Here is a 57,671-nt window from a genome sequence, read left to right on the forward strand (position 1 = left end):
AATATGTCAGTAATGTCCCGACGGCAATCGACGGAACGAAGGGAATTGGTTGTTTCCGTTTCACGCGTCCGAGTCCCATTAACGTTAACCCAAGAACGGAACCGACGAATGCCGAGACGAACAAGGCAATGACGACGTGAAGCGGTCCGAGGAAGATTCCGAGCAGTCCGAACAACTTGACATCCCCTGCCCCCATACCACGCCGGGAAGCAAGAAAGATGACGAATAATAGAACGAACCCGACGATTCCACCAATAATTGGATTATACCAGTTTTCGAGTGGAGAAAGGTAGCGCACAATCAAGGCAATCGGCAAAAAAATGAACAAAATTTTATTCGGGATCAGCATGTAGGCTAAGTCCGACATCGTCAAGATGAACAGCAAGCTCGTCAGGACGAGCGTCAACGCCAGTTCCATCGACCAGCCAAACTGCCAAAAGGCGTAGGCGTAAAGAATTCCTCCAAGTAATTCAAGCGCTGGATACTTGATTGAAATCGGTTGTCCGCAAGAGCGGCACTTCCCACCGAGCACAGCGTAACCGAGTACCGGTGTTAGTTCGAGCGGTCCAAGAACATGTCCACACGTCGGACAATGAGAGCGCGGATGAACGATCGACTCCCCGACCGGGACGCGCAGACCGACGACGTTCGTAAACGACGTGATGAGTAATCCTAACAAGAAAAAATAAACCGTGAAGACGATCGTCATGACACGACCTCCCTTTCAAAAAAGTTCAGAAAAAAACCCCCGAGGAGGGGGTGGTAATTAGTTAATCGCTGATCGCTTCAATGTATCAGGTGCAGCGCCGTTAAAATACACTTTTTTACCTTCAAGGTAAACTGTATAAGTATACTTACCAGATGCTTCTACAATTTTAACATATGCATTTTTATAAGTAGCATCGTCATCCATTGGGTCTTTTAAAGAATCAACAAATTTATCTAATGATGCTAACTTATTAGTAGCGTTAGTTCCTGTTGTTGCTGGTGTATCTGCAATATCAGCAGAACCTTTTCTTAACCCAACTTCAACCGTTTCACCTGAAGCGATTGGATTTTGTGAAGCATATAATTTAGCTGCACTCACAAGTTGTTTCGCATTCGATACTTGCGCATCCTTGCGTGAGTTCTCAATCAATCCACCGATTGCGACGACAGCGATTGCTGCAATGATTCCTAAGATAACGACGACGACGAGTAACTCGATCAACGTCAACCCGCGCTCATCACGCATTTGTTTTGCATCTAACCAGATTTCTTTTAACCGTTCTACCATTACATTATGCCTCCCTAGTACTTTTTTACTGTGCGTGGCTAGTAGGTAATACTATCCAGACGAATACTATTATAGTAGCACCATATTTTTTGTAGATTATGTCTTTTTTTCACATCAGGTAAATGTTTTTACAGTTGTCAACTCGCTTGGATATCCGAGTAAATTTTAAACATCGGTACGACAACGGCAATGACGATGACACCAACGATCGCTGCTAAGACAACAATCAAGAGTGGCTCAATAATCGACTTTAATCGGTCTGTCGTCGTCTCGACTTCGGTCTCATAGAAGTTCGCAACTTCCGTCAACATCGTATCAAGACGCCCTGATTCTTCCCCAATCGCAATCATCTGTGTGACGAGAGGTGGAAAATATTTGTTTTTCTCAAGTGGCTCGTGCATCGGGATTCCGCGTGACATCGCTTCATTAGCACCAGCAATCCCCTTACGGATGATTCGGTTCGTAACGATTCGTTCCGTGATGTCGAGTGATGCCAAAATCGGAACCGAAGCGTTCAACAGTACGGACAAACCACGCGTCATCAAGGCAATCTGTGACTTTTGAATCAACGGTCCAAAGACTGGAATCATCAATAAAAAACGATCAAAGAATAGACGTTGCCGTTCGTTTTTTAAATTGAAGTACAGTAATCCAATCAGACCGAACGCAATCAATAGCATCACCCACCAGTAGGCGACGAAGAAGTCGGACACAGCGACGACGAGCTTCGTGATTAACGGTAATTCACTCCCGAGCTGATCAAAGATTGACGCAAACGTCGGTACGACGTTCATCATCAGGAAGACGACGACGCCAACGGCAACGAGTGAGACGACTGCAGGATAAATGAGTGCTGAGATGACCTTTCGCTTGATTTCATACTGTTTCTGTAGTTGAGTGACGATATTATCGAGTGCTTCCTCAAGATTCCCGCTCGCCTCTCCCGCCATCGCCATACTGACGAAGAACGTATCAAAGACGCGCGGATGCTTTTCGATCGCTTGCGAAAACTGAATTCCGCTCCGCAAGTCATCTTCGACCTCAACGAGTGCCCGTTCGAGTGGTTTCGACTCCGTCTGCTTGCGAAGAATTTCCGTCGCCTTGACGATCGAGACGCCGGACCGCACAAGGGTCGCGAACTGCCGCGCATACATGACGAGATGTTCGATTTTTGGTTTTGCACTGAGAAACGTAATCTCAGTGTTCAACCCTTTCGATTCTTGTTTTTCAAGCGAAGTGACAGCAATCTGATCCGTCCGCAAGCGTTCTGCGGCTTCTCGTTTCGTCAGCGCTGTAATCTTGCCTTTCTTTCGTTTGCCGGCAATCGTCCGACCTTCATAAATGAATACTGCCATGTGTTCACCCCGATATGTACGGTGATGCAGCAGAAGCCGGAATCAATCCCCGACTGACGAGATCCTGCAATGCCATCTGCATCGTCTGCATGCCGTATTGTTTACCCGTCTGCAGGACGGATTGAATCTGATATTCCTTACCGGTCCGAATCAAATTCGAGACAGCTGGTGTATCGACCATGATCTCGAGAGCTGCGACTCGTCCTGTCCCATCCGACCGCGGCATCAAGCGTTGCGAGACGACGCCCGCAAGCACGTTCGCCAGTTGAGCCCGAATCTGATCTTGTTGCTCTGACGGGAAGACATCGATGATCCGGCTGACCGTCGAAGCAGCCGTCGACGTATGGACTGTCGCGAAGACGAGGTGACCCGTCTCTGCTGCTGTCACGGCGGTCGCGATCGTTTCAAGGTCCCGCATCTCTCCAAGCAAAATGACATCCGGATCTTGACGGAGTGCTGACCGTAACCCGGTCGCGAAACGTGGCGCATCAATCCCGATTTCCCGCTGATCGATCAGGCTTTTATGATGACTATGTAAATACTCAATCGGATCTTCCAGCGTAATGATCCGTTTGTACATCGTCTGATTAATTTCATTGATCATCGCTGCAAGCGTCGTCGATTTCCCGGAACCCGTCGGACCTGTCACGAGAATCAAGCCGTGTGGTTTCGTTAAGAATCGTTTTAAGACAGGCGGCAACGCTAATTGCTCAAGCGTCGGCACCTCGGTCGGAATCGTCCGAAACGCCATCGACAAAGCGCCCCGCTGGTAAAAACAGTTGACCCGGTACCGAGCGACACCGGTCACACCGAACGAAAAGTCGATGTCCCGGTCCTGTTTCAGTTGTTGATACATCTCTTCCGTGATTAGTGACTGCACAAACCCATCAATGATGATCGGTTTCATCTTTTCTGTCCCAAACGGTGTCAATGTTCCGTTGATTCGAAAGACGGGTGGTGACCCCGCCGTCAAGTGAACATCGGACGCTCCTCGTTCTTTTGATGAGCGTAAGATATCTTCGATTTGTGCCCGTTCCATCGTACTGTTCATTCTGAAATCACCGTCCGTAAAATCTCTTCTGTCGTCGTGATCCCGTCTGCGACCTTTGATAGACCATCTGCAAGCAGGAACCGTTGCCCTTGTTCCTTGACGTACGCCGTGATATCACTTTCCGTCGATTGGTTCATGATCATCCGGCGTAACACTTCGTCAACCATGATGATTTCTTGAATCGCAACCCGTCCACGATAACCCGTCATATTACAAGACGAGCAACCACGTCCACGCATCACCGTCGTCGCTTCAATTCCCTCTTGATCAAATAACTCTTGTTCTCGTTTCGAAATCGGATGGACTTCGCCACAATCACGGCAGACACGGCGAACAAGTCGTTGTGCAATCAATCCACTGACAGAAGCAGCAACAAGGAACGGTTCGACCCCCATGTCAATCAATCGCGTGATCGAACTAACGGCAGAGTTCGTGTGCAAAGTCGAAAGAACCAAGTGTCCTGTTAGCGAAGCACGAATCGAAATTTCAGCCGTCTCGATGTCGCGAATCTCCCCGACCATGACGACGTTCGGATCCTGACGAAGGATCGAGCGAAGACCACTCGCAAACGTCAACCCAATCTTCGCGTTGACTTGGACCTGATTAATCCCATCGACCTGGTACTCGACCGGATCTTCAACAGTGATGATGTTGCGCGACTCGTCGTTCAGCTCATTTAACGCAGCATACAACGTCGATGATTTCCCGGAACCGGTCGGACCGGTGATCAAGATGATGCCGTTCGGGCGCTTCAGCATCTCCCGGAACTGTGATTCATTCCGCGAACTAAAACCGATTTTTGAAATCGAAATGTTCGAGTTCGAGCTGTCAAGAATCCGGATAACGACCTTCTCACCGTAAACAGTCGGCAAGGTCGAGACACGGAAATCATATGGTAATCCGTTAAAGACATATTTAATCCGTCCATCCTGTGGCAAGCGTGACTCGGTGATATCCAGTTCACTCATGACTTTGATCCGGGTTGTCAGAATGCTTTGGATCTGTTTCGGGTAGTTATTCTCCGTTCGTAATTCACCATCAATCCGGATTCGAATCGTCATCGACGTTTCCTGCGGATCCATATGAATATCTGATGCACGCTGGGCAATCGCGTTCTCTAGAATTTGGTTGACGAGTCGGATGATGGGTGCATCTTCACGCGTCACGACATCACGGGATTGATCCGACTCCATCATGTCGTCGGATTCGAGTAGCTCCCGTAACGACGAATCAATATCATAGTATTTCAGGATTGTTCGTCTGATTTCGTCACGCGTCGCGATTCCGACATCGATTGATAGACCGGTCTGCATCCGCAAATCATCGATCGCGATCAAATCCATCGGATCCGCCATAGCGATGAACAAACGATTTCCTTCCCGGTAGACCGGGACGAGTGTATGTCGCTGTGCGAGGTCTTTTGAGATCAGTTTCGTGACGGCGACGTCAACTGGATAGTTGTACAGCTGGATGATCGGAATCTTCAATTGGTGATGTAGCGCCTCTAGTAATTGTTGTTCCGTCAAGTGACCAAGTCGAAGGAGTGCATCCCCGAGTTTTTCGGTCGATCGTTTGACCGTCAACGCCTCTTCGACTTGTTGCTCCGTCACGAGGCTTTCTTCGATCAACATTTCCCCTAAACGTTTTCGTTTCATTGCCATTTAACGTGTCATCCTTCCGCGTGCCATGTTTCTTCTTCCTCTAACACATCCGGTTTTTGATGTTTTTCATCCATTACACTCGTTACCGCTGCCGTCAACAGACATAAGACGACAATTCCGACGAGAACGAGTGGGTTCGTAATCCAGTCGAGCTGGATGCTGAAGTAGATCAACGTCACGATCAAGATCGCCGCAACGGATAAAATCGCCTTTGTCGTCACAGTCGTCACGTAAGGGATCGTCACCGCAAACATCAGACCACAGATGATTGTCGCTAGACCGATGATGATACCGAGTTCAATTGCTATCGTCGTCCAGTTCATCTTGTTTCCTCCTTCTTATCCGACAGGTTCCCCTGTTGTTTCACCTTCTACTGGTGAAGCAGGATCACCCGTTTCGTTATTGTCAGGTGTATCGGGTGACGTCGGACTTGTCGGAGACGTTGGTGTATCTGGCGTCTCGACGCCATCTGTCTGCGGTTCATCCGTCGTTTGATCGTCTGTACCGTCTGTATTCGTTGAATCATTGGAATCATTCGTATCCGTCGAATCATCGGAGTTCGTGTCGTCTTCCGGTTCAGGTACGACGACAGGTGCTTGTTCTTCTTGACTACTCTTTGTGACGATTGCTGGGATGGCTGCGTAGAAATCAAGAGACAATAACTGCTTCTTCTCACCTTGAGCCGTCTTCGTCACGCGATAGACTTCAATCGATTTCCCTTCTTCTCCCGCTTGTGTATCACTCGTCGTTCCAGCTGTAAGCGTTGCAGAATAACGTGTGATCGTCCGGAATGGAATCGTTTTTTCGCCTTCAAGGACGGTCGTGACTGTTTCCTTGAACGGTGTGCCTCGCAATTCAAGCGTGACATCACTTCCATTTTGGGTCGCAATGACACGATAAATTGATGCTTGTGTATTACGAACGGCAAAATCTGTTTTTTCATCAATTTTGACGTCATATCCTAGTGTGATGCCATCTGGTAATGCCGCATGCGGCATCCGTTCGACGATTTCAAATGGCGTCTTTGCGAACAGTTCGTATAACTTGCTACCGACATACGAGCCTGCGACTGCATCCATACCGTACGTCTTGACATTCATTAATTGTCCCGGCTTGATTTCCACATTCATCATTGCCGTGATCATCTGTTCTTCAGCAGCAGACCGCGTCGAGAATGAAACCGTTGAAACGACCTCACCTGTTGGATCGACTGCAGCTTCCGATTGAGCAGGATCAAAGTTTCCTTCCTGTAACGTTTTACTCGTATCGATTAACCATGTCTTAAAGGCAACGAGTTGCTCATCCGAGTAACTGATCGGCTGCGTCGCTAAAAAATTCTCAAACGATGCTTCATCTACCGTTACCATCAAGTCTCCACCTTTTTTCAAAGAAGCTTTTTTGACAGAATCAGCGGCGTTGATCGTCACGACTTCTGTTGGAATCGGTGTCGTCTCTTCTCCCGTTCCAGTCGTCAGCGGCGTTTTCTTCGTCCACTCCGTAATCGCTTTCTCAACTTTCGATTGTGCTTCCTTTCGATCCATGCCACTAACTGGAACCGATCCAATTCGTGCCGTCTCAGAAAACGTCGTAGGTGCCGTTGCTTTACCGGTAAAGGAAATCAAGGCAAACGATGGTACGTAAATCAGGGCTACCAGTACAAGTAGCAAAAGTGTATGTATAGCAAAACGCTTCGGATTAATCATCATCTGTTTCCTTTCTGTATGAATTTAATCATTTCAGGTGCCTAGTATTTCCATTATAATGAATATTATGATGAAACATAAGTCCTATCCTGACAAATCCTTTCATGATCTGTGAATAGGTGCTGTTTTTGATTTTCTAGAAAAATCATTTAGGATCTTTCATCTTCATCTATCATGAAGTAGAGGTGAATCCATGCAACGCGAGCAAGGCGGTTTTTCGCTAATCGAAGTATTAGTCAGTATTACGATCTTATCTATTATATCGGTCTCTCTGATCAGCATTTTTTCTCAGTCACTAGCTGCCTCACGCGACAGTACGGAGTTGACGTTTGCGAATTATCTGGCAAAAAACGCAACCTCTTATATCAAACGAGAAGCTTTAGAAGCGACAAGTGATGAACCCTTCGCCTTCAGTTCTCTATCTACACAGGCAGACAAAGCGACTTATCTGAATGGAAAATATGTCATTCCAGAGCCCACGTCTCCTTCTTGTGAACTATCGGCTATTTGCTCATCAATCTTTACTAATCCTGAAATCAATAATATTGCCTTTGAAGTCAAATACAGTGTGACACCTCGGAAACTCGAAGGAGTCGTTAATCCGAATCTCCTCGACCTCCATGTATTCGTCTACATAGAAGGAACAACTGAACCGATTACATCATTGAAAGGATCGATTACGAATGCGACGCTCAATCAAAGTTTTCCGACAACAAAATGACGGCTTCTCGCTCGTCGAACTACTCGTCGCCATCGTCATTGCCTCGATTTTCAGTGCTGTCATCCTGACTGTGTTCATCTCTGGTACGAAAAGCTTTCGGGCAACTGGAATCATCAGTGAACTGCGTAGTGAAGCTGATAGTCGAGTCGGTATCATATTAAACGAAATCAGTGGATTTGATGCGATTCGGATCGATGAAGCAAAACAGTTATCGTTTTATAAACAAACACTTCCTGTTTTGAACGCAGACACTGGATTACTTGAACGCGCCAGTGGATTTGAACCTTTTAACGCAACAGAAGAAGCATCTGCTTCAGAGAAGGAAGCGACACCCGTCCGTTATACGTTCGCAGAACAAACTTTAGACAGCACCGAACTAACGTACGAATCGACACCACAGTCGATCGACGACCAAACGGAATTACTTCAAACGTTCAAGTTATCGAGTCCCGAGTATCAAACCATTACATCAGGAACATATCCGGGGCGCTACGTCATTCACGGTATTTTAACGATTACAACTACAATTCAATCGACAGATCAAGAAGAAGTCCAGACCTTCACGAGTACGATTGGATTTTAACTCAGAAAGGAACACGGTATGCGTAAATCCGAACAAGGCTATACATTACTTTTCGTTCTTGTGACTTTAACCGTCCTGTCTGTCCTCGCTGTTGCGACGATTGGCATCAGTTTACAGTCAACTCGCCTAACCGAAATCCGCGAGACGGATATCGATGTCGAGACGACGACACAAAATGATCTTGATTTAGCAGTCGCCTCCCTCCAGAATATCGTTTCAAAGACGACTGGGACTTCGCCAACGACTTCTTCTCAAGCATTATTTGAGAATCTCGACAGCTCTATCGTCTTACCCTTAAAAACAATCGTTCCGAACGTGACCGTCAAGCTAAATGAAGCCGCATCGAACGTTCGTGTCAAAGCGCTTGATTTAACAGCGACAGTTTCAAAACAAAAAGGCGATCAGCCAGCAATCAAAAAAACGTATCGACAACGTGTCTATTTGTCTGCGATTCCTAGTTTTTTGTACTATACGTTAGGTTCAGATGATCAAGTCATCTTAAATGGCGCTCCCTTGATCGAAGGTAATATTTTTTCCCGCAACGCCCTGCAAGCAACTGCGACCCCGATATTTAAATACAACGATGAGGATGGGATCTTCACTAATACCAAAGCACTTCCTTATATCGCAGGTCAGGTACGCGTTTTTCAAGAGAAGAATCAGCCATTACTGAAGTGCGGAGATTACCTTGTGTGTGATAAAACGATTTTTGATCCGAAAGGTGCAACAGAGCTAGTATCAACGAAAGAAACACTCGTTCCGTTCGATTTTGATTATGCGTTGAACGACTTTCTGAAACTACCGGTGAATACGCCTCTTACACAAGTCGCGTCTACATTGAAAAACTCCTCGATTCCACAATCTATATTAACGGGACCTTTTTTAACAGAACTTGATACAAAGCGACAAATGATTAGTCCAGCATTAAACACAGGCAATACCGTGACATTGACAGATGATCTTGTTCAAGAAACACTCGAACCTTTAATCATTAACGGGAACTTAACGATCTCTTCCTTGAACCCTTTGACCCAGCCGCTTGAGATCAAGCGTCCTCTCGTCGTTCTTGGCAACTTACTGATTCGAGGAAATGTTGGATTTGCAACGACGATTTATGCGACCGGAACAAGTCGTCTGGATGACGCAAACATTCAAGGGCTGACTTCAACAGCTAAACAAAATACATTGATTTTACTCAGTAAAGGAAATCTCGTCATTAACCGCGTCAATAAATTTTCGACGCCCCAAACAACTACACCTGATTTAAATGCCTTTCTATATAGTGATGACAATCAAAAAAATACGATTTACTCTGTAGGTTCGACGATGAATGTACGCGGTGGTATTTTTACGAAGGGTAATCTAGAAGTCAACGCCTATCGTGGAAAATTGGACTTACCAGAAAATGCGTTTCCTGCAAACGTAAGAGAACTCGAAAAACTGATGGTCGCTAACAAATCATCTGACTTTGAAGCATCCCGTCTACGTATGGCGTATGATGCGACGGTATTAAAAAATCCAACAGCCTTACTTCCACTTAATCGAGCGGTCCAATTGTATGTCGAAACACCAAAACGCGTTCAACCGTAACACACATAAAAAAGAGTCATTCGCTTGCGACGAATGACTCTTTTTTGACTAGAATTTTGTTGCTCGGTATTCCTTAGCGAACTTTTTCACCTTTTTGCTTTCTACCGTTGCACCGTTCTGTTCTAACATGGCGTACAAATCTTTTCGATTTTGTTTGACCGTTTCATAGACAGGTTTCTCTTTCCCACGATTCGAATCAGCTCCTGCTTCTAACAACAGTTCAATCGCTGCCTCATTTTGATCTAGTGTCGCATAAAAGAGTGGTGTATGACCAAAGTCATCGATCCGATTGAGCTCTTTTTTCGACGCTTTTTTTATCAAAAGAGCATACGCATCAATCGATCGATTCACACTCGTTGCAACATGAAGAACCGACTGACCTTGTGCATTCAATTGGCTGATTTTTGCACCTTCTGCCAACCATTCAGCGACCGTGCTACGCGGCGCGAACTGCGCCGCATAAAACCAGTTCGCTTTATTTTTTACGGTCTGCTCATCAAGAAGGAGTTTTGCTTTGTCAAAAGCGAGTGTTTCCTGGAAGCGACGGATGTAACGATTTTTCTCCTTTGTTGATAAAGAAGCATCTTTTAATGCGTTCGCAAGTCGTTCTGGTTTTTCTGAACGCAGTCCTTGTTCCAGTGCTGCTTGTTGATTTGATTTCGTAACATATATCGCTCCCCCGATTCCAATAATGATTAAAATCAAGAGGATGACAATGATTCGTTTGCGTTTCATAGATAGCGTCCCCACTTCTTAATAAACATCTCCATCCAAGTCTGACGTTCCTGACTCAGAACCGATCGTCACCTTGAATGTCGTCGTTAGTGGTGTTTTTTGATTGTCTTTCATGACTTCGAGCACATCTTTGTTTTCTTTTAATGCCGTTACTTTGATGCGTGCCACACCTGGACGAAGTGGTTGTAGCGCTTGTCCTGTCGGATCAATTTTGACGTACTCCTTACCCTGAAGCACTTCCAACCGATAGAAGCGTTCTGTCGTCGTCACTGGGAACCAGCGCAGAATCGGTGATTTTTTATCATCCTTCATCGTCATCGCGATATCATCGGCTGTCAGATTAAGTGGGTTCTCACGTACTCGTACAAGCGTCTTCGCGACTGTATCCGGGAAATCAGTTAACTTCAACAACGCTTCGACCGGTCCGTTTGGTGTGCCGGTTTTACCCGTGATCGTATAACCCGATGCCGTCTGTTTCAATTCAATTGCATTACTAACAGTTGAAGTCGTAAATGGTAATGGATAGTTCGGATTGAATGTCGCCGTTACATCTTGATTCGATCCAACCCACAGTTCCAGATTACTTGGGGAAACGGATAATTCTGGCAACTTGACTTGAATCGTATACGTCGTTGATTGGGCAAGATAAGTCGAGCTTCCAGCTGTCGCAGGTACGACGGCTTTGACCGTGACTGTGCCTGGTGTTTTTCCTGTCAACTCCAACGTATTCTTAGTTAAGCCACTTGTCGTAACACGCGAATCATTCGTTATGATCCACTGAATCGGCGTATTGCTTCCCGATACCATCGAAGCGATTCCTGTCATTGATTTTGTTTCGCCGACATATAACGTATCTGGCACGTTTCGGACGATGAGTCCTCCGAACACATCATTGATGACAAGTTCAGAAGTCGCCGTCAACTCTTTACCGTTTCCGACTGGTACGACGAGTTTAATTTGTGTCGTCCCGACTTTTTTCGGCTTGATGACACCAGCTTCATCGATAGATGCGATTTCTGAATCTACGATTGACCATTTTAACGTGCCGTACTGACTACCTATAGGACTGATTTCTGGTAAAACTTTATATGATGGTGTCGTGATATCCATCTTGACGGACGGAATTTTCGCACTTGTCGCATAGGATGGTGTCAGTGCATAACCAATCGTCGGAAAAGCTTGTGGATCATTGGTGACAGTTGTTGATTTATCTTTTCCGTTCTTTTTATCTCGGTAGACGTTTTTCGTTGATGTCAGCGTATTATCTTTTTTATCAAGCACATGAACTCCTGCAGTGTCTTTGGCACGCACTTTGACAGTGAATGTTACTTCTGATTGATCTGCGATCCATTCACCTTTATGAACACCTGAAATCGCCTCATCGTATTCGATATCCGGTAGTCTCCCTTTTATCGTCTGACCAGTTATATTCGTTCCTGTCAGACCCGTCGTTGAGAGTATCTCAAGGTTACTAGGAAATTGTTCATTGAACAGGATATTTTCCATCGTTACTGAGAATTGTCCCATGATGTATCCGTTGTTACCAATGGCATCCTTTTGCATCATCGGAGACGTTTTGACGGTGTAGGTGATATCCGCTGTTTCCCCTTTTGGAATCGTAGCTGGATCAATCGAGCGCGAAAGGACGAAAGGCATAGATGCAGCGGGACGAACGACTTGAACCGTTCGTGTCTCAATTGTTTTGGCTCCTCGTTGATCCTCTGCTTCAATCCGGATCGTCACACTCGTCTTCCCTTTGAGCTTTGAATCGAATGATTGACTAACGAACGAGTTATTTTTCAATTTATTGTTTTCAAAAACTTTCTCATCATCAATGTAGATGCGCGTCTTTAACTCACGATCTTGTAGGTCGTAGTCGTTGACTTGATACGAGATCGTCAACGGTTCGTTCTCGAGGTAACTTGATTTATCCGTTGGTAAGATATTCTTGATTAAAGGCTTATGGTTCGCACCAATGAAAGCACGGTACATCGTGTTTGAGAATAGTTCTTTTTCTTGTTGTTGATTAAAGCTCGAAGTATGCCCTGCTCCTGAATACGTAACGTTTCCTTTGGTATACATATAATAGTGGTTGCGTGCATCACCAATTGTTCTTCCGGCAGCCTGATTCGAACTACTGAGGTTGTTTTCACGGATGTTATACCATGGAATCAAGTCCGGTTGTTCAAGATCCAGACCAAAGTATTGATTGTGTGTCGTTGCGATAGCAACCGTATCAGCTAAGGCAAATGGATAAGAAGTCATGACGCCCGCATTTTGTTTGACTGCTTGACCCGATGTTCGAGGTGCCGCGTACCCCATGTTCGTAAAGTTCTTTTGACCTGCGAGATCTGCAAACTTTGCTTCCCAGAATAGCTCTGGTTTGCTGGATTGTGCCGGTCTAAAGATCGTATCATGTGTCAGCATCAAACCTTGCCCCGTATTCGTGAAGTTAAGAATAGCATCTGATGCAGGATCACTTAGTGAAGCTGCACCATACGAATCCTGAAAACCGAAGATTAGCATATCATAGGATGTATTTATATTTTTACTGGCATACGTTTTGTTAAACGTGTCCGCAGAAATGACTTCTACATTGAAGTCATATAACCCATCTTGTTTTAACAATGAGCCCGACATGAATCCATTAATGGATCCATTTGAGCCCGAACGCGTGACTTGTAAAATTTTTGCTTTAGCTTCTTGATCCTGCATTAAAAAGCTTCCCATCTTATAATCCGTTAGCCCATCTTCACTTACGAGTCGAATCATCCAATTCCGTGGTCCCGTATAACTTGGTGCATCAAAGCGATACGATACTGAACCAGAAACTGTAGCTACTTTCTCGTCGACTTTCTCCGACTCATCAAATTGGTCGTTACTATTAAAGTCAATATACAACTGGACACGTGTATTAGCCGTAGTTTGATCAAGCGTAAAATTAAAATCAATTGGTTTATCTGGTGAAGCCGGTGCTGCTTTATCCACCGATGTTAACGATTGACCAGCCTGCGAAACCGCTACCTTGCTTAAACGAGGTCGTTCAATTTTTTCGGATTGTAATCGGGAGACGACCTGTTTTGAATCCGTATAGGCAATCGCAGCACCAGACGTCATGCTTGGCTTAAAAATCGAAGTGAAATTACTCGTTGCATGTGTTAACACATCAGCGTGTAAAAAGACGGGTAATCCTTTTTGAATATAGTTCGTCAAAATCTCATTCGCTTTTAACTTCGTAATATCATTCTCAATTTTACTCGTATTATGTTTTTTGGATGTATCAGATACTGTAATCGAATAACGGTCTGTTCCAGTAAAAATAGATGGATCAAAAACGATCGCATCAAATGCGCCATCAAGTGGAAAACGAGACGCATTCAACTCTTTGACCGTCATCATCTTGATTTCGTATTGACTAGTATTCAAGTCTTTTAACAGTGACAACGATGTAATGGTCGTTCCCGGGTCAATCCGGTTCGTCGTCGACCAGTCATCTCGAATCTCTAAAATCTTAAACTTTTCACCCGTTGCCGCTTTGGAATGTGGCTCATGTATATACGTAAAACTTGAAAAAATCAGTAAGATGGCTAAGGCTAGACGGACCCACTGTTTCATCACTTATCGTCTCCTCATCGTGTCATTGAGATATGGGACTATACTCCCCCATTTCATTATAACGAGAGAATCAGAGTTTCCCCTATTTTGTAAAAGAAGAAGCGAAGTAGTGACGTACTTCACTAATGAAATAGAGTGATCCCGTCACGACGTATGTCCGGTTTACTTCTAATTGCTCGAAGAATGCTTCGACTGTCGTTACGTTTGCTCCGTCTTGCTTCAACTCATCAAGTGTCCGCGCACGCGGAAAATCAAATGTCGTTTCGTAAATATCTGGTGTGATGTTGCGTAACTGCTCAAGCATCGCTGTCCGATCTTTGTCACGCAAAATCGAACAAAGCAACGTCACCGGCTTCGATTCCTCTTTTAAGCGTTCAACGAGTGCCGTGATGCCTTCCGGGTTATGGGCACCATCGAGAATGATCCGTGGTTTGCGGGAGATGATCTCAAACCGTCCCGGATGTTTTGCTTCCCGTAATCCTTTTCGGATTGCCGCTTTCGACCAGCCGAGGCGCCGCGCACAAATGACAGCGTTCGCCGCATTATGAACTTGATGATGGCCTTCGAGCCCTAAGCGTGTCTCTGGTATTCCATCGTATGTCGCCCAGGTACCCGTCTCTTTTAATCGATAACGGATGATCGCTTCCTGACTCCATTTCAACGTTGCATTTCGGTCACCGCAATATGCCATTAACGGCACCGTCAGTTCTTCTTGCAGTTTCCCGGCAATGACCGGTGTCCCCTGTTTAATGATCCCGAACTTTTGTAAGGCGATCTCTTGGAGCGTATCTCCGAGAATCGCTTGATGATCGTGGCCGATTGATGTGATGATCGCTGCGACCGGCTTCTTGAAGACGTTCGTCGAATCATACAACCCACCGAGTCCGACTTCATAGATGACGAAATCCGGACGAATCTGATCAAAATAATAGAAAGCAAGTCCTGTTAATGCCTCGAACTCAGTGACCGTACCGAGTGCCGGATCGATGCGCCCGATGGCAGCTTGAACAGCGATCGCAGCTGCGACGAGATCATCTTCTGCAATCGGTACCCCGTTCAACATGATCCGTTCCTCGAACTGAATGATATACGGCGACGTAAACGTCCCGATTCGTAATCCTTCCGCTATCCCCATCTCACGTAAGAACGCAACCGTCGATCCTTTTCCGTTCGTGCCAGCGACATGAATCGTCGGAATCGCGTCCGGGTCAATCTGTAATCCCAGTAACATCGCCTGCATCCGTTCAAGACCCGGTTTGACACCGAATGCTAGTAAGCTCGATAACCAATCCAATACATCTTCTCGCGTCCTCATGCTGTTCGCTCCTTTAAAAAAAGTGGCTCAAGGAGACTTGAGCCACTGCTGTAATTAGTGTGAGAGTTCGTTGATACGTGCTTCGACAGCTTGACGTTTTTCCGTATAATCAAGTGCCTTCGCTTTTTCTTCATCAATGACATGTGCTGGTGCTTTGCCGACGAAGCCAGGGTTGTTGAGTTTTTTCTCGACCCGTTCGACTTCTTTCGTATACTTGACGAGTTCTTTATTCAAGCGCGCGATTTCTTCCTCGATGTTGATCAAGTCCGCGAGTGGGATGAACAATTCTGCTCCCGTTACAATCGCACTCATTGCTTTTTCTGGCGCCGGCATCTGTTCTTCAATCCGGAGTTCAGACGCGTTCGTGAACTTTTGCAAGTACGAGCTGTTTGACGACAAGTCGTCTTGAACACGTGCGTCATTCGTCGAGATGAACAGTTGGATCTGTTTCGACATCGGTGCGTTCACTTCCGCGCGGATGTTACGAACCGAACGGATGACGTTCTGAACTGCTTCGAATGCTGGAACAGCTTCCGGGAAGTCGAGTGATGCCTCGCGTGTTGGCCATGCAGCACGTGTGATCGTCTCACCTTCATGCGGTAAGTGTTGCCAGATTTCTTCCGTGATGAACGGCATGAATGGATGCATCAGACGCATGATCCGGTCGAGCGTATAGGCAAGAACCGAACGCGTCGTCTGCTTCGCTGCTTCATCTTCCCCGTTGAGCGGTAATTTCGCCATCTCGATGTACCAGTTACAGAAGTCTTCCCAGATGAAGTGATAGAGAATACGTCCCGCTTCACCAAACTCATATTTGTCCGACAGACGCGTCACATCGTCGATCGTCGTCTGTAAGCGTGTCAAGATCCATTTATCTGCGAGTGACTTCTCACCTGTCAAATCGATCTGATCAAACGTTAGACCATCCATGTTCATCAAGGCAAAACGGCTTGCGTTCCACAGTTTGTTCGAGAAGTTCCATGTTGCTTCGATCTTTTCCCAGTAGAAACGGAGATCGTTCCCTGGCGTCGATCCTGTCGTTAGGAACCAACGAAGTGAATCGGCACCATACTTCTCAATGACATCCATCGGGTCGATTCCGTTCCCGAGGGATTTCGACATCTTGCGTCCTTCCGAATCACGAATCAATCCGTGGATCAAGACGTCTTGGAATGGACGTTGTCCTGTAAATTCATACGATTGGAAGATCATCCGTGATACCCAGAAAGCGATGATGTCATAACCCGTAACGAGTGTCGATGTCGGGAAGTATTTTTGATAATCCGCTGCGTCCGTGTTCGGCCATCCCATCGTCGAGAACGGCCAAAGCGCTGAAGAGAACCACGTATCAAGAACATCGTTGTCTTGCTCCCAGTTCTCGATATCGGCTGGTGCTTCCTTGCCAACGTATACTTCGCCTGTTTCTTTATGGTACCAAGCCGGAATCCGGTGTCCCCACCAGAGTTGACGGCTGACACACCAGTCACGGATGTTTTCCATCCAGCGCACATACGTGTTCTCAAAGCGTTGTGGAACGAAGTTGACCTTGTCTGGTCCTTGTTGCTCCTCGAGTGCTTTTTGCGCGAGTGGTTCCATTTTGACGAACCATTGGAGTGAAAGATACGGCTCAACGATCGCGTCTGAACGCTCCGAGTGACCGACAGAGTGCAAGTGTGGTTCGATTTTGATTAGAACACCTTCTGCTTTTAAATCTTCAACGATTTGTTTCCGGCATTCGAAGCGATCCATACCTTCGTATTTCCCTGCGTTCTCGTTCATCGTTCCATCTTCATTCATGACGAGGACACGTGGTAACTCGTGACGGTTACCGACTTCGAAGTCGTTCGGGTCGTGCGCTGGTGTAATCTTAACGACACCTGTACCGAACTCCATGTCGACATAGTCATCGGCAACAATCGGAATCTCGCGACCAACGATTGGTAACGTGATTGTTTTTCCGACGAGGTGAGCATAACGCTCATCCTTCGGGTTCACGGCGATCGCTGTATCACCGAGCATCGTCTCAGGACGTGTCGTCGCTAGTTCAACGTGACCTGAACCGTCCGTTAGTGGATAGCTGAAGTGATAGAACGCACCTTCGATATCCTTGTAGATGACTTCGATATCCGAGATCGCTGTTTTCGTCGCTGGGTCCCAGTTAACGATGTATTCGCCGCGGTAGATCAAGCCTTTTTCGTAAAGTTTCACGAAGACTTCTTGAACCGCTTCCGACAATCCTTCGTCGAGCGTGAAGCGTTCACGCGAATAATCGAGTCCAAGACCAAGTTTTGCCCATTGTGCACGGATCGTTGACGCGTACTCTTCTTTCCATGCCCATGATTGCTCAAGGAATTTCTCACGACCCATTTCAAGACGTGATTGTCCTTCTGCCCGCAGTTTTTGTTCGACTTTTGCTTGCGTCGCGATACCGGCATGGTCCATTCCTGGTAGATAAAGGACGTCAAACCCTTGCATCCGCTTCATCCGTGTCAGCATATCTTGTAACGTCGTGTCCCACGCGTGACCAAGGTGCAATTTACCTGTGACGTTCGGTGGTGGAATGACAATCGTGTACGGCTCTTTTTCTGGATCCTGATCGGCTTTGAAATAGTCACCTTTCACCCAAAAGTCGTACCATTTTTCTTCCGTTGCCTGCGGATCATACTTCGTTGGCATTGATAATTCCTGCATCCTGATCGCTCCCTTTTTGTCCATAATAAAAACGGCTTCTCTCGTCCTATGCTAAGGACGAAAGAAAGCCGTTGCTTTTTTCCGCGGTACCACCTTAGTTCATCCAAAATCGGATGCCCTCGAGCCACGTAACGTGTGGAGGACGGATATCGCTCGTAAGACTCACGATACCAGCTCGTGGGGTGACCTTCCTCCTGTTCGCCCGTCACATCTTTCAGCCAAGGATGTGTTCTCTACACCGGTACGAATACAGGATTACTCTTCCCGTCATCGCTGTTGCCATTTTCTTCTTTACTCATTTTAGCCGAGAGTTCAAGTAATCGTCAAGAACTGCTTAACGACCAAATTCAACTTGGAGTTCTTGGAACGTCAATTCGACGGCTTCGATCGTCCGTTCGATGTCTTCGTCCGTATGGGCGATCGACAGGAAGAGACCTTCGAATTGTGACGGTGGTAAGAAGACACCACGCGCCGCCATCTTTTGATAATACGAACGGAACATCTCAAGGTTCGATGTTTTCGCTTTTTCGAAGTTCGTGACACGTTCATTCGTAAAGAAGACACCAAACATCGCGCCTGCGCGGTTCGTCGTCAGCGGAATGTTATATTTCGCCGCAGCATTCAGGTAGCCTTCTGACAAACGGCTCGCTTTCCGGTCGAACTCTGCATAGTGTTCTGGTTTCAATTGTGTCAATGTCGCTAGACCCGCTGCCATCGCGAGTGGGTTCCCGGATAATGTACCCGCTTGATAGATTGGACCTTGTGGTGCGATCTGTTCCATAATGTCACGACGTCCGCCGTAAGCCCCGACTGGCATGCCGCCGCCGATGACTTTACCGAGACATGTGATGTCCGGTGTGACACCGAAATGTCCTTGCGCACAGTGGAATCCGACACGGAAACCGGTCATGACTTCGTCAAAGATCAATAAAGCGCCGTTTTCCGATGTGATCTCCCGTAAGCCTTCGAGGAAGCCTGGTTCTGGTGGCACGAAGCCCATGTTCCCAGCAGCCGGTTCGACGATGACACCAGCGATATCGTCGCCGTGTTTTTCGAACGCGATCCGGACAGCGTCCAAATCGTTGTATGGAACCGTCAGCGTCATGCTCGCGATTTGCGCCGGAACGCCTGGTGAATCCGGTAGTCCGAGTGTCGCGACACCTGACCCTGCTTTGATCAAGAGCGAGTCGCCGTGACCATGGTAACAGCCTTCGAATTTGAGGATTTTCGTCCGACCTGTATAGCCGCGTGCGAGACGAAGGGCAGCCATCGTCGCTTCTGTCCCTGAGTTGACCATCCGGACGACTTCGACCGATGGAACACGGCTGATGACGACTTCCGCCATCGCTGATTCGATTTCCGTTGGTGTCCCGTAGCTCCAGCCACGTGTCGCTTGTTCTTGGATCGCTGACGTGACGATTGGATCGGCGTGACCAAGGATCATCGGTCCCCATGACAAGACGTAATCGATATACTCTTTTCCGTCGATATCATAGAGCTTCGATCCTTTCGCATGATCTGCGAAAATCGGTGTCATCCCGACCGATTTATAAGCACGAACCGGGCTGTTGACGCCACCCGGCATGAGCGGGAGCGCCCGCTCGAATGCTGCTTTTGATTTTGAGTTCTGGTTAATTAAGCTCATTTCGACCCCTCCAGGTAACGACAAATGTCTTTTGCGAAATAGGTGATGATTAAATCAGCGCCTGCTCGTTTAAAGCCAAGCATCGTCTCAAGGACGATTCGTTCTTCGTCGATCCAGCCGTTCAAGGCTGCTGCTTTCACCATGGCATACTCACCCGATACGTTATAGGCGACGATCGGTAAATCGATTCGTTCACGCACATCACGAATGATATCCATGAAAGCGAGCGCTGGTTTGACGATCATGAAGTCAGCTCCTTGATCGACGTCCGCTGTTGCTTCACGGAACGCTTCACGACGGTTCGCTGGATCCATTTGGTAGCCTTTCCGGTCGCCTTCTCCTGGTGCGGAGTTTGCCGCATCACGGAATGGACCATAATAAGCAGACGCATATTTAACGCCGTAGCTCATGACAGGAATATGGCTGAAGCCATTCTCGTCCAACCCTTGGCGAATCGCTGCGACGAATCCGTCCATCATTGATGATGGAGCGATGACGTCAGCACCCGCCCGTGCTTGCGAGATCGCTGTCTTGACGTGGAGCGGTAATGATGCATCATTATCAACCGTACCATCGGCGACGATACCGCAGTGACCCGTTGACGTATATTCACATAAGCATGTGTCGGCAATGACCGTTAGCTGCGGTGCAACCTTCTTAACGAGACGTGTCGCTTCTTGAACGATCCCATGATCGTGAAACGCACCTGATCCTTGCTCGTCTTTTAAATGGTCGTGCGGAACACCGAATAAGATGACGGATTCGATTCCAAGTGCAACGACTTCTTCGATTTCAGCCGTCAAGTGATCGAGTGATAAGTTGAAGACGCCAGGCATCGAGCTGACTTCGCGTTTGATATCTTCGCCTTCAGCGACGAAGATCGGATAAATCAAATCTGATTTATGCAATTGATTCTCGCGGACGAGTGACCGGAGTGATGCGGTATGACGCAAACGACGGTGACGTGCGTATTCTAATGTGTTCATGCTGATTCCTCCTCAATGATACGATCAATCATGCCGTCTACCGTGAATTCACGGGCGACATGGATCGGTTGAAGTCCGGCTGCTTTTGCTGCTTGCTCCGTAATCGTCCCAATGACGATGAACGTCGTCTGTGGGGATAATGGAGCAATCGCTTCGACAGCGGAAGGACTCTGCAGTCCAATATAGGCGGCAGTTCTGACAAGTGCTTCAGGTAGCCGACGGGTGACGGTTTCATACGTGATGATATCTTCGACCGTATATCGATTCAGTTTTCGTAACTGATCGACCGGTGCTTGCCGGGATCGGTTCCCTCGTGCAAAGACGATATGATCGCCGTCAGACAAGTGTGGTCCGAGTTCTGCGACGAGTGCGTCTCCTGTAAAGGTCGACGGACAGAAGTCTGCTGTTCGACCGTACTTCGCAAGTGCGTCTGCCGTCTTTCGTCCGACGACCGCGATACGCGTTTCTGCTAATTCAGGCAACGCATCAGCAATCCGGTGGACACCATTCGGACTCGTCACGATGAGCCAATCAATTCCCTTCGGCAATGTAAACGAAACCGGTCGCGTTTCAATGACAGGATAATGCACTGACTCGATCGCGACGGCGCGCAGTCGCGCCATCTGCTCGGTCGTCGGTGGTCGGCTGCCCGTGAAGAGTACCTGCTTACAAGTCATCCGGAAGTGTCGCGAGAATCTCACGACCGCCCGAAGCAAGCAGACGTTCGGCAACATCTTGACCGAGTTGCATCGGGTCTAGACCTGATTCGCGCTCGAGTAGGATTTGCTCTCCATCGACGGATCCAATGAATCCGACGAGTGTCGTTGACATGTCTTCGTTGATCGTTGCAAATCCACCGACCGGAACGTGACAACTACCTTCGATCGCCGCTAAGAAAGCGCGCTCTGCGTAAGCTACTTTTTCTGTCATCTGATCATGGATCAGGTGCAAGAGATCACGTACTTCTTGGTCATGTTCGCGACATTCGATACCGAGGATTCCTTGACCGACGGCTGGAATCATGTCATCTGTCGAGAGATATTCCGAGACGACGTCTTCAGACCAACCCATCCGTTGTAGACCAGCTGCTGCGAGTAGGATCCCGTCAAACGGACCATTCTTTAATTTATCGAGTCGTGTGTCGATGTTTCCACGAATCGATTCGATTTTTAAATCAGGGCGGAGTTTTAGCAATTGCGAGCCACGACGTAAGCTACTCGTACCGACAACCGCACCTTCCGGCAAGGAAGCAAGACCTTCGCCTGTTTTCGTAATCAAGGCATCACGCGCATCGACACGCGCTGGTGTTGCACCGATGATGAGACCGTCCGGTAATTCAGAAGGTAGATCCTTCATGCTGTGAACGGCAAAATCGATTTCTTCGTCAATCATCTGTTGCTCGATCTCTTTTACGAATAATCCTTTACCGCCGACTTTCGAGAGCGTCACATCCAAAATACGGTCCCCTTTTGTGATGATGTTCTTGATTTCGAACTCATACGGCGCGCCGGCTTGTTTCAACTGGTCAATGACCCATTTCGTCTGTGTCATCGCTAGCTTCGAGCTTCGCGATCCAACAATGATTTTTCGCATGCTAAAATCCCCCTGTACAATGATAAAGGGGCGGCACAAGTCCGCCCCATGCATTTTCTATTGTAACACAAATCGTGCTTTGTTCACCGGTTCACAGCTTTTGCGGAAGGTGTCGTCTCTTCTGATGTCATCACGTCATCTTCGAGCCCTTCGAACAAGTCTTCGTTAAGTGCGAACGTATCCATGAACTGCGCAATCCGCTCATCGGCATCTGGCTTCGCTGCCGCATCTTTAATATAAGACAACGGTTCACGCAACAACTGGTTGATGATTGATTTCATGTGTTTGCCAATGACGGTTTTTTCACGTTTCGACATCTCCGGTAACTTCCGTTCCAAGCTTTGCATCGTTTCTTGTTGAATCCGTAACGCCTGGTCTCGTAATTCCGTGATGATCGGCACGACACCAAGTGTCGTCATCCAACCTTCGAACTCAGCGATTGCCGCTTCAATCCGTTGTTCGATCTTCGCTGCTTCCTTCATCCGTTCCGCCATGTTTTGTTGGACGATTGATGTCAAATCATCGACATCGTACAAATGAACACCTGGCAAGTCACCGACGGTCGGTTCAATATCGCGTGGTACGGCGATGTCGATCAAGAGGAATGGACGATCGTGACGGAACAGCTGTGCTGCCGCGATGTCTTCCCGTTTGATGATGGCACGTTTTGCACCCGTTGAAGAGATGACGATGTCTGCCCGAAGCAAACCGCACTGCATCTCGTTAATCGAATGTGCCGATCCTTCGAACCGATTCGCGACCTCTTCTGCTTTAGCTAACGTCCGGTTAAAGACCGTGATATCGCGTGCCCCTGCTTCATATAGGTTAAGCGTCGTCAATTCGCCAGTTTCTCCCGCACCGATGACGACGATTGATTTATCTTCAAGCGATCCGAGTAACTGTTCGGCAAGCGTGACAGCAGCAGCACTGACAGAAACGGCATTTTCACCGATTCCAGTTTCTGCGTGAGCCCGTTTGGCGAGCGTGACCGCTTCTTTGAAGAGTTTATTGAAAACCGTTCCTGTCGTTTCAAGCTTTTGCGCCATGAAGAAGCTTGTCTTGACTTGACCAAGAATCTGCGTTTCACCGACGATCATCGAATCAAGCCCACTTGTCACGCGGAACAGATGCTTCATCGCATCAAACCCTTCATGAATGAAGAGATACGGCTCGAGTTCCTCCATCGTCAAACCGAACCAGTTTGCAAGGAAACGTTTCGTATAATACCGTCCTGTATGTGGCTGATCCGTCACGACGTACAGTTCCGTCCGATTACATGTCGAGACGATGACACTTTCAAAAATACTTTTTTCATCGCGCAATGCGACGACCGCTCCCTTCATCTCATGCTCCCCAAATGAGACTTGTTCGCGTATTGATACAGGCGCTGTTTTGTTATTCAAGCCGACCACTACGATATGCATGCGCTCTACCCCTTACGTCCAAAGATTTCGTTCCGATCTATCTTTTCGTTCTCTATCCTACATTATAACCATTATAAAAAAGATTCCAATCAATTTATAAACTAAAATGAGTCGAAGTTGTGAAATCTTCTTCATTTTTTCTCTTCTTCTACCTTATCCCTCTCTCATGAAAATCACAAACCCTCTGCTCCTAAAAAGAGCAGAGGGTTACACTTTACTTCAAGGATTCAGGTGATACCGTCACGTCCGGTACGTCGAGACGCTGCTGACGTAAACGATAGATCCGAGCGATATTTTGAACGACGACTTTTGAAACTGCGTATGTTGGAACCGCCAAGATGACACCGATGATTCCACCGATTTTCCCAGCAACGAGCAAGACGATGATGATCGTCAACGGATGAACCTTGAGTGTCTTTCCTTGGACATAAGGAGAAATCAAGTTCGACTCGATTTGCTGCGCGACGACGATCGTGATGATCGCATAGACGGCTTTAATCGGATCATCGATGAACCCGACGATGACCGCCGGTACGGCACCGATGTAGGGACCAAGATACGGAATGATGTTCGTGACCGTACAGAATAAGGCAAGCAGTAACGCATATTGAATATCTGCGATGAAGAAGCCAATCAATGACATGAGACCGACACAGATCGAGACGATGACCTGTCCATTGACATAATGCTTCACTGTCACGTGCATGTCGTGCAAGATTTTACGCGTTTCTGTTTCATAGCTTTTCGGCAACAGCTTCACGACGGAATCCGGAAACTTATAGCCGTCAAGCAACATGTAAACTAAGATGAACGGCACTAAGACGATGATTAAGACGGTCGAAGAGATGACACCGAAAATCGTTCCGACAGACGTCGAGACAGACTTAAAGACTGTACCGATATACGATGTTGCTTCATTCGTCCACTTGTCAAACAAGTCCGTGTTCTCGTGAACCCATGTCGAGATGAATCGGTTGTTCATCAATTGATCGCGTAAATTTAAAGTCTGATCACGCAATTCAACGACGAGTGTCGGAATGCTCGTCGCAAAATCCGTCACCTGTTCGACTAAGATGGGTCCGATTGATGCAACCGCAATCGTCAGGATCGAAATGAAACCAAGCAAGACGATTAGCACGGCAAGACCACGCTTCTTGACTCGTTTTTGTAGTGCGTCCACAATGCCAAGCGTAAAGTAATAGAAGATCCCTGCGATGATCAATGGCGGGAAGATCAAGGCTAACATGACACGAATTGGCTGGAATAAAAATGAAATTTTCGTTCCAACCCAGATGACGAGAAAAATCACTAATATCCAGATTAATGCTTTAAACCACTTGTTTCGTAACAACTCCACCTAACTTATCCCCCTCATACCTATTCGTCAGCCGACTTTTTCCTCGGTGACGTCTTCGAGACGCTGACGCTCCATCTGACCCCAGTTTCCTCGACCAGTCAAGAATTGAATCAATCCTCCTAGCTTGAAGAAGACGAGAATCGGACGGTACCAGAACGACTCGGTTAAGGACCATAGATACAACCGAATCAATTCCTTGACGTTCTTGAATCGGTGCATCGTCCACTCTTCCAATAATACGGCACCTGCTGACAATAGGGAACCATAGAGTAAAGCGACGACCAGCAAGACGATCCCAAATTCAAAGTTGAGTGTACCGACGAGTAGGTTGAGCGGAATGATGAAATAACCGATCAGTTCGACGATTGGTCCGAGTAGTTCAATCAAAAAGAAATACAACATCGAGACGCTACCAACAGAACCATATTTCGGATTGCCAATCATTCGTTTATGCGTCCACAACGTCTCAGCAAGACCACGATGCCAACGTGTTCGCTGTGACCGTAACACTTCCATCGATTCTGGAGCCTGTGTCCAGCAGACTGGCGCCGGAACGTACTCGATGCGTTTATCGAGCTTATTTTCCTTCATGTACCGGTGTAAGCGGACGACAAGCTCCATGTCCTCACCGACGAGACCTTCTTTATATCCACCAGCCTGTACGACAATATTCTTTTGGAACAATCCGAAGGCGCCGGAGACGATCAATAAGATATTGAAACGACTAAGACCAAGGCGACCGAACAAGAATGCACGGAAATACTCGATCATCTGCATCAGGACGATCCGTTGCTTCGGTGTCCGAATCTCAACGATTTCGCCGCCTTCAATCGTACAACCGTTAACGAGGAAGATCGAACCACATGTCGCGACGACTTCTTCATCTGACTCAACGATCGGTTTCATGACTTTTAATAACGCATCGCGCTCTAAAATCGAATCCGCGTCGAGCGAACAGAAATAGGGATAACTCGAGTAATCAATACCGGCATTCAAGGCGTCTGCCTTTCCACCATTCTCTTTATCGATGACAATCAAACGACTATCAATGCGGGAACGGTAGACTTGTTTGACCGGCTTTGAACCAATCAAGATACGTGGATATTGAATTTCTTTTTCCAACTCATACGCGCGAAACAGCTCATCCATCGTTCCGTCTTTTGAACCATCGTTAATGACGAGTACCTCATGCTCTGGGTAGTCAAGGGCTAGCAAGGCTTGGACACTTGAGACGATCGTATATTCTTCATTATAGGCTGGAACAAGGATACTGACCGGTCGTGTATAGAGAGACCGCATCAATGGTAAATAGGAGCTTTCTTTTCGGCGGAACCGTTGCCGTCGCACCATCTGAGCAGAAATCAGATACAGCGTCGAATAGAATACGATGACGAGTAACATATAGATCAATACTGTCCATGAGAGGACTTCAATAATGGCTTGGATTGTCTCAGACGACATGATGCTTCATCTCCTTTGCCAACCGTTCGGTCGCTTTTTGACGCGCATAGCGGTCGGGGTGTGTACTTGAAACCTTCGCCAACTGTTCGATCCCACCACAAGCAAGTAACGCATCAAAGGCTGCCGTCCGGACCCACCATGATCGACTGCCGACAAACGGCAGGATCGCTGGTATCGCATCATCTGGAACGACGTGCTCTAAGAAACGAAGGGCAAGCATTTGCTCAACCCAACTTGATTCTTCTTCCAAGTAAGGCACATACAATTTCCAGTCTTCCTCAAGTCCAATCCGTGTGAGCGCGCGAAGGGCTCGCTTTCGGACTTCTGGATTCTTATCAGTCGTTTTATCGCGTACGAGCGCGATATAACGTGTCTCATCTCGATCAAAGATCAACTGGAGTATTGCTAGTCGAAACGATAGTGTAAGTTCATCGAACGATGTGACCCATTCTTGTAAGTCGTGACTACGACCGATCGCAAGAATCGCACCAAAGAAGCTGATATCATTTTCTTGTTTAGCAATCGCAATCGCATCTTGCGGGGATAAGGAGACAAGTGTCCGGACGATGACATCGCTCTCCTCTTTTTCAATTGCCTTTCCCCAACGGGCATGAATCATCGGTGCGACTGCGACCAAACGGAATTGAGAAACGGCTTCATAGGCGTTCAAGCGACGATCAATCCGCCGATGCTTCAATTGTTGCTCATAATACGCTTGCATATTAGAAGCGACGAAAGCTTGTATACGTTCAAGATGCACCGGCGTTGCCGTCAAGTTAGACAACGCGAACAATTCAAGCTCCGCTAAATCTTCGTTTCCTTTTTGAATCGTTGGCATGTCTTGACGTTCACTTGTCGCATAGTCATAGATGTCATCTCGAAAGGCAAGCTGCCAATCGCGACGCGCATGCTCACGATTGGCGCGTTTTCGTTTTTGAACGACAAGATAGATCAACGCTCCACCTTGTAAGAAGATGAGTACGACGATGAATACTAGAATCGCCTGCATCATCGGCCGTCCTCGACTTTGCGAATCCACGCACGGAACTCTTCGATTTTCAGTGGAAGCGTCATGATGTAATCAACACCACGATCAATCGCTAGGACATGATCACGTTCGCGGTTATACATCGAGATCATCATCGATTGGAATGGTGCGACACTCTGTTGTTTCGCTCGCAGCAGTAATTCCAATCCATCTGCTCGCGGCAATGCGGACGTGAACACGAGTAAGTACGGACGGGATGCTACATACTCATCAAGGAACGTCTCCGCTCGCTCGAACGTCATGAAGCGTTCGAAACGGTCCGTCAATTCCCGTTCCATCATCCGACGGATATGCGGATCTTCCGTTACGACGACAACGTCTGCGATATGATGGATCTTCTTATAACGCGCAAGGCGATCGAGAACAAGCTCCCTCGACAGCGTCGCCGGCAGAACTTCACGTGCGTTCTCTAACCCATAGAAAGAGGGTTCCGTATTAAAGTAAACGACGGGAATCCGCTCCTCAATGACGGGTTTGCTCGCGAGAACGACATCGGCATAAGAGATGTCCGTCCGCACGCACCATCCTTCCTCGATCAGACCATTGACCGTCTCCGGCATTTGTCCGACCGTGTGTACGAATAAGGTATTCGTCGTTGATTCTCGGACAGCCTCTTCCGTCCATTCGATCGTCGAACTGACCTCACGATCTTGAGTTGTTGATTCAAACGACTGATTGATTAATTTCCACATCTCTTCACGTCGCATTTAGTTTCCTCCCTCAGTGAATGCTTTTTTCATCGTATGATAGATAGGTTTCAATTCTTCCCGTTGCTGTGGATTCGTCCACTCGGCCCAGTTGTAGAAACCACGATTCTTCTCTGGAATGCGTGTCTCACCGACTTGACCTGTGACTTCGATTCCTTCCGTGATCATCTTCGATTCGAGTCCATCTTTCCAGAAGTCTCCGATGATTTCATGTTTACTTGGATCACGCATATTCAAGACCATCCATGGAATACGAAGTTCAACGGTTGGTTTCGTGACATCTGAGATATCCGTTAAAATGTCATCTGGTTCTCCTTCATGTAAAACACCTGTGTCCCATTTGACGGCTGGTTTGACGATTTTTTTCGTCACCGGGTCTCGTCTTGCATAATCGAGCATTTGATAGATCGGAACGAACTTGCCGCTGTCTTTTTGATCAGACGGAGGTTTCACCATCTCAAACGGCATCTTCAGACCGTAGTGGTATCGGAAGATGTCATAGCGAGCATCGACATCGATACGCGCTGTCTGATCGATCGTCAGGCGGTATTCAGCTCCTTCGTCAAGCGTCAACGAACCGACTTTCGTGTTCCCATCATTCGGTTTCGTCGATAGTGCAAGTGTCGTCGGCTCTGCTTTCTTCCGGTCGATGCGTAAGTAGAGATAAGCCTCGTCGGAAGTCATATAAATCGCTCGATCCTTATTTTCAGCTACTGGTGCATACCCTTTCCAATCATCCAATTTCCCATCAATGATGATGTCTGAACGGAGGAATCCAAGCATCCCGAAATGTTGTTCACTTGTTTGAACATTCGACCAACGTGGACGGGTATCCGCATCGTCATAATCCATTGTGTTCCATGTTCGTTTGAACCATTCGTCTTGCCAGATGAAGACCAGTCCACCAGCCGTCTTGACGTCCTTGATGTCTTGATAGAGCTGCGCGACGAGTTCGCCTTGTTTCTTTTCACTGACATGTCCTTGGTCGAAACCGTTCGGTCCAAGGTGTGTCTTCCCGCGTGAACTTGGAATACCGAATTCCGATACAAGTAACGGCATATCATGATAGTCTTTCATTTCTTTCAAATAACGAGCGTAGGATTCAGAGCTCTTATCTGCTTTTTGACTGTATTCTTCCTTGATGAACGAAGGGTAATACGGATAGATGTGATAAGACGCAAACAAACCACCTGGGAAATCCTTCGTTGCTTTTAAATGATTGAAGTCGATCGAGACGAGATCTTGCTCTTCTTCGACCTCTTTCGGGTGTTTCAATGGATCCGTCGTCGGCCAGTTCGTCGAACCAATTGGTCGAGTCGTTCCGTACTCTTTGATTTCGTGTGCTGTCGCTGTATCCATCCGACCAGCAAGCCACGATTCGAACGGTGACGCCTCTTGTGTCGTCGTCACGTATTTCCCTTCGAATCGCGTGCCTTTGTTCTTTTTATTCGTCTCGACGACGGCTTCCGGTAACCATTCGATTCCGAAGACGAACGCTGAAACGTATTGCGAGACGTCTGAAGTATATGTTCCGGAAGCATGACCGACGACTTCCTTGACGACCGCGTTACCATGAATGACATCGACCATTCGTTTGGCTTCCGTATCGGTCATCTTCAAGAAGTCTGGTTCAAAAGCGTTCTTCAACTCTTCGAATGGTTTTTCCTCGACCCACATACCTTGCATCAAATAAATCGGTTGCTTCGCCCGTTCGTTATACGCTTTTAATGCATCGTAAAAAGCAGGAGGATGCAATGTATACACGCGAATCGTATTGACACCCAACTCGCCGATTTCCTTTAGCCAACGATCGTATTCATTACGACTGATGGCATGTTCCCCGGGAAATGCACCCGGTCGACCGAGTCCGACGTTAACGCCTTTGACGAAATACGGCTTCCATTCGCCATCTTGATACATCTCAAGCGTGTCTTGTCCTTCTCGTGCCCGAGTTCGTAATTCCTGATTGCCGACTTTCGTTTGTGAGAGTGGTTTTACTTTTGCAGCTTGCGTCGAAACACGTTTTGTATCTTCTAAAATTCGCGTCAATGTCGGGGCATAAATCTTCCAAAAGAATGCTGATTCACTCTCTGCACTATCGAGGATGAACTGTTTACGGAACCAATCAAGCCCACTATATCGATAGTAGCGCGGGATGTCCGCGACATCTGTATAGTCACCAGCAAAATAGTGTCCACTTCCTTGCGTAACATACGCAGGGAACTCAAGCGGCAACTGATATTTCCGAAGCATCGCTTGGGTCTGCTTTGACGGTTTCCAAGAAAAATGCGCTTGTTGCTCGCCACCATCTAGCTCTAAAATCTCAAACCAGTAGTTATAACGCACCTCATCTTTTGCATTGCCCTTGTTTTTATCCCATTTATAAAGTAATGGTGTGTCATCATTGACGAAAAAAGCTTTTTCCGTTGAGTCATTGATGAAGACATAACCTGGACCAGATAGTTTAAATTCTTTTTCTTTCGCCTGTGCTTTTAATTGAGCTACGACGTTCTTCTCAATACCTTGCAATTTTGTTAAATCCGGGAAAAAACGACCAATCCATCCTGTCCAAGCCGTTCCGAACAATTGACGAAACGCATTGGACCGTTCGACCGACGTCGGACTTGCCGCCGTATTGAACTCCGCCACGACGGTTTTCCCTTGCGAAATGGCTTCGGTCGCGAGCTCGACGTCTTCCGTCGTCAAGCCACCACGATGTTCTTTTTTTCCGTTGACGTCATATGACTTTCCATACGTATCCGTAAACAACAGCACATCTGCTTTAGAAGCCTGTTGTAGCATTTGCTTCCCTTGTGTACCGTCATAACGATTAATGTAATCCGAATACTTATAATCTTGCTCTTGCGCATTTCGGATTTTCAAGTGATTCAATAACCACGTCGTTCCAGCGTGCTCTCGCTCATCTGTACCGTTCGTATAATCAAATAGCGCGATATTTAATGTCTTTTCCTGCTTTAAGAACCAAATGGCAAATGGTGTCAGAATAAGTAATATGACGATTGCAAACGTCCATTTATAACGCCTCATATTGGCATAGCCTCCCACTAGAACAATTTGTTCCTATCATTGTAACGTGAATTAAATAATGTTCATATAATGGAAATCAAAAATGATGGAAGGAAATGATTAGATGCTATTTATAGATTACTTTAACCCTAATTAAAAAACGTTCTGCTCTCCTATTGCCGGAGAACAGAACGTTTCGTTATTTTACAGTAGACGATAAATCGCTTCCCATGCGGTATCGACGCCTTCTCCTGTCTCAGATGAGAAAGGAATCAAGGTATCTTGACCGTCAAATTGCAATTTACGTTTGATTGCCGCGATATGTTTATCACGTTGACTCTTTTTGATCTTATCGAGTTTTGTCGCAACGACGATGACCGGTAGATCGTAATACTTCAAGAAATCATACATCGTCACATCATCCGCAGACGGATCGTGTCGGATGTCGACGAGCTGTACGACACCTTTGAGGATTTCCCGTTGCGTGAAGTACTTCTCCATCATCTTGCCCCATGCTTCACGCTCCGTCTTCGAGACTTTCGCATACCCGTAACCCGGTACATCGACGAACATGACTTCATCATTGATGTTGAAGAAGTTCAAGGTTTGCGTCTTACCTGGTTTCGAAGATGTCCGTGCGAGTGCTTTTCGCTGGACCAGCTTATTGATGAAGGAAGACTTTCCGACGTTCGATCGCCCTGCGAGTGCCACTTCTGGCAACATTGGCTCCGGATAATGTTCCGGATTGACGCCACTCGTAATAAAATCAGCTTTATAAATTTTCATGTTACTCTCCTTTTAATGCATGTTCGAGCACTTGCTCCATCGTCGCGACCGGAATGAATTCCATTCCTGCGCGAACGCTTTCCGGGATATCATCGATGTCCCGCGTATTGTCTTGCGGCAGCAGAACGGTCGTCAAGCCCGCACGATGTGCTGCGAGTGACTTCTCCTTTAATCCACCGATCGGTAAGACACGTCCACGCAACGTGATTTCACCTGTCATCCCGACATCCCGGCGAACCGGACGTTTTGTTAAAGCGGAAATCAATGCTGTCGCGAGTGTGATCCCAGCAGATGGACCATCTTTCGGTACAGCACCTTCAGGAACGTGGATGTGGATGTCTTGCGTTTCGTAGAAATTCGGTTCGATGCCAAGGGACGTCGCATTCGCTCGGACGAAGCTATAAGCGGTCTGAGCCGACTCTTGCATGACATCACCGAGTTTCCCGGTTAACTGCAATTTCCCTTTACCCGGAGCAAGGCTGACTTCGATCGTCAACGTATCGCCCCCAAAAGCAGTATACGCTAAACCAGTCACCGCGCCAATCATATCTTCGAGCTCGCCTTGACCATAGCGGTAGATCGGTTTGCCTAAGAAATCATCCAGATTACGTTTTGTCACCGTCACCCGTTTCTTCTCACCCATCGCGATTTGTTTCGCTGCTTTCCGGCAAAGTGAGCCGAGAACACGTTCGAGATTCCGGACACCGGCTTCTCGTGTATAACGCCGGACGACTTCTTCTAGCGCGTCTGCCTTGACTGTTAATTGACTCTTTTTCAGACCATGTTCAGCCAGTTGCTTCGATAAGAGATGACGAACGGCAATTTCCGTTTTCTCTTGTTCCGTATAGCCACCGATTTGAATCAGTTCCATCCGGTCGAGCAATGGTCCGGGGATATTCGAGACATCGTTCGCTGTCGCGATGAACAGAACGTTCGATAGATCGAACGGTTCTTCGATATAGTGATCAGAAAAGCTGTTGTTTTGTTCTGGATCAAGAACTTCAAGCATCGCGGACGACGGGTCACCACGGAAGTCATTTGACATTTTATCGATCTCATCGAGCAGGAAGACCGGGTTGTTCGTTCCTGCTTGTTTTAAACCACGAATGATTCGACCTGGCATCGCACCGATATATGTCCGGCGATGTCCACGGATCTCCGCTTCGTCGCGCACGCCACCAAGTGAGACGCGGACGAACTTCCGCTCGAGCGCTGTTGCAATCGAACGGGCAAGCGACGTTTTCCCGACTCCCGGAGGACCAGATAGACAGAGAATCGGTCCACGTAATGAGTCCGTTAATTGACGAACGGCAAGATACTCAAGGATCCGTTCTTTGACCTTCTCTAGACCGTAATGGTCCTTTTCAAGCTGTTCCGAAGCAGCCGAGACGTTCAAGAAATCATCGGTTGCTTCATTCCACGGCAACGAGAAGAACCATTCGAGATAGTTGCGAATGACCCCATGTTCGGGACTCGTCGCTGGTACGACCGCTAAACGACTGATTTCCTTCTCGACGTTTGCAACCGTCGTTTCTGGTAAATCAAGCATCGCTAGCTGTTCCCGGTATTTCGTCGCATCACTTTCAACAGAAGCCGACTCGCCACCGAGTTCTTGTTGAATCGTCTTCAATTGTTCCCGCAAGTAATACTCGCGTTGCGATTGTTCAATCGTCTTCTTCGTCCGTTCACGCATCTCGCGTTCGAGTTCGACGACTTCATATTCGTGCTTCATGACGTCAAGCAACATCAACCCTCGTTCGACTGGATCCTGTTGTTCGAGAAACTCCTGTTTCTTCGAGATATCGATTGGTAACTTCGACGTGATATAGTCCGTTAATGAGTCGAGACGTTCGTATGTCTCGAACCGACGACGTTCATCCGTTCCGATTCCTTTGATCCGAGAGACGAGCTGACCGAACTGTTCTTTAATCAGACGAACAAGTGCTTCTTGTTTCGCCCCTTTGATGTCCATCTTCTCGATTGGTTCGATGACGGCTTGATATCCCTCGTCCGTCTCCTCGACGTTTTCAATCCGGACGCGTTCCTTCCCGATGACGCGGACACGGACCGTATCATTCCCGAGTTCACTCATCTTCGCGATTTGAACGAGTGTACCAACCTGGTGCAGCCCGTCGACAGACGGCTCTGCTTCTGGGTCACGTTGCGTGACGACGACGAGATCAATTTCGTGTTCCTTTGATGCAAGTAAGGCTTTTAAGGATACCGGACGCCCGACATCAATCGTCAATCCGATCAACGGATACGCAACGACACCGCGTAACGGTAAAAGTGGATATTGTTTTTTCTTCATTCGAATTCCTCCTAAACAAAAAGACTCGGAAAGGCGTACAAGTAGCCTCCGAGCCGATTTGTCACGGTGTTACGCCGTTTCTTTTTCTTTCCCATGTTCAATTGTACCATCTTTCAACTCAAGCGTTGGACCGCGTTTACCAGTCAACGTTTCTGCTGTAATGATGACTTTCGCGATATCTTCACGCGATGGGATTTCGAACATGATATCAAGCATAGTTTCTTCGATGATGGAACGAAGACCACGCGCACCTGTTTTACGTTCGATTGCAAGTTTTGCAATCTCAAGAAGTGCATCTTCCGTGAAGTCGAGTTCGACATCATCGAGTTGAAGCATTTTCTTATATTGTTTCACGAGGGCGTTTTTCGGTTTCGTCAAGATTTGAACGAGTGCCTCTTCATCAAGTGGCTCGAGCGTCGCCATGACCGGCAAACGACCGATGAACTCTGGAATCAAACCGAACTTTTGAAGATCTTCTGGTAATGCAGCTGCCAGAATTTCTTTTTGTGTAAGGTTACGGTTCTCTGAATCGTTTCCGAATCCGATGACTTTTTTACCAAGACGACGTTTGATCGACTGATCGATACCATCGAATGCGCCACCGACGATAAACAAGATGTTCGTCGTATCGATTTGGATGAATTCTTGATGTGGGTGTTTTCGTCCACCTTGTGGCGGTACACTCGCAACCGTTCCTTCCAAAATCTTCAGCAAGGCTTGTTGGACACCCTCACCAGATACGTCACGTGTAATCGACGGGTTTTCTGATTTACGAGCGATCTTATCGATCTCATCAATGTAGATGATTCCTTTTTCAGCCTTCTCAACATCATAGTCTGCTGCTTGGATGAGTTTCAACAGGATGTTCTCGACGTCTTCACCGACATAACCGGCTTCCGTCAAACTTGTTGCATCTGCAATCGCAAACGGTACGTTCAAGATACGTGCCATCGTTTGGGCAAGAAGTGTTTTACCGCTACCTGTTGGTCCAATCATGACGATGTTCGACTTCGAAAGCTCGACATCATCTGCGCGACCACCAGCATTGATTCGTTTGTAGTGATTATACATCGCTACAGACAACGACTTCTTCGCTTTTTCTTGACCGATGACATAATCGTCAAGTGTCGTACGAATTTCATGCGGTTTCGGAACATTCTTTAGCTCGACTTCTTCTTCAGTGCCGAGTTCTTCCTCTACGATTTCATTGCAGAGTTCGATACACTCGTCGCAAATGTAAACGCCAGGTCCAGCAACAAGTTTGCGTACTTGTTCTTGTGTCTTTCCACAGAAAGAACATTTTAGCTGACCTTTTTCTTCGTTAAATTTAAACATAAAGGTCCACCCCTTTAACGTGGAAATTGTATGGATGCCTGTAGCATCCCGTCTCACGTTTTACTATTTATGATTGTAGCATGAACAAGGAAAGTCTTTCAAATCCTGGACGAACGATTTACAGTTTGATGTTCTGAACCAAGGATCGTTTGTCCTTGTTTGACCTATCGTACAAAAAAATCGACTCCAAGACCAGAAATTGGGCTTGAAGTCGATCGAAAACCATGAAATGGCTTATTTTGCTTTTGCGTTGTCGACGAGAACATCGATAGCTTTACGGAATTGAAGATCGCCTTTAAGCGTTTCAAGACCACCTTGTGGTGCAAGCATCGTTTCAAGTTGATCTGCAGGGATGTTGTAGAGTTCTGACATTGATTGAAGTTCAGCTTGAGTTTCCTCATCTGTTACTTCGATTTTTTCGTCAGCAACGATTTGCTTGAGGACGAGACGTGCTTTAACGCGCTCTTCCGCTTGCTCTTTCATTTCAGAACGCATTGCCTCTTCTGTCGTTCCAGTCAACTGGAAGTACATGTTGAGGTCGATGCCTTGTGATTGAATACGTTGTGTGAACTCTTGAACCATACGCTCGACTTCGTTTTCGACCATGACTTCTGGAAGATCAACTGTCGCATTTTTCGTAGCCGCTTCGACTAACTCATCGCGCATTGAAGCATCAGCTTCTTGTTTGCGTGTGTTTTCGAGACGCGTACGGATTTTTGTTTTCAACTCGTCGAGTGAAGAAACTTCTTCATCCATTTCTTTTGCGAACTCATCTGTCAATTCAGGGAGCTCTTGTGCTTTAACTTCGTGGATCGTTACTTTGAATGTAACTGGTTTTCCAGCGAGTGATGCTTCGTGGTATTCCTCTGGGAATGTCACTTCAAGATCTTTTTGCTCGCCAGTTTTTAAACCGACCATTTGCTCTTCGAATCCAGGAATGAAGTTTCCAGAACCGATGACGAGTGAGTAGTTCTCAGCAGTTCCGCCGTCGAATTGGTTTTCCCCATCGAAACCTGCGAAGTCGAATACGACTGTATCGCCATTCTCGATGACGCCATCTTCTTTAACGACGAGTTCTGCACCGCGTTCTTGTAATGTTTTGAGTTCAGCGTCGACGTCTTCGTCAGTAACGTTCGTTTCAACTGCTGTGTACTCAAGACCTTTGTACTCACCGAGTGTAGCTTCTGGCTCGATGACGAACGTGATTTTGAATTCGACTGGCTTGCCTTTTTCGAGTGTTTCAACGTCGATGTTCTCAAGCGCGATTGGCTCGATTCCTGATTCGACGACTGCACCTTCAATTGTGTCCTTGTAAAGGATATCGAGTGCATCTTGGTACAGTGCTTCTTCACCGTACATTTTGTTGAACATTGCGCGTGGCATTTTTCCTTTGCGGAAACCAGGTGTGTTCAAAGTCTTAACGACTTTCTTGAACGCTTGGTCTACCGCTTTATCAAATGCTTCAGCAGGCGCTTCATACGTGAGGACGCCGAGGCTACCTGATTGTTTTTCCCATTTTGCAGTCATGCTGAGTCCCTCCAAAATTGTCAATTAGCGTACATGTGTGTACAACAAGTCACATTATAGCACAATCGTTCTGACGATTACCACTGTTGAACGAATCGTTTCCAGATGTCTCAATCGAAGTAAATCTGCTCGAATGCGATGACTTCTGGATAAAGGATATGTGCCGCTCGATATAACCGCTTCGCCAGCGGACTGAGGATACGTTCCGGTTCTTCACGTTCAAATGTCAGACCTGCGAGTTCTTCGCAGGCTGCGAGCCACTTCTCCATGTCTGATCCAATTCGTTCTCGCTCTTCAAGATGGATTAATTGATCCGATCGCAAGACGAGTAACGCTCGGAACGGATCCATTCGCTCTAACGTATGCATCGATGCCAGTAACGCTTGTTGCTCCTGTTGATGTACCAGCAAAATTTCTTCTAACTCTTCACGTGACGAGATCGTCCAGTCTACATCTACGTGTGGCACATGAATGCTTACCGGATATGACACGTGATCAAGCACGCTTCCTAATAACTGATCAATGACGAGTAGACTTTGATGTTCTGTCTCTTGCGCCTGAAGGTATTTTTGTGTGATGTATGCAATGAGCTCAGATGTCCGTTCGAATTCCCTACCGGTCAATTGGCGCATTTGTTCAACCCAACTGCCATGTCGCAACACATGCATCAATTCCGTTGCTGATGTTACCTCACGCTGCGCAACAGGGTTGTTTTGAACTGCCGGCTTTTGTTCGCGAACACGCATCTGTTGTTTGATTTCATCTAATCGAAGCGCGAGCCCATAAGGTAGATACGGTGACGCCGAGCGCAAAGCGAGTTTCATCGGATAACGTTCTCCGAGTTCATAAAGAAAGAGTGCGAGCACTTGCTCGACACCCTCGACTTCAAGAAATCGTTCTGCCACTGTTTCAAATCGTTCCCGGTCATGCATTAAGAGTGGTTGAATGACATAGAGCCGGTGTAAGACATCTTCTCCTGTCAATTGGTCAGTCTCTAATTCCATAATCAATTGTTCTTGTTTAGAAGCGGGCAAACGAAGAATGCGCGCTCGCTCTACTTCTAGTTCATGTTCCATCCAGCGCGATGTCCCCATATTCCGGCACTCCTTCATGTTCAACTTCTTATTTCGTAAATGGGTCGAGTAAAGATGTCCAGTTCGTGATTGCTTCTTGAAGTTGTCCTGCCTGCTCGATTCCTAATCGATTCAACGTATCTAACGAGACGTCCGCTTCAAGTAATCGAGCGATGTCTTCCGATTGATTCACGTACTGCTCGAGTTTTGCACTTAAATTTTGCAATTCTTGTGGCGGATTTTCAAGTCCCGCTAATCGTTGATCGATTTGATCCAGTTCTTGATTGAACTGATCAATCGTTCCGTTTTCCTTCAACTTTTCGATTTGTTGATCGAGTGCCTGTTCAGGGTTTGCAGATTCACGCGCTGTCGTAGCCGCTTCATTCAAGGAAGCCGACAAATCTGACGTGACTTGGGCCGTATCTTTTGCAATGCCTTGAAGTTCTCCAGCGTAATCGACACTATTTTTTACATCGTTGACTTGTTGTTTTGCATCGTCGACTGTATTTGAAATCTCACTACATCCAGCAAGAAACGTACTTAGCACAAGGACTGCTCCAACTTTCTTCCACATTGCATTCATCCCTTTCGAGTTCATGATACCTTAATTATAATCGAAAATCGGAATAAAAAAAAGAGACCACCCTCGTAAGGGCAGTCTCTATTTTAATTATAGCGTCCCAAGAGGGATTCGAACCCCCGACCGACGGCTTAGAAGGCCGTTGCTCTATCCTGCTGAGCTATTGGGACGTGTCAACACGAATAAACTATACTAGAACAATTCTTTCGTGTCAATCACATTACAAACATTGCATTTATTTTATTACAAAAATGTTCCGTCCAGATGCAGGGCATTCACTCGATCACCGTTCACATCGAGAAAATCGACAGAATAACGGTTTTGATCCACTTCAAGAATCGCATACGTCTTGTCTGGTCGATGACGCGGCATCCGGATTGAACCTGGATTGATGAATAACACGCCGTCCCGATATTCAGCCTTCGCAACATGGGAATGACCATAACAGACGATGTCCGCCTGCTTTTCCTTCGCATGATGCTGCAAGACATCTAGACTGTATTTGACGTCCTGACGATGTCCGTGGACACAAAGGATGGTACGACCATCTATTTCCGACATGACTTCTTCCGGAAAATCGTGTCCGTAATCGCAATTCCCTCGCACAACACGATATGGATATAATGATTCGATGTCGCGCGTCAATTGGGAGTCCCCACAATGAAATGCCAAATCCACGTCTTGGTGACGTTCGAATATCGTAAGCAGTTCTTGTTCTAGTCCATGGCTATCACTAACGATCAACGCTCTCATCTTCATCACACTCCTAAGAAAGTAGTTAAGTCCTGTTCGAGCTTGCGCAATGCATTGCCACGATGACTAATCATCGCTTTTTCTTCTTTCGTCAACTCAGCAGCCGTCTGTCCGCTTGCCGTGACGAACAATGGATCATAACCGAACCCGTTCGAACCCGCCGCTTCAAAACCGATTCGCCCTTCCATCGTTCCACGAACCGTCAATGTCTCACCCGTTGGTTTCGCTAGCGCGAGGACACAAACGAAGCGCGCCGTCCGCTCTTCCTCCGGAACACCTACTAACTTTTCAAGCAGTAGAGCGTTGTTCGCCGCATCCGACTTTTCAAGACCCGCGAATCGTGCCGAGTAGACACCTGGAGCGCCATCTAAAGCATCGACTTCAAGACCTGAATCATCAGCAAGTACCGCGTGGCCAAAGTAGGCTGCTGCCTCTGTTGCTTTTAAGAGTGCATTCTCCTCGAATGTCTCACCTGTTTCGTCCGTTTCCGGAGCATCGGCGTGATCGAGTAACGATTCGACCGTATAACCGAGACGACCCAGCATGCTTTCAAGTTCCTTCACTTTACCTGCATTGTGTGTTGCGACGATGACCTTCATCTATGTTCCCCCACTTCTTCTCCTACATACCACCAAGAGACACCGAGTGCCTCACGGCCAGCATCAATCAGTTCCTTAATTCCTTTTTCCCCAAGTTCGAGCATTTCGAGCATCTCTTGACGGGAAAATGTCGACTCTTCTCCTGTTGCTTGCATCTCGACGATTTTACCCGATGAGGTCATGACGAGATTGAAGTCGACTTCCGCCGCAGCGTCCTCTTCATAGCATAGATCGAGCAAGACATTCGACTCGACGATTCCAACCGAGATGGCTGCGATGCCCTCTTTGATCGGTGTATCTGTCAGTTTTCCCGCTTGAATCAATTGATCGACTGCTCGGACGAGTGCCAAAAAACCACCAGTGATCGATGCCGTTCGTGTACCGCCATCTGCCTGAATGACATCACAATCGATCCAGATCGTTCGTTCCCCGAGCTTCTCTAAATCAACGACGGCCCGAAGCGAGCGGCTGATCAGACGTTGGATTTCCATCGTCCGTCCCGTCTGTTTGCCGCGGACGGCTTCTCGTGCGGTCCGCTGAGCCGTCGCACGTGGCAACATCGAATATTCCGCATTGATCCAGCCCTGGCGTTTACCGCGAAGGAACGGTGGCACCTTCTCCTCGACGGTCGCCGTACAGAGGACTTTCGTATCTCCCAGTTCAATCAAGACAGAACCTTCTGCGTGTTTATTGACATCAATCGATAATTGAATAGGACGGAGATGATCCGCCGTTCGTTGGTCTATCCGCATTTAATCTTCCTCCGTTCCAAGCACGATGCGCTCCGCATGGATGGTCTGATCGAGCCAGTCCGTCGCAATCTGATCAAATGAGCGGATATCGCCTGTCGCGTAATAACGATGTTCCGGAATTTGTGTCACATCTGCTGAAATCGTATTGTAATCAAGTAGTGCTGCTACCTCGAGCGCTGTCTCGTCTCCTGAAGAGATTAGCTGGACGCCTGGTCCGATGACCCGTCCAATCACATCTGCTAGGAGCGGGTAATGAGTGCACCCGAGGATCAATGTATCCATATCGTAATTCATCAATGGTCGTAATGTATTGGCAACGACACGTTCGACGTACGCACCGTCTGTCTGCATCGACTCGACGAGCGGGACGAATGGCGGGCACGCTAACGATTCGACGACGACTTGTCCTTCGACGTGGCGTAACGCCTTCTCGTAGGAATTACTTGTAATCGTCATCTTCGTTCCGATGACACCGATTCGTTTCGTACGCGTCACCTTGACTGCCGCACGGGCCCCAGGATCAATGACACCGATGACAGGTATATTTAAACGTTCTCGCGCTTCTTTTAGGACGACAGCCGTGGCTGTGTTACAGGCGATCACGATCAACTTCACATCTTGTTGCACGAGATAATCAATCATCTCCCACGTAAACTCACGAATCTCCTCTTCTGGGCGAGGACCATACGGACACCGCAATGTATCCCCAACATAGATGATTCGCTCATGGGGCAACTGTCGCATCAATTCACGTGCGACCGTCAACCCACCGACTCCGGAATCCAGTACTCCAATCGCTCGATTCACTCTTCTCCACCTCTTTCTCTCATTCCTATGGTAACAAAAAAGGACGACGGTGCAAGACCGGCGTCCGAGAATGTACGATTACAGGATTACTGAGCAAGACCTTCGCTAGTCAGCATATCTGAAAGAGTCGTGATTGCTTCAGAAGCATCGTCACCGTTTGCAACGATTTTGATATCTGAATCTTTCGCGATTCCGAGTGAAAGAACACCCATGATTGACTTCAAGTTGACAGTCTTCCCGTTGTATTCCAAGTTAATGTCTGATTGGAATTTAGAAGCTGTGTTGACGAGCTGAGTAGCCGGACGAGCGTGAATGCCTGAATCCGCGATGACTTTGAATGTTTTTTCCATGATTAAGAAATCTCCCTTCACTAATAACGTACTAGTGAGTCGTTTTCGAATATGTGAACTCATTATCAAATGATAACGGATTCGAATCGATTCTGCAAGGAATTTTTATATGCTTCACTCCACGGGAATGCTTTCCCGGCACGGTCGATTTGTACCATCGATGTCCGTCCTGTGAACATCAGTTCACCTTGCTCATCAAATGCCGCATAGTGGACGTCACACGATGCACTACCGACATGTACCGGATACGCATAAACAGCGAGACGTGCCCGTGGGTAGACTTGGCGAATGTAATTACACTGGGCATCCGCAACGACGATGATGCCGTCTTCTGCAAGCGAATATCCTGTTTCCTCTAACATCAATGTCCGAACGTCCTCAAAATAGACGAACGGTACCCGGTTATTCATATGACCATAGGCATCCGTCTCCGCAAAACGAACGGCGACATCGAGTCGTGTGCCATGTTTCATCTGTTCAAGCCATGATTCAAGTTCTGGAATATAAGCTGGTACGCGCACAATGAGTTCCTCCTGTCTGAATGAAAAAAGAAGGAGCAAGCTCCTTCTTTGATAAATCATGAACTAACGGCTTCACCTGTCCGTCCTTCGTCACTACCGAAGAACTTCTTGAATGAATGAAGTGTCGTCTGACGGTTCATCGCTGCGATCGAAGTCGTCAGTGGAATCCCTTTCGGACAAACCTCGACACAGTTTTGAGCGTTACCACACTGCATGATCCCGCCATCTTCCATTAACGCTTCAAGGCGTTCTTCCTTGTGGAAGGCACCTGTTGGATGCGAGTTGAATAGACGAACTTGTGAAATCGATGCTGGTCCGATGAATGTCGAACGATCGTTGACGTTCGGACATGCCTCGAGACACACGCCACACGTCATACATTTCGATAACTCATATGCCCATTGGCGTTTATTTTCTGGCATACGCGGTCCTGGTCCTAAATCGTACGTTCCATCGATTGGGACCCATGCTTTGACCTTTTTCAACGCATCGAACATGCGTTGACGGTCGACTTGAAGGTCACGAACGATCGGGAACGTCTGCATCGGTTGCAGACGGATCGGCTGTTCGAGTTTATCGACGAGTGCCGTACACGACTGACGTGGTGTACCGTTGATGACCATCGAACAAGCACCACAGACTTCTTCTAGACAACCCATGTCCCAGTTGATTGGTGTCGTTTTTTCACCAGCTGCATTGACAGGATTCCGGCGAATCTCCATTAAAGCAGAGATGACGTTCATGTTCGGACGGTACGGAATTTCAAACGCTTCATCATACGGTTTACCATCAGGTCCATCTTGACGTTGAACGATGAATTGAACCGATTTTTGCGTAGTGGATGATTCGAGTGGTGTCGCCATTATGCTTTCACCTCTTTCTTCGACTTCTTGCTGTAGTCGCGTTTCCGTGGTGGAATCAACGACGTGTCGACGTCTTCATAGAAGATTTCTGGATGACCATTCGTATAACGCGCCATCGTCGTCTTCAAGAACTGTTCATCATTACGTTCCGGGAAGTCAGGTTTGTAGTGCGCTCCGCGACTCTCGTCACGTTTTAAGGCACCGAGCGTGATTGCTTCGGCTAGGTCGAGCATGTGATCGAGCTGACGGATGAACGATGCCCCTTGGTTACTCCAACGCGCTGTATCCGTTGCCGAGATGCGTGTGAAGCGATCGCGGAGTTCCTTGATTTTTGTAAGTGTTTCTTCGAGCTTATCGTTATACCGGACGACCGTGACGTTATCCGTCATGATTTCTCCAAGCTCACGGTGGATTTGATACGCATTTTCCGTACCTTCCATGGATAGGATATCGTTGAAACGGTTGATTTCTTCGATCTTATGCGCTTCGACGACGTCCTCGCTCATCTCATGAACCGATGTCTCGAGTTCGTTCATATATGCGATGGCAGATGGTCCAGCGACCATTCCGCCGTATACCGCAGAGAGAAGCGAGTTCGCTCCGAGACGGTTACCACCGTGCATCGAATAATCACATTCACCAGCTGCGAACAATCCAGGGATGTTCGTCATTTGATCGTAGTCGACCCATAGTCCACCCATTGAATAGTGAACAGCCGGGAAAATCTTCATCGGTACTTTTCGTGGATCATCACCGACGAATTTCTCGTAGATTTCAAGGATCCCACCGAGTTTGACATCGAGTTCTTTTGCGTCTTTATGTGATAGATCCAGATAGACCATGTTCTCCCCGTTGACGCCGAGTTTTTGATTGACACAGACGTCAAAAATCTCGCGTGTCGCGATATCTCGCGGAACAAGGTTTCCGTACGCCGGATATTTCTCTTCAAGGAAGTACCAAGGTTTACCGTCTTTATACGTCCAGACGCGACCACCTTCACCTCGTGCTGATTCACTCATGAGACGTAATTTATCGTCTCCAGGAATCGCTGTCGGGTGAATCTGAATGAACTCACCGTTCGCATAGATTGCTCCTTGACGATAGACAGCTGCTGCTGCTTGTCCTGTGTTGATGACCGAGTTCGTCGATTTTCCGAAGATGACCCCAGGACCACCTGTCGCGAGGATGACAGAATCCGCGGCAAATGCCTCGATTTCCATCGTCCGGAGGTTTTGACAAACTGCTCCACGACAAATGCCATTGTCATCGATGATGGCACGAAGGAATTCCCATCCTTCATATTTTTCTACCAAACCTTGCGCTTCGAACTTACGAACCTGTTCATCCAATGCGTACAATAGTTGTTGCCCAGTCGTCGCTCCAGCGTATGCCGTCCGGTGATGCAACGTTCCTCCGAAACGTCGGAAGTCGAGTAAGCCTTCCGGTGTCCGGTTGAACATGACACCCATCCGGTCGAACATATGAATGATCTTCGGCGCTGCTTCCGCCATTTTTTGAACAGGTGGTTGATTTGCGAGGAAGTCCCCACCGTATACCGTGTCATCGAAATGCTGGTATGGTGAATCCCCTTCCCCTTTTGTATTGACCGCTCCGTTGATGCCACCTTGTGCACAAACAGAGTGTGAGCGTTTAACGGGTACGAGTGAGAATAACTTAACTGGTACGCCTTGCTCCGCTGCTTTTATCGTAGCCATCAGACCGGCAAGCCCTCCGCCGATGATGACAAGATTCTTGTTCGCCATGTTGTCAGTTCCCCTTTCCTTACAACACGCCTGCAAACGTTAAGATCGAGCGTACGCCTACAAACGATAAACCGATGAATACGAGTGCTGCCACGTAAGACATCGCCCGTTGAGATGCTGGTGACTGCGTGATTCCCCATGTGATGCAGAACGTCCAAAGTCCGTTCGCAAGGTGGAATGTCGTCGCCAAGATCCCGACGATATAGAACGCGAGCATGAATCCGTTATCGACGATGTTCTGCATCATGCTTGCATCGACTGGTGTTCCCATCGCAGCGGCAATCCGTGTTTCCCAAACGTGCCACGTGATGAACACGACAAGGAATACACCGCTGAACCGTTGCAGTACATACATCCAGTTCCGGAAGTATGTATAACGCCCTGTGTTCGCAGAACCGGTGAATGCGATGTACACACCGTAGACACCATGCAAGATGATCGGAATGAAGATGACAAAGATCTCTAAGAACAATCGATACGGAACGTTCCCCACGAATTCCGCGGCCTTATTGAAGTCTTCCTCACCACGTACGATGAAGTAGTTCGTCGTTAAGTGCGAAAGTAAAAATAACCCGATTGGAATGACGCCGAGCAGTGAGTGTATCTTACGACTCACGAAATCACGATGATTCGCCATCCAAATCCCCCCTTTTGTTTGCCAATCAACCGTTGGCGCATTTTGGTAGAAAAGCGCTTTCATAAGGAAATTCGTCTTTTCATCACTTATTCTACTCCTGTCCTTTTTAGAAGACAACCCGAGCCGTTGCATTTAACTGCAAATTTTTTTAGGAAAACAATGACCGACAAGAATCATCTCGGTATAATGGTTCACAGATAGGAGTGAATCATGATGGATGCTACACCAAATCAAACACCACTTTTCGGTATCGAATTGATCCGAGATTATGTGCTGACTGATCTTTTAGGATCGGATTATCGGCAAGTCATCTACTGGGCAGGTAAACGTCTAGCGCGTCAATTCCCTGTCGTAGATGAATCTGAATTAGCCTTATTTTTTGAACAAGCAGGTTGGGGAACGCTCGAAATCAAGAAACGTAAAGGAACTGCTATCTCATTCGTTCTGTCTCCTCCTGATACGACGAGAGATGAACGACCACAAGGGTACTTCCAACTCGAAGCGGGTTTCCTCGCTGAACAGTTCTCTCGTTTTAACGGATGTGTCGCGGAAGGATATGCCGAGTTAAATAAAGAGCTCGTTCAAATCACGGTCCAAATCGACCCTAAAGATCCACTTGAACCGCTCAAGTGAAATTTACATAAAACGTGACAGGAATCTTAATTTTCAACATCGAAATAGATTCATGAAACCTTTTGCAGTAAATGCTCGTAAAATCATTCGTACACAAATCGCGAGGAGGAACTTCACATGTTCAAAAAACTAGCAGCAGATTTAACAGGATTCAGTGATATCGGACAAGTCATTCATCCTGATGATTTCGACAAGGCAGCCGCTGACGATTATGTCTTACATGAAGACGGCGAGAAAATCTATTTCTTGATCAAATCTAAATCTGACGAGTATTGCTTTACGAATCTGGCTTTAATTCACCTCGATGGTGAAAGTGCCGTCAGTTCGAAACGCGTCTTGTATCGTTATCCGTACGCACACTATCCGATTCGCCACGTCATGTTCGAAACGGCGGGAACGGTCGATCTTGATGTCGAGATTAAATTCGAGATCGGTGGCAAACATTATTCGATCGACGTCGATAAGAAACAACTCGAACATGTGAAAGATCTTTACAAAACACTTCTTGCGATCGCTGAAAAACAGTATGAAGGACAAAAGATGCTCGAATTCGCAAACAGCTCATTGAATCATTCGGTCACGATTCTCGGCGGACTTCGTCAAGGTGACATGAACGTGCCGCAAACATTCAAGGAGTTGTCCGAACAATCCTTCGAGTGGCTACAAGGTCACTACCATCAGTGGAACCAGCGTGACTTTGGTTCATACTACGAAAAGTACATCAACAACTAATCACTAAAAAAGCCGCCCTCTTCAAGAGGACGGCTTTTTTTCATTCTTCATTTGCTTGACTTAAATATTCAGCGACGGTTTCCGCTAACTTGACAGGTAATCCTGCTTCCGCCAACTGTTCGATCGTTGCGCGTCGCAAGCTACGCATCGATCCGAAATGACGAATCAACTGTTGGCGTCGTTTCGGTCCGACTCCTGGAATCTCGTCGAGCAAGGAACGAGTCATCCCTTTTGAACGGAGCGAGCGGTGGAACGTGATTGCAAACCGGTGGACTTCATCTTGCATGCGTTGAAGTAGATAAAACGCACTTGAACGCGGACTTAGTTCAATTAACCGTGCACCTTCTCCAAACAACAACTGACTCGTCCGGTGTTTGTCATCCTTTTTTAATGAGCCGACCGGCAGGGATAAACCGAGTTCATCTTGAATGACTTCTAAAGCAGCATTCAACTGTCCGACTCCTCCGTCAATCAGGACGAGATCTGGAAGGCGCGCTCCTTCAAGTAACAACCGACGATACCGACGGCGCACGATTTCCCGCATCGATTCATAGTCATCGGGTCCTTGCACCGTCCGGATTTTGAACTTCCGGTATTCCTTCTTAAGCGGTTTACCGTCTTCAAAGACGACGAGCGCCGAGACGGCATCCGCACCTTGAATGTTCGCATTATCGATGATCTCAATCCGGGACAATGGATGAACGTCGATCGCATCGGCGAGTTCTTCGACTGCTTGAACGGTCCGTTTCTCATCTTTTGCTAACAACTCGAAGCGTTCCGAGATCGCATTTTCAGCATTCTTCGTCGCTAGATCAAGTAATTTCCGTTTTGATCCTCGGACCGGAACGTGAATTTTAATCGATAGCGCCTCTTTGAGCAGCAACTGATTGACGAGTGGCGGTACATATACTTCACTTGGTTTGATGTTCTTTTCGTAGAACTGGACGATGAAACTCTCGAGCTCTTCTGCCGGTGTACCATAGATCGGGAAAAGCGAGACATCACGTTCGATCATCTTTCCGCCGCGAAGGAAGAAGACTTGGACACACATCCAGCCTTTATCGACATGGATCCCGAATACGTCACGTGACGTCAGATCCGCTGTGATCATGTTTTGTTTGTTCATGATCGACTCGATCGCCCTTACTTGATCGCGCAATTCTCCCGCACGTTCGAATTCCATCGTTTCGGCCGCGTCCGCCATCTTCTGTTTCAAGTCTTCGACAAGCTCTTTTGTGTCGCCCGACAAGAAACGTCGGATTTCCGAAACGAGTGCCTTTTGTTCCGACTCGAGATTCGGGATTTCGCATGGACCGAGACACTGACCGATGTGGTAATACAGACAAAGTTTTTTCGGCATCGGCTGGCATTTACGTAGCGGATATAAACGATCTAGCAGACGTTTCGTCTCGTTTGCCGCATACGCATTCGGATAAGGACCAAAATAATGACCACCATCTTTTTTCAACTTACGTGTCGTGATCAGGCGAGGATATGTCTCATTCGTAATTTTCAAGTACGGATACGACTTATCATCCTTCAACATGATATTGTACTTCGGATCATGTTTCTTAATAAGCGTCATCTCAAGCAACAACGCTTCTAGTTCACTAGCTGTGATGATGTATTCGAAGTCACGGACTTCCGCGACGAGACGTTCCGTCTTAATATCATGTGCTCCCGTGAAATAGGAACGGACACGATTCTTGAGATTTTTTGCTTTTCCGACATAGATGACTTCGCCGAATTCATTTTTGTGCAGATAACATCCTGGCTCATCAGGCAAAAGGGATAGTTTCGCTTTGATATGTTCTTGATGTCCCAAATAAATGTCTCCTTTCACCGTTTTTAGTTTTATTCGTTCGGGTAAATACCATACATTGATTATGACATACGGAGGATGAAAAATGCGTACATATGATTGCATTGTGATCGGAACAGGTTCCGCTGGAAACCAAGCGGCTTATAAATTCGCTGAAAAAGGACTACGTGTTGCCATCGTGGAGAACTTCACTCCAGGTGGCACATGCGCACAACGTGGATGTGACGCCAAAAAAATCTTACTGACGGGTAGTGAGACGAAAGACGCTGTCGAGCGATTGCTCGGATACGGCGTAAAGGGGCTGATTTCGATTGATTGGCGCCAATTGATGGAGCGAAAGAATGAATACACACGCGCCATCCCGGAGCAAACACGAAAGCGGTACGCGGAAACGGACATCGACTATTTCCATGGAGAACCGCATTTCGTGTCTTCACATCGCCTTCGAATTGGTGAAGACGAAATCGAAGGGAAACAGTTTTTAATCGCAACCGGTCTAAGACCTCGCGAATTATCTGTACCCGGTAGTGAGCGTTTCATAACAAGTAATGAGTTTCTTGAACTGAAAGAACTTCCACGCCGACTCGTCTGCATCGGTGGCGGTTATATCTCGTTCGAGTTCGCCCATCTCGCTCGTATTGCTGGCGCAGACGTCACGATCGTCTTACGTTCTAACGCCTTAAAACAATTCGAGAGCGAATTGGTTGATGTGCTGTTAGAAGCCACACGGGCACTTGGTATCTCGATCATCAAAGAAGCAGAGGTCGTCGCTTACGAAGAGGAATCCCTTCATCTATCGAACGGTGACGTCTTGAAGACGGATGTCGTCTTGAATGCGACTGGACGTGTCGCAAGTATCGATCAGCTTGGTCTCGAAGCGATTGGCGTTGCGCATAATGAAAAAGGAATTCATGTCAATGCGTACCTTCAGTCTTCCGTCGAACATATCTATGCCGCAGGAGATGTTGCTGTCAGTGGGAATCCAGCGTTGACGCCGTTCGCTGGAACCGAAGGACGACTCGCTGCCGATAACATGCTCGAAGGGAACAATCGGAAACTAGAGCTGCTCCCTGTACCTAGCGTCGTATTCACCGCGCCGAACCTCGCCCTCGTTGGTGAGACGGAAGCTGCTTTGAAAAAAGCAGGTATTCCTTATCGTGGTCGTTTGATTGATACGTCCGCTTGGCAAACGAACGCACGGATCAAGGACAGTTTCGCTCGGGCGAAAGTGCTCGTCGGGGAAGATGATCAAGTCCTTGGCGCACACTTCATCGGTGTCAATGCAGCGGAACTAGCAAACTATTTCTCGTTTGCGATGCAACACCGGATTCCAAGTACTTCGATGCAACAGACTGGATTCGCTTACCCGACACCTGCTTCAGACATCGCTTCGTTATTCGAGGATTGACAGGAGGCTTTTGGATGATTCAATACGGCTATACGATTTTATACGTTGAAGATACTGCACGGACGCTGACATTCTATCGAGACGTTCTTGGCTTATCCGTCAAGGCGGAGCACGGCAGCTACATCGAGTTCGAGACCGGTCAGACGACACTCGCCTTCAATACGCGTGAAGACGTGCAACAGTTGATTCCGGATTACATGATACCGAGTGGAAAAACACAACAGACGTTAGAGATTGGTTTCATCACGGATGACGTCCCTACTCTATTTCAGAAGGTGGTGGAGGCAGGATATGAGACCGTCCTCGCACCTGCACAAAAACCATGGGGGCAAGTCGTCGCCTATGTCCTCGACCCCGATGGTCACCTGATCGAACTTTGTACGCCAATGTAATCTAAAAAAACAGACCGTTCTGCCTGTGCAGAACGGTCTGTTTTGATATGCAGGAAAGAATTAGTTAGATGTTTCAACGAATTCTTTAAGTGCGTCTTTTGGCATGAAGCCCATTGTTTTGTTGACAGGTTGTCCATCTTTGAAGAGAACGAGTGTCGGGATACTTTGAACTTGGAATGCTCCAGCTACTTCTGGGTTTGCATCTACGTCGACTTTGACGATTTTTACATCTTGCATGTCAGCATCGAGTTCTTCAAGAACAGGTGCGAGCATACGACATGGTCCACACCATGTTGCCCAAAAATCAACAAGGACGAGACCTTCTTGTGTTTCTTCTTTAAATGATTGGCTAGTTGCGTGTACGATTGCCATTGATCATAACCTCCTAATGAGTAGATCCACCCGGTAAAAAAATGGGTGATCTCTTTATTGATTCGAGTATATCATAGCAGTCTCTTCCAACAAACGAAACTGCTCACGCGAAAAATCTGCAAAAACAACCGGCACCATGATAATGGCACCGGTCTTCAAACTCATCCGTGAACGAGCATTTTTTTGAATTCAGCTGTCAATAGTGGCACGACGTCGAACAAATCACCGACGATGCCATAGTCAGCGACAGAGAAGATGTTCGCTTCCGGGTCCTTGTTGATCGCAACGATCACTTTGGCATTTGACATCCCTGCTAAGTGTTGGATCGCACCTGAGATCCCACACGCGATATAAAGATCCGGTGTAACGACTTTACCTGTCTGACCGATTTGAAGCGCATAGTCGCAGTAATCTGCATCACAAGCACCACGCGAAGCACCCACTGCTCCTCCGAGGACATCTGCTAGTTCTTGTAACGGTGCGAAGCCGTCCGAACTCTTGACGCCTCGTCCACCTGCGACGATGACTTTTGCCTCTGACAAATCAACGCCGCCTGTTGCTTTGCGTACGATGTCTGCGACGATTGTCCGTAAATCCTTCAGTTCAACCGTAACCGACTCGACCGTTCCTTGTGAACTACCTGCTTCGAGCGGATCGATGTTGTTCGGACGGACTGTAAAGAGTGTCTTGCCTTCTGCGACTTTGACTTTTTCAAATGCTTTCCCCGAGTAGATCGGGCGAATGAATGACGCATCTGCGCCTTCCCCTTCAATCGCCGTCACATCACTGATCAAACCGGCTTGTAGTTTTGCCGCGATCTTCGGTGATAGATCCTTGCCGAGCGACGTATGACCGAAGACGAGCACGTCGGGTGACGTTCGATTCATCAACTCGAGGAAGACTTGTCCATAACCGTCTGGCGTGTAGTGTAAAAGACGCTCATCCTCTACGACGAGGACTTGGTCCGCTCCGCGTGATGCTAGAGCATCGGCATCCTTTGCGACATCGTGTCCAATCAGGACCGCGATGACTTCATCTGCGACACGTCGCGCTGCTGCGATTGCCTCAAACGACACATTCCGTAAACTACCATCCCGTGATTCTGCGAGTACTAATGCTTTTGTCATTCGTTTCTCCCCCTTAGACCACTTTTGCTTCGTTACGTAATAATGATGCGAGCTGCGCGACTTGCTCGTTCAGTTCACCTTCGAGGATCTTACCAGCTGCTTTGTTCGGTGGTAAGAAACGCTCAATCGTCTCTAGACGTGGTGCGAGTTCGTCTTCATCAAGTTCGAGATCATCGAGTTCGAGTTCTTCAAGCGGCTTTTTCTTCGCCTTCATGATCCCTGGAAGACTTGGATAACGTGGTTCGTTCAATCCTTGTTGCGCAGTGACGAGTAACGGAAGTGTTGTTTCGATCGTCTCGGTATCCCCTTCAGCGTCGCGTGTCACGACAGCTTTCGTACCGTCAAGCTCCAGTTTCGTGATCGTCGTCACGTAAGGGATATCAAGTAGTTCTGCGACGCGAGGCGCCACTTGACCACTTCCGCCATCGACTGCGACGTTCCCGGCGATGACGAGATCAACCGTTTGTTCCTTCAAATAACCAGCGAGCACTTCAGAAATCGTGAAATGATCTGCCTCTTCGATATCATCTTCAATCGAGATACGAACTGCTTGATCCGCTCCCATTGCGAGTGCTGTTCGTAATTCCTTGTCCGCATCTTCCGGTCCGACCGTCACGACCGTCACCGTTCCCCCTTGTGCATCACGGACACGAATCGCTTCTTCTACCGCATACTCATCGTATGGGTTAATGATGAACTCAGCGCCATCCTCATCGATTTGACCATTCTCGAGTTGGATTGCTTCTTCCGTATCGAATGTGCGTTTCAACAGTACATAGATTTCCATCTCATGCTCCCCCTTGTCGTCTATTCACCATCATTCTTTGTATCCGCTTACATAGTTGTTGTCATGAAAAGGGCTTAACTCAGCCCTTTGATCAACATCCGATGAATCCCGTCGCGTGTCTCAAGCAACTCATATTTGAATCCACTTGCCATCCAGCTCGTCACGACCTCATCGATCGTTCCGAAAATCATCTGACGTGCTAATCGATAATCCAGATCGTTTGAAAACTCACCTGTCGTCATCCCGTGCTTAACGACCCGGTCAATCAGATGCAAGTACGGCTTTAAGACGGCAGCGATGTTTTGACGCATGTCTTGGTTCGATTGACGCAACTCAATCTGCGTGACGACCGCTAAATCATAGTCGACGGATAATTGCTCGAGGTGTGCCTCAATCAATGCTGCCAATTGTTCCGTCGCTGATGTATGGCTCGCGATTTGTCCTTCGGAATATTCGATGAAGCTTCCCATTTTCGCTTGGAATAGCGAAATCAAGAGATGTTCTTTATTCTTGAAGTACAGATAGATCGTTCCATCCGCAACCCCGGCTTCCTTTGCGATGGCAGTCACTTTCGCTCCATGGTAGCCGTTCTTGGCGATGACTTTTACGGCGGCATCAATGATGCGGTCACTCTTTGACATTGTTCGTTTCATTCCACTATCTCCTAACGCATAAAATGAATGATGGTTCATTCATATTTATTCTATCATGTCATTTTATCCTGTCAACTGCTTTCTTCGAGTTGTTTGGCACGTTCTTCTTCAACGAGAACACGGCGGAGAATCTTACCAACGAACGTCTTCGGTAACTCTTGCCGGAATTCATACTGCTTCGGCACTTTGAACGATGCTAACTGTTTACGACAGAATTGATCGAGTTCTTCTTCCGTGACCGTCATCTCATCCTTGACGACGATGAACGCCTTGACAGTCTCTCCGCGGTAGACATCCGGAACACCGATGACGACCGCTTCTTTAACGGCTGGGTGTTCATATAGGATTTCTTCGACTTCACGTGGATAAATGTTGAATCCAGAAGCAATGATCAAATCTTTTTTCCGATCGACGATTCGGAAATAATGATCCTCACCGATATATCCAAGGTCTCCCGTATGCAACCAACCGTTTCGCAGAACAGCTTGCGTATCTTCTGGTCGTTTCCAGTATCCTTTCATGACTTGCGGACCTGTGACGATAATCTCACCAATCTCACCTGGAGCAGCTGGTGTCTCTCCGTCCGCTTGGACGATTTTCGCTTGCGTATCGGGTACCGGAATACCGACCGTTCCAGGAATCCGACGATCCCAGATACAGTTCGTATGCGTCACCGGACTCGTTTCAGACAGACCGTATCCTTCAACGATCCGCCCACCCGTCAGCGCTTCGAATTTTTCCTGCACTTCGACTGGTAGAGGAGCTGAACCAGAAATACAGGCTTCAATCGAAGAGAGATCATACTTCTTCAGCTTCGGATGATTCAATAGACCAACATACATCGTCGGAGCACCTGGGAACAGATTCGGTTTTTCCTTATGAATCGTCTTGAGTACCTGTTCGATATCGAATTTCGGAACGATGATTTGTTCATAGGCATTAAATATGCCGAAATTGAGGTTACACGTCATGCCATAGACATGGAAATAAGGAACGACTGCTAACAGCTTCCGTCCATCTCCTCGATTGTATTTATAGAACCAGTTGTCGATCTGTTCGACGTTTGCACTCAAGTTAAAGTGTGTCAACATGACACCTTTGGGTGCGCCTGTCGTTCCACCCGTATATTGGAGAACCGCGACGTCCTCCTTCGGTTGAATCGCGACTGGTGTAATCGGTTCATACCCCCGCAAAGATAAAAACGGGATCGAACCTGTCGTATCAATGATGATGTTGTTATCTTTCCGTGCTTTAATCGGATAGAGTTTATTTTTAGGGAAGGGAAGGTAATCCGCGATACTTGTCGTCACGACGGTCTTGAGTGTCGTCGACGCCTTGACACGAGACGCTTTCGGATAGAGTAGATCGAGCGTCACGAGTAGATGTGCTCCTGAATCGACGAGAATCTGTTCAAGTTCACGGTCTGTATAGAGTGGGTTCACTTGGACGACGATACCACCTGCATAGAGAACAGCATAATAACTGATCATATACTGGGGACAGTTCGGTAACATCAGTCCGACGCGATCCCCTTTTTTTAGTCCGTGCTCTTGTAATAGGCTCCCAAGTGCGCGGGCCTCGTCACGTACTTCACGAAACGTCATACGTTTTCCTAAGAAACTCAAGGCACGTTGTTCTGGAAAATCAGTCGCTGCCTCATCGAGTGCCTGATAAAGAGGTAATTCTCGATAATCAATCGATGCGGGTACTTGCTCGGGATAATCAGATAACCAAACGGATTCCATACGTTTCCCTCCCTGATAATGAATTACTATTCATTTTTATTATACGTTGAATCGAATTCGACATGCCAGTAAAATCCAAAAAAAGAAATCAAATCTGCTTGTTTTTTTCGATTCGTTCAATTAGAAATCATCATACAAAAAAGCAGCACCACCCTTTCTCGTTTCCGAAAAAGAAGAAGCACTGCTTTTTAATAGACATCACCGGGATGGATACGTAAATCCTTCACCAATGACTTCGCGCACTTTATGAATGACGACGAAGGCGCGGGGATCTGCTGCTTCGACGATCTGTTTCAACGGTGCCAGTTGTCGTTTATCGACGATCATATACAACATATCATTCTTTTGTTTCGTGAAATGACCGTGACTGTGGATGACCGTCGCGCTACGACCGAGCGTCTCTGTCAGGATCGTCGCGATCTCCTCTTGGCGATGACTGATGATCGTGACCGCTTCGCGGACATTTAATCCTTCGCTGACGAGATCAATCAAGTACGAGCCGATGATGATTGCAATCAACGTGTATAGCATCGTCTCTTCTCCGAACAGAAATCCTGATGCACCGACGACCGCGACATCGATGATGAACATCGAGACCGCGATACTGAGATTCAAGTATTTATTCATCAGTCGAGCGATGATGACTCCCCCGCCCGTCGTTCCTCCAGCACGAATGACGAGACCAATCCCAACACCAATCAGAATTCCCGCATAGACCGTACCGATTAAACGGCTATCTGATGAAGTTGCAAGACTTGCTGTTGAGGAGAGGACAAATGATGTGACGGCGACCGAGATGACGGAGTAAAGCATCGTCTTCCGGCTGAGGAATCGATAACCGACGACGAACAGCAAGGCGTTCGCAATCAGGGAAACAAGTCCCGTATCCCAGCCATAGAGATAGTAGAAGATGACCGTGATCCCGATCAATCCACCTTCAGATAAATCGTTCGGAATCGTAAAGTAGTTGATTCCAAAGGCGAGAATCGCCGATCCGATGATGACCCAGAAGATGTCCTTCCAAGAAATCAATTGCATCGCCTCAAAAGCACGGCGTCTCGTTTCTGTCGTTGTTGATGTTTTTCGTACGTTCATATGCGTTCCTCCTTTTTTGATTAGGCGTGGCTTCCAATAAAAATTCCGTACTGAAACGATGTCAGTACGGAATGATCACACGGTAAGACCGGTTCTTTTAATTAAATACAATCCAAAGGATACCGACGACCAAAAAGGCAATCGAAACCCCGAACATGATTTTCGCTAAACGTTCTAACACGGATTCACCCCACTAACGCTGATCCGATGACGTAGGACATGCCGATCGATAAGGCACATGAAATGATACCGACAGCAATGTTGCCGTTCTCGATTTCACGGTCTACCGGCAAATTCGGTGTCAGGAATTCAAAGATCCAGTATGTCGATATCAACAGTAAGAAGCCAAAAGCACTTTCAAGAAATATCGACCCGACCCGTTCTTCCCCTTGAACAGCGAAATGAACGATATTGGCGAGTCCGATGATTTTTCCACCTGTTGCTAACGCAACGGCGATGTTGCCACTCTTGATATGTTCCCAGTTTTTATACCGGGTTGTCAACTCAAAAAGTGCAAGTCCTAAAATGATCAGTAATCCCGCGACCGAATAGAGCGCTGTCGTATAGACATAGACGTTCTCAAAAATGTTCATCTTGCTTTCCTCATTTCAGTTCGATGATCGTCACACCGTGTCCGCCTTCACCTTGACCACCTAAGCGGTGACCTTTGACGTGACGATGACCTTTCAAGAATTCTTGGACAC

At 47.3% G+C, this 57,671-nt stretch carries 52 protein-coding genes, 1 tRNA gene and 1 other annotated feature (2 of these 54 running past the window's edge); of the genes, 7 read left to right on the forward strand and 46 right to left on the reverse strand.

The window, feature by feature from the left end; translation table 11 throughout:
* From KNQ08_RS08175 to KNQ08_RS08205, 7 genes are all read right to left on the reverse strand, one after another.
* Positions 1-709: the 5' portion of a prepilin peptidase gene (locus KNQ08_RS08175; RefSeq protein ID WP_214805239.1), read on the reverse strand. 47 nt of this gene lie to the left of the window's left edge; 709 of the gene's 756 nt are visible here — the first part of the coding sequence; its start codon is at positions 707-709; the stop codon falls past the left edge of the window.
* A 57-nt stretch (positions 710-766) separates the two neighbouring features.
* Entirely contained in the window at positions 767-1,276 is a 510-nt protein-coding gene (locus tag KNQ08_RS08180; protein ID WP_214805241.1) for a type II secretion system protein, read from the reverse strand.
* Positions 1,277-1,413: 137 nt separating this feature from the next.
* A complete protein-coding gene (locus tag KNQ08_RS08185) occupies positions 1,414-2,631 on the reverse strand; it encodes a type II secretion system F family protein (protein WP_214805243.1) in 1,218 nt (405 codons plus the stop codon).
* Positions 2,632-2,635: 4 nt separating this feature from the next.
* Entirely contained in the window at positions 2,636-3,682 is a 1,047-nt protein-coding gene (locus KNQ08_RS08190; RefSeq protein WP_149427679.1) for a type IV pilus twitching motility protein PilT, read from the reverse strand.
* Positions 3,679-5,343 (reverse strand): GspE/PulE family protein, encoded by a 1,665-nt coding sequence (locus KNQ08_RS08195; RefSeq protein ID WP_214805245.1) that lies wholly within the window; start codon positions 5,341-5,343, stop codon positions 3,679-3,681. Before KNQ08_RS08195 ends, KNQ08_RS08190 begins: the two co-directional genes overlap by 4 nt.
* Before the next feature lie 8 nt (positions 5,344-5,351).
* A complete protein-coding gene (locus KNQ08_RS08200) occupies positions 5,352-5,666 on the reverse strand; it encodes a hypothetical protein (protein WP_029342268.1) in 315 nt (104 codons plus the stop codon).
* A gap of 15 nt (positions 5,667-5,681) precedes the next feature.
* The gene (locus KNQ08_RS08205) at positions 5,682-7,010 is read right to left on the reverse strand and encodes a G5 domain-containing protein (RefSeq protein ID WP_251133636.1); all 1,329 of its coding nucleotides are present in this window, start codon (positions 7,008-7,010) and stop codon (positions 5,682-5,684) included.
* 229 nt (positions 7,011-7,239) lie between these two features.
* Here KNQ08_RS08205 and KNQ08_RS08210 point away from each other — a divergent pair, with 229 nt between their 5' ends.
* Genes KNQ08_RS08210 through KNQ08_RS08220 form a run of 3 tightly spaced genes read left to right on the forward strand, consistent with a single transcriptional unit; the run spans position 7,240 to position 9,940 of the window.
* The gene (locus KNQ08_RS08210) at positions 7,240-7,767 is read left to right on the forward strand and encodes a prepilin-type N-terminal cleavage/methylation domain-containing protein (RefSeq protein ID WP_029342270.1); all 528 of its coding nucleotides are present in this window, start codon (positions 7,240-7,242) and stop codon (positions 7,765-7,767) included.
* Positions 7,730-8,350, forward strand: a complete 621-nt coding sequence (locus tag KNQ08_RS08215) for a prepilin-type N-terminal cleavage/methylation domain-containing protein (protein WP_214805247.1) — start codon at positions 7,730-7,732, stop codon at positions 8,348-8,350. The genes KNQ08_RS08210 and KNQ08_RS08215 overlap by 38 nt, the downstream gene beginning before the upstream one ends.
* An 18-nt stretch (positions 8,351-8,368) precedes the next feature.
* Positions 8,369-9,940, forward strand: coding sequence for a type IV pilus modification PilV family protein (locus KNQ08_RS08220; protein WP_214805248.1), 1,572 nt, complete (start codon positions 8,369-8,371; stop codon positions 9,938-9,940).
* A gap of 48 nt (positions 9,941-9,988) precedes the next feature.
* Here KNQ08_RS08220 and KNQ08_RS08225 read toward each other — a convergent pair whose 3' ends face one another.
* The 30 genes from KNQ08_RS08225 to KNQ08_RS08370 form a co-directional block, all read right to left on the reverse strand.
* Positions 9,989-10,675 (reverse strand): ankyrin repeat domain-containing protein, encoded by a 687-nt coding sequence (locus tag KNQ08_RS08225; RefSeq protein WP_214805249.1) that lies wholly within the window; start codon positions 10,673-10,675, stop codon positions 9,989-9,991.
* An 18-nt stretch (positions 10,676-10,693) separates the two neighbouring features.
* Positions 10,694-14,290 carry a GEVED domain-containing protein gene (locus tag KNQ08_RS08230; protein ID WP_214805250.1) on the reverse strand — a complete coding sequence of 1,199 codons (3,597 nt, stop codon included), beginning with the start codon at positions 14,288-14,290 and terminating at the stop codon, positions 10,694-10,696.
* An 82-nt stretch (positions 14,291-14,372) separates the two neighbouring features.
* A complete protein-coding gene (locus tag KNQ08_RS08235) occupies positions 14,373-15,605 on the reverse strand; it encodes a bifunctional folylpolyglutamate synthase/dihydrofolate synthase (protein WP_214805251.1) in 1,233 nt (410 codons plus the stop codon).
* Between the two features lie 54 nt (positions 15,606-15,659).
* On the reverse strand, positions 15,660-18,296 hold the full coding sequence (locus KNQ08_RS08240; RefSeq protein WP_035396608.1) for a valine--tRNA ligase: 2,637 nt from the start codon (positions 18,294-18,296) through the stop codon (positions 15,660-15,662).
* Positions 18,297-18,346: 50 nt separating this feature from the next.
* Positions 18,347-18,576 (reverse strand) — a binding site (T-box leader).
* Between the two features lie 54 nt (positions 18,577-18,630).
* Positions 18,631-19,941 carry a glutamate-1-semialdehyde 2,1-aminomutase gene (gene hemL / locus KNQ08_RS08245; protein WP_214771063.1) on the reverse strand — a complete coding sequence of 437 codons (1,311 nt, stop codon included), beginning with the start codon at positions 19,939-19,941 and terminating at the stop codon, positions 18,631-18,633.
* Positions 19,938-20,927, reverse strand: a complete 990-nt coding sequence (hemB, locus tag KNQ08_RS08250; RefSeq protein WP_023468970.1) for a porphobilinogen synthase — start codon at positions 20,925-20,927, stop codon at positions 19,938-19,940. Before hemB ends, hemL begins: the two co-directional genes overlap by 4 nt.
* The gene (locus KNQ08_RS08255; RefSeq protein ID WP_214723757.1) at positions 20,924-21,604 is read right to left on the reverse strand and encodes a uroporphyrinogen-III synthase; all 681 of its coding nucleotides are present in this window, start codon (positions 21,602-21,604) and stop codon (positions 20,924-20,926) included. The genes hemB and KNQ08_RS08255 overlap by 4 nt, the downstream gene beginning before the upstream one ends.
* Positions 21,594-22,520, reverse strand: coding sequence for a hydroxymethylbilane synthase (gene hemC / locus KNQ08_RS08260; RefSeq protein WP_023468972.1), 927 nt, complete (start codon positions 22,518-22,520; stop codon positions 21,594-21,596). The genes KNQ08_RS08255 and hemC overlap by 11 nt, the downstream gene beginning before the upstream one ends.
* A gap of 83 nt (positions 22,521-22,603) precedes the next feature.
* Positions 22,604-23,944: a glutamyl-tRNA reductase gene (hemA, locus tag KNQ08_RS08265; protein ID WP_029342279.1), complete on the reverse strand. Its 1,341-nt coding sequence runs from the start codon at positions 23,942-23,944 to the stop codon at positions 22,604-22,606.
* A gap of 214 nt (positions 23,945-24,158) precedes the next feature.
* Positions 24,159-25,301 carry an AI-2E family transporter gene (locus tag KNQ08_RS08270; protein ID WP_050677618.1) on the reverse strand — a complete coding sequence of 381 codons (1,143 nt, stop codon included), beginning with the start codon at positions 25,299-25,301 and terminating at the stop codon, positions 24,159-24,161.
* A gap of 27 nt (positions 25,302-25,328) precedes the next feature.
* The gene (locus tag KNQ08_RS08275) at positions 25,329-26,762 is read right to left on the reverse strand and encodes a glycosyltransferase family 2 protein (RefSeq protein WP_050677619.1); all 1,434 of its coding nucleotides are present in this window, start codon (positions 26,760-26,762) and stop codon (positions 25,329-25,331) included.
* Positions 26,752-27,774, reverse strand: a complete 1,023-nt coding sequence (locus KNQ08_RS08280; protein WP_214771066.1) for a HEAT repeat domain-containing protein — start codon at positions 27,772-27,774, stop codon at positions 26,752-26,754. Before KNQ08_RS08280 ends, KNQ08_RS08275 begins: the two co-directional genes overlap by 11 nt.
* Positions 27,771-28,517, reverse strand: coding sequence for a response regulator (locus KNQ08_RS08285; protein WP_214723761.1), 747 nt, complete (start codon positions 28,515-28,517; stop codon positions 27,771-27,773). The genes KNQ08_RS08280 and KNQ08_RS08285 overlap by 4 nt, the downstream gene beginning before the upstream one ends.
* Positions 28,518-31,565, reverse strand: coding sequence for a hypothetical protein (locus KNQ08_RS08290; protein WP_251133637.1), 3,048 nt, complete (start codon positions 31,563-31,565; stop codon positions 28,518-28,520).
* Positions 31,566-31,748: 183 nt separating this feature from the next.
* Complete coding sequence (yihA, locus tag KNQ08_RS08295; protein ID WP_214805252.1) at positions 31,749-32,330, reverse strand: ribosome biogenesis GTP-binding protein YihA/YsxC; 582 nt, start codon at positions 32,328-32,330, stop codon at positions 31,749-31,751.
* Position 32,331: 1 nt separating this feature from the next.
* Positions 32,332-34,641, reverse strand: coding sequence for an endopeptidase La (lon, locus tag KNQ08_RS08300; protein WP_023468976.1), 2,310 nt, complete (start codon positions 34,639-34,641; stop codon positions 32,332-32,334).
* A gap of 69 nt (positions 34,642-34,710) precedes the next feature.
* Positions 34,711-35,976, reverse strand: coding sequence for an ATP-dependent protease ATP-binding subunit ClpX (gene clpX, locus KNQ08_RS08305; RefSeq protein WP_023468977.1), 1,266 nt, complete (start codon positions 35,974-35,976; stop codon positions 34,711-34,713).
* Between the two features lie 234 nt (positions 35,977-36,210).
* Positions 36,211-37,503, reverse strand: coding sequence for a trigger factor (gene tig / locus KNQ08_RS08310; protein WP_029342286.1), 1,293 nt, complete (start codon positions 37,501-37,503; stop codon positions 36,211-36,213).
* Between the two features lie 110 nt (positions 37,504-37,613).
* The gene (locus KNQ08_RS08315) at positions 37,614-38,597 is read right to left on the reverse strand and encodes a hypothetical protein (protein WP_214723765.1); all 984 of its coding nucleotides are present in this window, start codon (positions 38,595-38,597) and stop codon (positions 37,614-37,616) included.
* Positions 38,598-38,625: 28 nt separating this feature from the next.
* The gene (locus KNQ08_RS08320) at positions 38,626-39,150 is read right to left on the reverse strand and encodes a hypothetical protein (protein WP_231681742.1); all 525 of its coding nucleotides are present in this window, start codon (positions 39,148-39,150) and stop codon (positions 38,626-38,628) included.
* Between the two features lie 102 nt (positions 39,151-39,252).
* Positions 39,253-39,326: transfer RNA gene (locus tag KNQ08_RS08325), tRNA-Arg, on the reverse strand.
* Positions 39,327-39,399: 73 nt separating this feature from the next.
* Positions 39,400-39,909: a metallophosphoesterase family protein gene (locus tag KNQ08_RS08330; RefSeq protein WP_149427691.1), complete on the reverse strand. Its 510-nt coding sequence runs from the start codon at positions 39,907-39,909 to the stop codon at positions 39,400-39,402.
* 5 nt (positions 39,910-39,914) lie between these two features.
* Positions 39,915-40,508 (reverse strand): XTP/dITP diphosphatase, encoded by a 594-nt coding sequence (locus tag KNQ08_RS08335; protein ID WP_214805253.1) that lies wholly within the window; start codon positions 40,506-40,508, stop codon positions 39,915-39,917.
* Positions 40,505-41,260 (reverse strand): ribonuclease PH, encoded by a 756-nt coding sequence (gene rph, locus KNQ08_RS08340; protein ID WP_064299531.1) that lies wholly within the window; start codon positions 41,258-41,260, stop codon positions 40,505-40,507. Before rph ends, KNQ08_RS08335 begins: the two co-directional genes overlap by 4 nt.
* Entirely contained in the window at positions 41,261-42,067 is an 807-nt protein-coding gene (racE, locus tag KNQ08_RS08345; RefSeq protein ID WP_023468984.1) for a glutamate racemase, read from the reverse strand.
* Between the two features lie 86 nt (positions 42,068-42,153).
* Positions 42,154-42,417 (reverse strand): phosphocarrier protein HPr, encoded by a 264-nt coding sequence (locus KNQ08_RS08350; protein WP_012371023.1) that lies wholly within the window; start codon positions 42,415-42,417, stop codon positions 42,154-42,156.
* Positions 42,418-42,482: 65 nt separating this feature from the next.
* Positions 42,483-42,938, reverse strand: coding sequence for an acyl-CoA thioesterase (locus KNQ08_RS08355; RefSeq protein WP_058713782.1), 456 nt, complete (start codon positions 42,936-42,938; stop codon positions 42,483-42,485).
* 56 nt (positions 42,939-42,994) lie between these two features.
* The gene (sdhB, locus tag KNQ08_RS08360) at positions 42,995-43,801 is read right to left on the reverse strand and encodes a succinate dehydrogenase iron-sulfur subunit (RefSeq protein WP_023468986.1); all 807 of its coding nucleotides are present in this window, start codon (positions 43,799-43,801) and stop codon (positions 42,995-42,997) included.
* Positions 43,801-45,564, reverse strand: a complete 1,764-nt coding sequence (gene sdhA / locus KNQ08_RS08365) for a succinate dehydrogenase flavoprotein subunit (protein ID WP_023468987.1) — start codon at positions 45,562-45,564, stop codon at positions 43,801-43,803. Before sdhA ends, sdhB begins: the two co-directional genes overlap by 1 nt.
* 19 nt (positions 45,565-45,583) lie before the next feature.
* Entirely contained in the window at positions 45,584-46,201 is a 618-nt protein-coding gene (locus KNQ08_RS08370; protein ID WP_029342294.1) for a succinate dehydrogenase cytochrome b558 subunit, read from the reverse strand.
* 210 nt (positions 46,202-46,411) lie between these two features.
* Here KNQ08_RS08370 and KNQ08_RS08375 point away from each other — a divergent pair, with 210 nt between their 5' ends.
* On the forward strand, positions 46,412-46,834 hold the full coding sequence (locus tag KNQ08_RS08375) for a YslB family protein (protein ID WP_251133638.1): 423 nt from the start codon (positions 46,412-46,414) through the stop codon (positions 46,832-46,834).
* A gap of 117 nt (positions 46,835-46,951) precedes the next feature.
* The gene (locus KNQ08_RS08380) at positions 46,952-47,566 is read left to right on the forward strand and encodes a PH domain-containing protein (RefSeq protein WP_023468990.1); all 615 of its coding nucleotides are present in this window, start codon (positions 46,952-46,954) and stop codon (positions 47,564-47,566) included.
* Between the two features lie 40 nt (positions 47,567-47,606).
* Here the strand turns inward: KNQ08_RS08380 and uvrC are convergent, their stop codons facing one another.
* The gene (gene uvrC, locus KNQ08_RS08385) at positions 47,607-49,391 is read right to left on the reverse strand and encodes an excinuclease ABC subunit UvrC (RefSeq protein ID WP_047393598.1); all 1,785 of its coding nucleotides are present in this window, start codon (positions 49,389-49,391) and stop codon (positions 47,607-47,609) included.
* 82 nt (positions 49,392-49,473) lie between these two features.
* On the opposite strand from uvrC, the gene KNQ08_RS08390 reads away from it, so the two are divergent.
* Positions 49,474-50,796 (forward strand): dihydrolipoyl dehydrogenase family protein, encoded by a 1,323-nt coding sequence (locus tag KNQ08_RS08390; protein WP_214805254.1) that lies wholly within the window; start codon positions 49,474-49,476, stop codon positions 50,794-50,796.
* A 14-nt stretch (positions 50,797-50,810) separates the two neighbouring features.
* On the forward strand, positions 50,811-51,188 hold the full coding sequence (locus KNQ08_RS08395; protein ID WP_055968739.1) for a VOC family protein: 378 nt from the start codon (positions 50,811-50,813) through the stop codon (positions 51,186-51,188).
* 60 nt (positions 51,189-51,248) lie between these two features.
* Here the strand turns inward: KNQ08_RS08395 and trxA are convergent, their stop codons facing one another.
* The 8 genes from trxA to KNQ08_RS08435 form a co-directional block, all read right to left on the reverse strand.
* Entirely contained in the window at positions 51,249-51,560 is a 312-nt protein-coding gene (gene trxA / locus KNQ08_RS08400) for a thioredoxin (RefSeq protein WP_023468994.1), read from the reverse strand.
* A 161-nt stretch (positions 51,561-51,721) separates the two neighbouring features.
* Entirely contained in the window at positions 51,722-52,687 is a 966-nt protein-coding gene (locus KNQ08_RS08405; protein ID WP_050677630.1) for an electron transfer flavoprotein subunit alpha/FixB family protein, read from the reverse strand.
* 13 nt (positions 52,688-52,700) lie between these two features.
* Positions 52,701-53,474: an electron transfer flavoprotein subunit beta/FixA family protein gene (locus tag KNQ08_RS08410; RefSeq protein WP_050677631.1), complete on the reverse strand. Its 774-nt coding sequence runs from the start codon at positions 53,472-53,474 to the stop codon at positions 52,701-52,703.
* A gap of 74 nt (positions 53,475-53,548) precedes the next feature.
* Complete coding sequence (locus tag KNQ08_RS08415; RefSeq protein WP_050677632.1) at positions 53,549-54,127, reverse strand: fatty acid metabolism transcriptional regulator FadR; 579 nt, start codon at positions 54,125-54,127, stop codon at positions 53,549-53,551.
* A 71-nt stretch (positions 54,128-54,198) separates the two neighbouring features.
* Positions 54,199-55,872, reverse strand: coding sequence for an AMP-binding protein (locus KNQ08_RS08420; RefSeq protein WP_214805255.1), 1,674 nt, complete (start codon positions 55,870-55,872; stop codon positions 54,199-54,201).
* A 198-nt stretch (positions 55,873-56,070) separates the two neighbouring features.
* Positions 56,071-56,967 (reverse strand): YitT family protein, encoded by an 897-nt coding sequence (locus KNQ08_RS08425; RefSeq protein ID WP_050677634.1) that lies wholly within the window; start codon positions 56,965-56,967, stop codon positions 56,071-56,073.
* A 185-nt stretch (positions 56,968-57,152) separates the two neighbouring features.
* Entirely contained in the window at positions 57,153-57,560 is a 408-nt protein-coding gene (locus tag KNQ08_RS08430; protein WP_023469001.1) for a DUF350 domain-containing protein, read from the reverse strand.
* Between the two features lie 10 nt (positions 57,561-57,570).
* A protein-coding gene (locus tag KNQ08_RS08435) for an endonuclease MutS2 (protein WP_214771082.1) crosses the window boundary here: on the reverse strand, positions 57,571-57,671 show its end. It continues 2,266 nt past the right edge of the window; 101 of the gene's 2,367 nt are visible here — the last part of the coding sequence; its start codon lies beyond the right edge, outside the window; it ends in the stop codon at positions 57,571-57,573.

This window comes from Exiguobacterium sp. s46 (assembly GCF_018618875.1).
Classification (GTDB): domain Bacteria; phylum Bacillota; class Bacilli; order Exiguobacteriales; family Exiguobacteriaceae; genus Exiguobacterium_A; species Exiguobacterium_A abrahamii.

Excerpts from the sequence above, each read along its gene's own strand:
- hemC (WP_023468972.1), bottom strand. The coding sequence starts at position 22,520 with ATGCGAAAAATCATTGTTGGATCGCGAAGCTCGAAGCTAGCGATGACA.
- KNQ08_RS08330 (WP_149427691.1), bottom strand. The coding sequence starts at position 39,909 with ATGAGAGCGTTGATCGTTAGTGATAGCCATGGACTAGAACAAGAACTG.
- KNQ08_RS08335 (WP_214805253.1), bottom strand. The coding sequence starts at position 40,508 with ATGAAGGTCATCGTCGCAACACACAATGCAGGTAAAGTGAAGGAACTT.
- KNQ08_RS08320 (WP_231681742.1), bottom strand. The coding sequence starts at position 39,150 with ATGTGGAAGAAAGTTGGAGCAGTCCTTGTGCTAAGTACGTTTCTTGCT.
- KNQ08_RS08285 (WP_214723761.1), bottom strand. The coding sequence starts at position 28,517 with ATGCGACGTGAAGAGATGTGGAAATTAATCAATCAGTCGTTTGAATCA.
- KNQ08_RS08215 (WP_214805247.1), top strand. The coding sequence starts at position 7,730 with ATGCGACGCTCAATCAAAGTTTTCCGACAACAAAATGACGGCTTCTCG.
- sdhA (WP_023468987.1), bottom strand. The coding sequence starts at position 45,564 with ATGGCGAACAAGAATCTTGTCATCATCGGCGGAGGGCTTGCCGGTCTG.
- KNQ08_RS08405 (WP_050677630.1), bottom strand. The coding sequence starts at position 52,687 with ATGACAAAAGCATTAGTACTCGCAGAATCACGGGATGGTAGTTTACGG.
- KNQ08_RS08195 (WP_214805245.1), bottom strand. The coding sequence starts at position 5,343 with ATGGCAATGAAACGAAAACGTTTAGGGGAAATGTTGATCGAAGAAAGC.
- rph (WP_064299531.1), bottom strand. The coding sequence starts at position 41,260 with ATGCGGATAGACCAACGAACGGCGGATCATCTCCGTCCTATTCAATTA.
- KNQ08_RS08255 (WP_214723757.1), bottom strand. The coding sequence starts at position 21,604 with ATGACTTGTAAGCAGGTACTCTTCACGGGCAGCCGACCACCGACGACC.
- hemL (WP_214771063.1), bottom strand. The coding sequence starts at position 19,941 with ATGAGCTTAATTAACCAGAACTCAAAATCAAAAGCAGCATTCGAGCGG.
- KNQ08_RS08315 (WP_214723765.1), bottom strand. The coding sequence starts at position 38,597 with ATGGGGACATCGCGCTGGATGGAACATGAACTAGAAGTAGAGCGAGCG.
- KNQ08_RS08275 (WP_050677619.1), bottom strand. The coding sequence starts at position 26,762 with ATGTCGTCTGAGACAATCCAAGCCATTATTGAAGTCCTCTCATGGACA.
- KNQ08_RS08430 (WP_023469001.1), bottom strand. The coding sequence starts at position 57,560 with ATGAACATTTTTGAGAACGTCTATGTCTATACGACAGCGCTCTATTCG.
- KNQ08_RS08370 (WP_029342294.1), bottom strand. The coding sequence starts at position 46,201 with ATGGCGAATCATCGTGATTTCGTGAGTCGTAAGATACACTCACTGCTC.
- sdhB (WP_023468986.1), bottom strand. The coding sequence starts at position 43,801 with ATGGCGACACCACTCGAATCATCCACTACGCAAAAATCGGTTCAATTC.
- KNQ08_RS08210 (WP_029342270.1), top strand. The coding sequence starts at position 7,240 with ATGCAACGCGAGCAAGGCGGTTTTTCGCTAATCGAAGTATTAGTCAGT.
- KNQ08_RS08235 (WP_214805251.1), bottom strand. The coding sequence starts at position 15,605 with ATGAGGACGCGAGAAGATGTATTGGATTGGTTATCGAGCTTACTAGCA.
- KNQ08_RS08280 (WP_214771066.1), bottom strand. The coding sequence starts at position 27,774 with ATGATGCAGGCGATTCTAGTATTCATCGTCGTACTCATCTTCTTACAA.
- trxA (WP_023468994.1), bottom strand. The coding sequence starts at position 51,560 with ATGGCAATCGTACACGCAACTAGCCAATCATTTAAAGAAGAAACACAA.
- KNQ08_RS08190 (WP_149427679.1), bottom strand. The coding sequence starts at position 3,682 with ATGAACAGTACGATGGAACGGGCACAAATCGAAGATATCTTACGCTCA.
- KNQ08_RS08240 (WP_035396608.1), bottom strand. The coding sequence starts at position 18,296 with ATGCAGGAATTATCAATGCCAACGAAGTATGATCCGCAGGCAACGGAA.
- hemB (WP_023468970.1), bottom strand. The coding sequence starts at position 20,927 with ATGAACACATTAGAATACGCACGTCACCGTCGTTTGCGTCATACCGCA.
- KNQ08_RS08415 (WP_050677632.1), bottom strand. The coding sequence starts at position 54,127 with ATGAAACGAACAATGTCAAAGAGTGACCGCATCATTGATGCCGCCGTA.
- KNQ08_RS08390 (WP_214805254.1), top strand. The coding sequence starts at position 49,474 with ATGCGTACATATGATTGCATTGTGATCGGAACAGGTTCCGCTGGAAAC.
- KNQ08_RS08350 (WP_012371023.1), bottom strand. The coding sequence starts at position 42,417 with ATGGAAAAAACATTCAAAGTCATCGCGGATTCAGGCATTCACGCTCGT.
- KNQ08_RS08225 (WP_214805249.1), bottom strand. The coding sequence starts at position 10,675 with ATGAAACGCAAACGAATCATTGTCATCCTCTTGATTTTAATCATTATT.
- lon (WP_023468976.1), bottom strand. The coding sequence starts at position 34,641 with ATGAAGAAAAAACAATATCCACTTTTACCGTTACGCGGTGTCGTTGCG.
- KNQ08_RS08420 (WP_214805255.1), bottom strand. The coding sequence starts at position 55,872 with ATGGAATCCGTTTGGTTATCTGATTATCCCGAGCAAGTACCCGCATCG.
- KNQ08_RS08200 (WP_029342268.1), bottom strand. The coding sequence starts at position 5,666 with ATGAACTGGACGACGATAGCAATTGAACTCGGTATCATCATCGGTCTA.
- tig (WP_029342286.1), bottom strand. The coding sequence starts at position 37,503 with ATGACTGCAAAATGGGAAAAACAATCAGGTAGCCTCGGCGTCCTCACG.
- KNQ08_RS08230 (WP_214805250.1), bottom strand. The coding sequence starts at position 14,290 with ATGAAACAGTGGGTCCGTCTAGCCTTAGCCATCTTACTGATTTTTTCA.
- KNQ08_RS08380 (WP_023468990.1), top strand. The coding sequence starts at position 46,952 with ATGTTCAAAAAACTAGCAGCAGATTTAACAGGATTCAGTGATATCGGA.
- yihA (WP_214805252.1), bottom strand. The coding sequence starts at position 32,330 with ATGAAAATTTATAAAGCTGATTTTATTACGAGTGGCGTCAATCCGGAA.
- clpX (WP_023468977.1), bottom strand. The coding sequence starts at position 35,976 with ATGTTTAAATTTAACGAAGAAAAAGGTCAGCTAAAATGTTCTTTCTGT.
- KNQ08_RS08185 (WP_214805243.1), bottom strand. The coding sequence starts at position 2,631 with ATGGCAGTATTCATTTATGAAGGTCGGACGATTGCCGGCAAACGAAAG.
- KNQ08_RS08220 (WP_214805248.1), top strand. The coding sequence starts at position 8,369 with ATGCGTAAATCCGAACAAGGCTATACATTACTTTTCGTTCTTGTGACT.
- KNQ08_RS08375 (WP_251133638.1), top strand. The coding sequence starts at position 46,412 with ATGATGGATGCTACACCAAATCAAACACCACTTTTCGGTATCGAATTG.
- KNQ08_RS08290 (WP_251133637.1), bottom strand. The coding sequence starts at position 31,565 with ATGAGGCGTTATAAATGGACGTTTGCAATCGTCATATTACTTATTCTG.
- KNQ08_RS08410 (WP_050677631.1), bottom strand. The coding sequence starts at position 53,474 with ATGGAAATCTATGTACTGTTGAAACGCACATTCGATACGGAAGAAGCA.
- hemA (WP_029342279.1), bottom strand. The coding sequence starts at position 23,944 with ATGCATATCGTAGTGGTCGGCTTGAATAACAAAACAGCGCCTGTATCA.
- KNQ08_RS08395 (WP_055968739.1), top strand. The coding sequence starts at position 50,811 with ATGATTCAATACGGCTATACGATTTTATACGTTGAAGATACTGCACGG.
- KNQ08_RS08180 (WP_214805241.1), bottom strand. The coding sequence starts at position 1,276 with ATGGTAGAACGGTTAAAAGAAATCTGGTTAGATGCAAAACAAATGCGT.
- KNQ08_RS08425 (WP_050677634.1), bottom strand. The coding sequence starts at position 56,967 with ATGAACGTACGAAAAACATCAACAACGACAGAAACGAGACGCCGTGCT.